Here is a 57,671-nt window from a genome sequence, read left to right as displayed (position 1 = left end):
ATCAAACCCAGGGCCAGGTTCAGCTTCTGCCGCGTCCCGCCGCTGAGCGTGTGCATGCGGCTGCGAGGGCTCTCGTCGAAACCCAGCTCCTCCAGCAGCTCCCACACGCGCGCACTGCTTTCGAGCCGGTAGGCGGCCTGGAAGGACCGCACATGCTCAGCGACCGTGAATGCCGGGTGCAGCACAGTGTTCTGCGGGCAGTACCCGATCCGCCCTCGGCACTGGACCGTCCCGCTGTCGCCCGCGGCCTGACCCGCCAAAATTCGCAGCAGCGTGCTCTTGCCGGCGCCGTTCGCGCCAACGATGCCCAGCAGACAGCCCTGCGGCACGTCCAGGCTTACCCCGCACAGTACCGGGCGCCGGCCATAAGCTTTACGGACGTCATGGAGACGCAGAAGGGCACCTGCGGACGCCCAGGTTGAATTGTTCACTTCATAAGCAACGACTGGGCTGCGCAATGGTGGCGCGGTAACAAGCGCTCCATGGCGTGCGATCGGTACCGGCGCCCATGGCGCTGCCCAGCGGCTCTGCGAACCCGCTGGCAAAGCCCGCCCCAGGCACCTCCGCCACGCGGGTTCAAGCGTGCGCACGTCCCAGATTCCGCGAACCCGCGTGCTTCGCGGAGGCCGGCGCGGAAGTGCCCGCGGGTGCGCAGGTCCTCGACCAAGGCGGCCGCGGTCTGGTGGAAGTGGCGGCGCTGTTCGGGGGTGAGGCGGCGATGGTCGGCGGTGAAGGCCCGAGGGCCTCCAGGGCGAACATCTCCGTGGTCGGCTCGCCGGCCTCTGGGCCGGGCACGGCGGTGACGGGGACGACGACCGGACCTCGCTTGCCGCGGCTTCAGGGGTCGCTGCGGGAGGCCAGGCCCCCGGGGTGATGGGGATCTGTGAAGTCGGCCAGTTCCGCTCTTCGTGCCCCACTCGGTTGCTGTCGGCAACGATGTCGGGTGCACGTCGCTCTTCCCCGGGCTCAGCACGAGGTGCAGACTTTTCACGGTCTGGCGCTGGGGGGACGGAAGGGGCGGGCGTGCAGCCACTCACTGAGCAGGATCCGCGGAGGTTGGGGGGTTACAGGCTGCTGGCGAGGCTCGGGCAGCGCGGGATGGGTCGGGTCTATCTGGCCGAGGATCAGAGGGGTGGGCTATTCGCCCTGAAGGTGGTGCATCCCGAGCGCGCGCACGATCCTGAGTTCCGGCGGCGTTTCGCCCGGGAGGTCCGGCTCGCCGCCCGGGTCCATGGGCCGGGCATCGCGTCGGTGACCGATGCCGACCCGCATGCCGAAACACCCTGGCTGGCCACGGAGTTCGTTCCCGGCCCTACTCTGGGCGAGGCGATCGCCCAGCACGGCGCCTTGCCCGCCGAGGCCTGCCGTGCAATTAGGGCTTGTCCGGTCGATCATGTGACTAGCCGGTGTCCGTGTCGTTGATGTGGACATGGGGCGGGGAGATCTGACTGACGCTGAGTGGGAACGGCTGCGGCCGTTCCTGCCGGTCAGCAATAGGCGTTGTGGCCGATGGCGGGATCACCGGCAGGTGATCGACGGGCTTCTGCATCGGGTGCGGACCGGCGTGCAGTGGCGTGACCTGCCCGAACGGTTCGGGCCGTGGAAAACCATCTACGAACGCTACCGGCTGTGGTCGGCCGACGGGACGTGGGAGCGTCTGCTCCAGCAGGTCCAGGCCGCAGCCGACGTGGCGGGTGAGATCGACTGGGAGGTCTCGGTCGACTCCACGATCGTGCGGGCTCATCAGCACGCCGCTGGTGCCCGCACCGACCCGCCACCGGCACCCGCCTCAAAGGGGGCCGCGCCGACAGAACATCAGGGCGAACCGCGTGGCAGAGCCTGCACAGCCGCCTGGTGGAGGTGGTGCGGGAGGTGAGGGCCTGGGCCGCTCGCGGGGCGGGTTCACCAGCAAGCTCCACCTGAGCGCGGACGGATGCTGCCGCCCTCTGTCGCTGGTCGTCACACCAGGTCAGCGGGCGGACTGCACGCAGTTCAAGCCGGTACTGGAGAAAGGCTGCCCTTGCGAAGCCGTAAGGGGTGCTGCGAATGCACGAGGACTCCTCGCCGGACTGGTCCAGCGAGGAGTCTCCGAGTGAATTTCGAGATTCCTACCGCGGTCGCAATGCATTCGCGGCAAGGAAATCCAAGAAACTCATCCCTTCATTAGTTGTATCCCCGGTCTCGTGATCCAGAAAATAGACCATATCGATCGCGTTATTGCCCTCGCAGAGGAATCCCCATAGATCCCCAGTTCCCACTGGGGAAAATGCATAGAATTCCACCGGCCACCAAGGATTGGAGTTCACGCTGACGGCATCGTCGCGCTGAAGGGAGTCGGGGCGTGCTGGAAAAATGTCCATGAATCCGAACGAGCCTGCCCCCACTTCCGACATGAACCTCAAGTAGTCGGCAGGGAGTGAAACTGAAAGCTCCCTCTGGATACGGTCCAAATCTTCTTCTGTAGCGCGCATAGGCTCAAATCCTGCGAGCCACCAAGGGTGCAGACTGCGAGTCTCGTCGATCAATGCCTCGAAATCGGCGAAGTCCATCTATGTTTGCCCCCTCATTTATCTACCAGATGGCCAATTGTCGAACCATGCTTCCGGGCCGTAGGTGCTACCCCAGCCTTGCTCCATTGATCTGTACCACCAGTGAAGCTGGGTATCTTCCTTCCTCATCTTCGAGGTGACGCCTTGGTTGAACTTATTGCGATGGATGTCGGCGTTGAGGTGGAAATCTTGATCCAGCTCGTGAATCGGAGATCCCGCCTCTTGGTCGGCGTGATGGATTTGTAGGCGATCTCCCAGACTTTGCGGGCGCAGCCCGCGTGTTCCTCGACCAATATCGTTCTTTACCCATGGCCCTGCAACTCGCACCGGCGTGTCAGCCGGCCCGTAGCCCGTACCTGCCGCGCCGTCGTAACCTCCCGGCCTGGCGCAGACGTTATGGACCAGAATAGGCGTGGAGCCAGCCAGTACATAGTACGTGTGGAGGCTGGCGACCGTGAGGTTGTAGGTGGTGACAGACTGTGTAAACCGGTTGTTTGCCGAGACTACGGCAACCTTGCCCTCGTCAGTCAGTAGGGTGCTGCCGACTTCGAGGGATCCCGCGTCTATCCAGTCACGCTCGGAGGGTGACCAGAAGGGGTGGCCACTAGTGGCAGTAAGCTCTTCGGTTCCGTTTTCTGTGGACAGAGATAGGGAGCTGAGTTCCTTGACTCCTTCTTGTTGGAACAGGGCCGTTACTGTGGAAGATTTGGTTTCACCGGTTTCTGGGTCAGAGGAGAGAACTTCGTCGCCTGTTTTGATTTCTTCGATCTTTTTTGTCGAGCCATCCGCCATTTTGACTAGGGTGCCTGCCAGGAAGCATTGCCTCGTGGCGAGCCGTGTAGCCCAGGCTCCCTCTGATATGGGGCCAAAGGGAAGCGAACTGACTGCCTCTCCGCCTGCATATCCCATATCAAATGCCGCGGATCCGGCGTCCACGCCGTACTCGTTTACGGCCTCCTTGCGGATGGCGTCGCCTGCGCATTCGACCTCGCCAAACAGCTTGAACCCTTGACAGGCGAATGTCAGTCCATCGGCGACCCCTGCCAGGAATCCGGCGGCAAGGTCTCGGTCGTTACCCATGGGCTGGTTGACCCACGTGCTTTTACAAGAGGCTCGGTTGCATACCGTCTTTGTGTGGCCCTGGGGCCTGCTGCCCTTCGAGCCCTTCGAGCCCTTCGAGGGACCAGTGCCCGCCCGGGAGCCGTTGTACGGCTTCGGGATCCTGTCCTGTGCCGTGTACGCGCTGTTGAAGTCGCCACGGATCGGCGTGGGCCGACTGGGGTGGCCTACCGGGAGGTTGTCGTCGCGCGGGTTGTAGTGGCCGCCGCAGTGGCCGTTCTTGCAGTCGGTCTCGATGAGACCGGACGGGTCGCTTTTGTTGATCGGGTTGCCGCTGGCGTACGTGTACCCGTTCATCTGCGTCGGGTTGGTGATGTCGATGATTGGGTCGACGGATATGAAGCGGCCGGTGGTTGCTTCGTATTCGCGGGCGCCGACATGCGTCAGGGCCGTGTTGGTGTCGTCGATGCCGCTGCCGAGGAAGCCGCGGCTGCCGGCCCAGTTGCCGGGCTGGGGGCCGCGGGGGTTGCCGTACGGGTCGGACTTCCGGCGGGTGATCGCCTGTCCGGCGCTCTGCTCCACCGAGGTGGTGGCGGTGCCGTGGTGGTCGGCGAGCTGGACGCTGAGCTGATGATTGTCGGCTTTGCCGCTGGTGCGGCGGACCGTGGTGGCGCCGGCGCCGCTGTAGTAGCGGACGGCGTCGATGGCCTGGCCGGCCTTGTTGACGGTGATCTCGGCTTCGCCGAGGTAGAGGGTGCGGGAGCTGCCGGTCTCCTCGATGAGACGGTTGCCGCCGGCGTCGTAGATGTAGGTGGTGGTGTTGTCGAAGGTGAACTGCTGCGGGCCGGTTGCGTTGCAGGACCACAGCTGGACGTCGCTGCCGTCGGCGGCGTTGTTGGGGACGTCGACGCACTGGTTGGTCGCCGGGTTGTTCAGCGACTTGTCACCGGCGCGGTAGATGAACTTCTGCTTGTCGCTGCCCTCACAGGTGGCCAGGACCAGCTTGCTGCTGCTCGTGGTCAGGCACTTGTCCAGGGCCCGAACGGTGTTGCCGGTGAGGCGCCACTGCTGGGCCTTGGTTTCGTTGCAGGGGTAGATCTGGACGGGGGTTCCGTCTGCGGTGCTGCCCTGTTCGACGTCGAGGCACTTGCCGGAGCCTCCGACGATGGGGGCTGCTCCGATACCGGGGCTGCTGGCCGAGGTCAGCTTGTTGCGGCGGTCCCAGGTCAGGGTTTGCGTGTCGCCGTCGATCCGACGGGTTTTGGTGTTGCCGGATGCGTCGTAGGTGTAGTCGGTGAGCGAGGTGACCGTGGAGCCCGGGGTGCGGGTGTTCTTCTCGGCCTTGGAAAGCGCGTGCGGCTGGGTCCTGACCGGAGGCTGGGCGCCGCCGACGAGCGCGACGCCGTAGGTGTAGGTGGTCTCGTCGTCCAGTGCGCTGTTGGTCAGGTCGCGATTGATCAGCTTGGTGCGGTTGCCGATCGCGTCGAACTGGTACTCCTGCCAGAAGCCGTCACCGTCCGGCCCGGGCGTGACGTCGGCCAGGCTGGGGCCCGTGCAGGACGCGGTCTTGCCCGTCCAGGCCTTGGTGAGCTGGCCCATCGGGTCGTACGCGTAGCACTGGCGGTCCTCCCGGCCGCCGGGCTGGGAATCGGTGATCGAGGTGATGTTCCCGGCCGGGTCGTACGCGTAGGAGACGTCGCTGATGCGGTTGGGGCCGCCGGTCTCTCGGTCGGTGATCTGGTTGGTGACCTGCCCGGATTTCTGGTTGTAGAGGGTCGTCGTCCACACCCGGTTCGGCGCGTTGCCGGTCGCGGTGCGCAGGACGTTCCCGAGCGGGCCGTACTTGACGTCGGCGGTGTACCAGTTCAGCCCCGACAGGGACTGGGGCAGGCCGTCCGCGTTGTAGCGGGTGACCAGCTTCTCGGCGGCCAGGCCGCCCGGAGTGGCAGGGAGGGTGGTCGACTGGACCTTGCCCGTCGGGGTGTAGGTGGTGCTGTAGGCGTAGGTGCCGGCCAGGCCCTTGGTCGCGGGGACGTTCGGGATCGTGCTCTTCGAGCCGGTGGAGCGATATTCGGCGTCGTAGCCGGTGACCTCGCTGGTGTACGCCGCCCCGCCCTCGTAGCGCGTGGACGCGACGGGCTGGCCCTTGGCACCGGGCAGGGTGTCGAAGGTGAAGGATGCGACGAGCGGTCCGTTGGGGGCGTCGTCACGCAGCTCGGTTGTGCGGCCGAGGACGTCGTACGTCGTGTACTGGGTACGGCCGCTGGAGTCCTTCGCCCAGAGCTGCTGGTCGAGGTTGTCGTAGCCGAACTCCGACCGTCCCGTGTCCGGGTCCTCGGACCACGTTTTGCGGCCGCGGACGTCGTAGCCGTAGGTCCACTTGTTGCCGGCCGCGTCGGTGACCTGGGACAGCTTGTTGCGGACGTCGTAGGCGTACGAGGTCTTCGTCCAGGTGGTGAGGTCGGTCGACGTGGCGTACTCGATGGCCGACGTACGTCCCAGCGGGTCGGTCCACGTCTTGGTGGCACCGCTGCCCTTGAGGGGGGTGTTGCCGTCCGTGGACATGGCCGAGCGGGTGAGGGTGAAGTCCCCCTCGTACTGGGCGATGTCGGAGTACTGCGGCACGTCCGCGTGCAGCGTGGTGGTGCGGACCGCCCGGCCGAGGCCGTCGTACGCCGTCTCCGTGGAGTTGGGGACCTGGAAGACGCTCTCGGGAACGAAGATCTTGTTCGTCGGGGCGCCTTCGGCGTAGTAGCCGTTGTTGGTGCGGCGGACCGTGCCGTTCGCGCTGTAGAGGGTGTCGGTGATGAGCCGGCCGCCGCCCACGGCCTCACCCTGGTTCTGGCGCGGGCGCAGGAGGCCGTCGTAGATCGTGAGGGTTTGGGTGTAGGTGCCGTCGTCCTGCAGGGCTCTGCTGATGACCGCTGGGGCCTCGTGTTCGGAGATCTGGTAACCGAAGGTGACGGCCGCCTTGTCGGTGCCGGGCTTCTGCGACGGAATCCACACGGCGGTTGAGCGGCCCAGGCTGTCGTAGGTCGTGGTGACCTTGCGCCCGTTAGTGTCAGTGGCTTCCAGGAGGCTGCCGCGGGCCGGGTCGACCGTGGTGGTCGAGGTGTGCCCAAGGGCATTGGTCTTCGTCACGGTGAACGCAGGACCGGCTGCCGGTGCAAAGGCAGTGGTGGAGGCATTGCCGGCGGGGTCATAGGTCTTGACGGCGCGGCCGAGGGCGTCGTACTCGCTGCGGGTGCTGGTGATCCAGCCGGTCCCTGCCGCGTCGAGTGTGTCGGCCTGGAAGACGAGCCCCTTGGTCGGTGCAGTGCCGAAGGAGTTCAGAGCGTCGTATGAGGTGCGGGAGTCTGCAAGGACGGTGCCGGTTGCGCTCTGTGCGCAGTCCCCTTGGGTCGTGCGGACCCTGTTTGGCAGACCGATCAGGTACTGGCCGGGGTTGTGGACGTAGCTGGTGGTTGTGCACTTCTGCTCAACGCTGGACCATCCGGTTCCGCTGTTTGCCAGGGCTTCGGTCTGCGTGGTGAGAAGCAGGCCGTAGGTGGTGTCGTAGGCGTTGCGGGTCCGGACCATGCGGGACTTGCCGGCGCTGACGTTTGTGATCTCGTCCGTGCGCGTGACATCGCCTCGGAAGGCCTCAAGCGGTGTGGTCCCCTCCCGTGGGCGACTTGCTGTTCTCTGGCTCGAGGGCCAGGTCAGGACCCGGGTGACGACGCTGCCGCCTGCCTTGGTATAGGTGATGCTCTCGGCAGCATTGCCCTGGTACTGACGCAGGTCCTCGCCGAGGTCTTCGGTGTTGGTGGAGTCCTTGATCGTGATCTTGGGTCGGCCGGCATCGCCGGACATTCCGCGGAAGTAGCGGGTACGGGTCTGGGACTGCTCGGTCGCGTCGCTCTTGCCCGTGTTGGCGGTGACGCCCTTGCTCACGACGACGCTGGCGTAGCCGCGCCATTCGTTGTAGGTGCGCAGTTCGGGCTTGGTGAACTCGTCGGTGTCCTTGGCCCAGGCAGTGTCCCCCTCATAGGTGTAGCTCGTGGTGACGTCGGGCTGGCGGGCGACACGGTCTTTCTCGGTGACCTTGTCGACGACGTACTTGTTGAACCACTCCAGCTGGGGCTTCTCCAGTTCACTGTCCGGGGACCAGTGGACGGGGAAGCAGCGGGTGGTGTTCTCCTCAGGCTTCGGATGTGCTCCGCCGACGGGGCAGGGCGAGGAGTAGTCGACGGAGATCTCGCCGCCGGTCTCGGTGCGGATGGTCTCCACGCGCAGGCGGTCGAAGTCTGGGGTCGCGTCGGTGGCGCTGGTCGCGACGCGGTTGGGCATGTCCTGGACATTGGGCAGGAAGGAGACGGGCGGAAGCGCGATGCTCTCCTGGTTGCCAGCAGCGTCCTTGGTGGTGCCGAAACCGGTGCGGGTGATCGACTCCAGCCACAGCGGCGGGTGGGTGTCCGTGCGCTGTCTCGGGAACGACTGCGCGAGCGTCCACCGGTCCACCAGGGACAGCGCGGTGGAGCCCGCAGTGCGCTGGGCGTAGGTGGTGACAGCGGTCAGCCGCTTGCGCGTCCAGAAGGACGGCGCGCCGCTGTAGCAGTCCTTGGCGTCTGCCTTGCAGTGCAGGGTGGCTGGGGTGTCCCACCAGGGCTGCTTGGCACCGTAGTTGTTGCCTTCGAACTCAGCGTCCGAGCACTGGGTGACGCCTTCCTTGATGCAGCGTTCGGCGGCGGTGAACTCGACCTTGCCGGCCGGGGCGCCAGACAGGTTGTCACTGCGTAGCCCGTAGGTGATCTGAGTCGGGTACCCGGCGCGGGTGTAGGAAACCGGTTCCTTGTACTTGCCGTTCTTGGCGTAGCGGTTGGTCTCCTTGGCCCAGTCGATGATCATGGCGTTGCCGTGGACGTCCTCAACGTAGTCGAGGTTCCACCGCCACCCTTGATTGCACGAAGAGGCCGCGAAGGAGGTCTGGTAGCAGGGTTCTCCGGGGTGGTTGCCGAAGACCGGTGCCGTGAGGACCGAGTTGGTGACAGGTCGGCTGCCGGCGCCGTCGAGGTCGTGGCGGCCGAAGAAGTAGCGGGTGCCGTCCCGGGTGGTGATGACCCAGTACTCACCGTCCTTCGCCCCGTTGGCGATACCGGCGTCCGTCTTGCGTTCGACGCGGGAGCCGTCGTCCGATGCCGGGACCCAGGCACCGGTGGTGGCGTCGTGGACCAGTTCGGTGGTGGAGCCGCCCAGGGACATGACGACGTTGTCGCCGACCCAACACAGGTCACTCTTCTTCTTGTCCGTGCTGTTGTCGTTGTTTGGCTTGGCCGGGCTGGCCTTGAGGTCGTCAGAGCATGAGCGGTAGCGGCGCTCGATGAAGCCGGGCTCGTAGCCCCAGCCGTCGCCGATCCAGGATGCCTGCCCGTTGGCTACGGAGGTCTTGCCGTCGACTGCTTGCGATGAGTACCCGAAGGTGACCGTTGGTGTGGGTCCTGCGGGCGCGGGGGGGACAGTCAGGGGGTACGACCAGGAGAACCCGCCGCCGCTGCCACCCGCCGACCAGGATCCCGAAGGAGAAAGGGACGTCGCCTTGTAGGTGCCGCCCGCGCCGGAGGCGCCGTCGGAGGCGGCCAGGACGGTTGGGCCGCCACTGCCGCCGGCCATCGTGCGCAGACCCTGGCTCGGTGCAGTGGCAGGGTCGATGGTCGCGCGCACTGTGCCCGTGGCGGGGTCGTTGACGCTGGGAACATCTTGGGCGACGGAGCACTCGGGCAGGTCCGGAGTGGTCAGGAAGCACTCGGGAAGCTGCTTGAGCTCCAGGCGCGTGGCCCACTCGGTGCCGTAGAGGTCTTTGAACTTCTTGTAGTCCAGCTGGACGTCAACAGGCGTTGACCCTTCCGCCGGCGGAGTTACCTTGATCAGCGCGCCGTCGACGTTTGCGGCCTCTGTCACGGCGCGAGTCTCCACTGCCACCGACCAGGTGCCCGACGGTGCGGGCGGCGTCGGGTTCTCGGCGGTCGGCGAGGCCTTGCCGATGCTCACCGGCAGGGTGCCCGCCTGGACCAGCTGGTCGCCCGACAGAGCGACACTCACCGTCCCACCAGCTGGAGGCGTGATCTTGGTTGGTTCGTACTCGGAGGGCGGCTGGACGGGAGCCCCAGCCCAGCCTTCGAGCTTGGCGGCCTCGACCTGGTCGAGCCTGGCCTTAATGTCCTGCTGGAGCCCGGGCAGCTGGACCCCGCTGCGGTCGCCCGGTGACGCCGCCCAGGCCTGGACGGGCAGGAGTGATGCGACTAGCGCCACCGAGACGGTGATGCCGGCATGCCCGGCGAGACGCGCGCGTCTTTGGCGCGCACTCTTGCTTCCGGGCAGGCGGAAATGATGCGCCGAGAACGGCGACATGTAGACCCCCCACGATCTGCCCACGGTGAAGACACACGTGTGGCAGGAAACTGTCAAATAGTCCGCTGATTCTCGGGCTCGCGCGAGGAGAAAAGCCATAGCGATCAGGCAGTGTGGCCTTTATCACTTACAGGCGGAATACATCATGAAAAAGCTCGCATAAAGGGCACAGTTGCGACATTCTCGCAGGTGACGCCATCTGTTGAATCAGTCATGCTCTGCTCGCACATTCCGTGCGCGAACGTCCGGATGGGGAGCCGGGTATTTCGTGCTGCCCGGCCATCGGGCTCCTTTGTCTGAAAACACCCAGGGGTGGCGGAATCGCATACCCGAGGGGGGAGAAGAAGTAGCGTGTCAAAAACCGAACCCACGACCGTCGGTTCGTCAAAGAAGTCTAAAATAACCGGAGTTGGCCAACATAGCTGGCTCCGTCGACGCAGGACGTTGGGCGGCCTCTCGGCGCTGCTGGCTGTTGCCGTCGCCGTCCCGGTCGTCCTTAACCGCAGCGACACCAGCACACCGGCTCAGGCCACGCCGTCGCAGAACCCCGACACCCCTGTCGCCGCGCCCGAGGCGCGTCGGTTGGCGAAGGAGAGTGGCAAGGAGGTTGAGGTCACGGCGGAGCGCACGGCGCACACCAGCACGTTCGCGCAGCCGGGTGGGACGTTCAAGCTGCGGGTGTCGAGTGCGGCGACGCGGGCGAAGGTGGGCCAGGCGTGGAAGCCGATCGACACGACGCTGGAGCGGGTGGAGGGCGGCTTCGCGCCCAAGGCCGTCAATGGGCGTGTGGTGTTCAGCGCGGGGTCGAAGGCGCAGACCGGCGGGGGCGGGGGCGGGGGCGGTGAGCGAGCCTCACGTGGCGTCTCCCGTGTGGTCCTGGCCCGCCCCGCCGCGGTGACGGTGGACGGGCCCACCCCTGTGTGGAGCGAGCTGGTACGGCTCACCACGGAGGGGCACGACCTGGTCGTGGCCTGGCCTGGTTCCCTTCCGGAGCCGGTCATCTCCGGTCCGCGTGCCCTGTACGAGAACGTCCGCCCGGGCATCGACCTGGTGATGACGGCGCAGGATGCCGGTTACACGCACGTCCTGGTCGTGAAGGACAAGCAGGCCGCTGCCGACCCGCTGCTGGGGCAGCTGAACTACCGCCTCTCCTCCCCGGATCTGACCTTCCACCTGGACGAGGCTTCGCGTTCGGTGAGCGCGAAGGACTCCAAGGGCGTGGAGATCGCCGGTTCGCCGACCCCGTACATGTGGGATTCGGCGGGCAAGGTGGCCGTGACCGAGGGCGAGGCGCAGCCGGCGCCGGCGCCGGAGGCGAAGGACCACCCCACCCTGGCGCTGCCCGGACTCAACGGTGCGGAAGGCAACCACGCGAAGGTCGCCGGTGCGGCCCTGTCGGCTGAGAACATCCTGACGGTGACGCCCAGCAGGCAGCTGCTGGAGGACGCGGACACCGTCTATCCGGTCTTCATCGACCCCTCGTTCAAGGGTCACAAGCAGAACTGGACCGCGTTCTACAAGACCGAGGGCGGCTCGAGCTTCTGGAACGGGCAGAACTACAACAGCGGATCCGGTACTCCCGAGGCCCGTGTCGGCTATGAGACGACGACCTACGGCACCTCCCGGGCGGCGTTCATCTTCGACTTCGGGAGCCAGATCCACGGCAGCCAGATCCGTTCGGCGAACCTGCGGATGCTGCAGACCTACTCCTGGGGCTGTGATGCCAGGGCCTTCGACGTCTACCACACCCCGCTGATCACCAGCTCCAGCACCTGGAACAACACCAACACCAGCGCGTTCTGGAGCAACCGCATCGCCGGCGCGTCCACCGGCCACGGATACAACAGCTCCTGCCCTGACGCCTGGGTCGGCATCGACATCAAGGCGAAGGTCGAGGAAGGCGCCCGCGGCGCCTGGCAGAACCTGACGCTCGGCCTGCGCTCGCCGAACGAGAACGACGCCAGTTACTGGAAGAAGTTCCTCGCCAACGGCGAGAGCGCCCCGTACATCGAGGTCGAGTACACCAAGGTCCCCGACACCCCGGTCCAGGCGAACATGAGCACCTCCCCGGGCGGTGCGTGCGTCACCGGGCAGCCGTTCACCAAGATCGGCAAGTCCGATGTCGACTTCCGTGCCAAGGCCTCGGACGGCGACGGCAACCTGCGCCGGCTGAGCTTCCGGATCTGGGCCGCCGACGGTTCGCCCGTCGCTGACGAACTCCGCGACACCAACGGCGACGGCGCCGCGAACGTGACGATCCCGTGGGAGAAGTTCACCCCCGGCAAGACGTACTACTGGCTCGCCCAGGCCATCGACTGGGACGGACAGTGGTCCGGCAGCGGCCCCATGGACTCCGGCGGTGGCGGCTGGTGCAGCTTCACCGTCGACCACACCCAGCCCACACCGCCCACCATCCGCTCCGAGGACTTCCCCGCTCCCGGCCCCGACGGCGCCGAGTGGAGCAAGAACACCCTCGGCCCCGGCAAGATCACCGTCATCGCGGGCGGAACCAGCCCCGCGGACATCACCGAGTTCCAGTGGTCCCTCAACCACCCCGTCTACGACAAGAAGGCCGTCCCCGCCACCGGGTCGGACACGGTGACCGTCGACGTCAACCCCGACAACGCCGGACCCAACCTCTTCTACGTCCGCGTCGTCAACAAAGCCGGCAACCCCTCCAACCCCGTCACCTACACCTTCTACGTCCGCCCCCGCCCCGGCCTCGACGGCCCCGGCGACACCACCGGCGACGGCAAAGCCGACCTCCTCGCCATCGACGCGGCAGGCGACCTGCGCGTCTACCCCGCCGACCAGATCGGTGACGTCGACGCCTGGATGCCGGCGGCCACCGACAACGGCAAGCCCGTCCCGGCCGGCTACTGGAAGGACGCCGCCGGCAAGAGCGCACTGATCGCGCACTCCCACGACTGGTACCCCGGCGACGGCATCACCGACCTCATCGCCCGCATGCCCGACGGCAAGCTCTACGTCTACCAGGGCGACGGCAACGGCCGCTTCGACATCAGCCGCCGCACCCAGGTCCTCCTGCCCGCAGGAGCGCCCGACCCGGCCACGTTCTCCCAGATCGTCGTCGTCCCCGACATGAACGGCGACAAGATGGAGGACATCTTCGCCACCGCCGGCGACGCCTTGTGGATCCTCACCGGCTACAGCGGCGCCACCATCACCGAAGCCCGCCAGCTCTCCGCCACCAGCTGGACCAAGCGCGACATCATCGACATCCGCGACATCACCGGCGACAACGTCCCCGACCTCCTCTTCCGCGACGACACCACCCCCGACCGCGGCCTGGCCCTGCGCCGCGGCAAACCCGGCACCGGCGGCGGCGCCGACATCAACTCCCTCGCCCTCGCCGTCAACTCCGCCGACGGAAAAGACCTCACCTACGCCACCACCGGCTGGGACAGCACCACCTGGCCCCTCCTGCGCGGCACCCCCGACGTCAACAACGACCAGATCCCCGACTTCTACGCCACCCGCAACGACGGCACCCTCCACCTCATCAACGGAGGCCGCACCACCGCCACCACCAGCTGGCGCGTAGAAGAAGACGACTGGGCTACAGCCCGCGCCATCGGATAACCCAGCCCCCGCTCCACCAACGAGTGCCCGGCCGGAACATCCGGCCGGGCACTCATCACACACCCAAAACTCCGCACCATTACCCACATCGCCCAAGAGGTGCAGCATGACACTGGCCTACTTCCTCCTGACCCTCGGCACCATCAGCCTCATCGCAGGCACCGCACTGGCTCTCAACATCCGCGATGCCGCCGCCGCGACGGCACACTACGCCCAGGCCAACGCCGAGCGGGCCATGCACGCCCGGGGAGACCTCGGCCCGCCCAAGCGAGCCATGTCCAAGCAGGTCTACCGGTACCTGGGAGCCGTGATGGCCCTCGCCGGGCTGGTCCTCACCCTCGGCGGCCTACTGGAACTCGCCTTCTGATCCCCTACCCGGCACCTCCGCCGGGACCCGGCCTGCTCTGGGGCCCAGCCTGGCCCTCGGGCAGGCGGATCGGCAGAGGAGGACTTCAGGATGGTGCTGCGGTCCCGGCGGAGCCGATGCTGGCGCAGGCCGCCGAGCTGCTGCCGGGCCCGGCCGTACCGCGCGCGGGGGTCGCCTATGGCTAGAAGTTCGACGGGCACCGGGCGCTGCTGTTCACCCCGGCCGGCCCGGGCGGGCGGGTGTGGCTCCAGACCCGGCGCGGGCCCCTTGTGCAGGACCGGTTTCCGGATCTGGTGGCCGCCGCCGAGCAGCTTCCCGGCGCCTGGGCTGCGAGCTGCTCGTCTGGAACGTGGCGGCGAGCCGGCTCTCGTTCGAGGCGTTGCAGCGCAGAGCCGCCCCGCGAGGCCGCCGCGCCCCGTCCCTGGCCGGGAAGTGGGCCGGCCTACTTCGTCACCTTCGACGTCTTGCAGCTGGACGGGGAAGAGCTGCTGCACCGCCCCTGGGGGCCCGATAGCCCTGGACGCTGCTGACGACGCCACTACTGCGGCCGATGCGCCGCTCAGGTGCCGGGCCGGGGCAGGCAAGCCCTAAACAGGTGAATCGTGAGGATGTCGCTGTCATGGCGTCGGCATCCTTGCTGTTCTGGGGGCGGCCCAATGTCATGGTGCCGCAGGTAGCCATCCGTTCCCGTCGATGAGGGGGCCGGATGCGACGTATCGCTGCTGTCATCGACGTCCATCGCCATCCCCGGACCAGCCGTCCGGACCACCACGGAGAGCCTCACATGACCCTGCGCAAGCCGATCACAGCACTGTTCGCGGCCACGGCACTCGCTGCCACGACGCTGCTCGGATTGGCCACTCCGGCAGCTGCGGCCGACTGCCCGGCCGGCAACCTCTGCCTCTACAGCGGCACCGATTTCACCGGCTCACAGTTCAACCTCTACCGGTGTGACACGTACGAGCTGTCGGGCTGGGAGGGTTACGGATCCTGGATCAATAACCAGACCCCGGGGACCCGCGCCCAGTTTCTGGATCAGAATCACAACGTCATCTTGACCACACCCGGCGCCTACTCCGCCCACTCCAGCTTCGACTGGACGCCTGTCTGGTACGTCCGCCCCTGCTGAGCCGAGCCTTGGCCCGCCTGCGTCGGCGCCGACAGCTCGTGTTGTCCGGTCGTGGGCGCCCCGACATCCGAGGCGGCCCTGGCCGCGCCTGGGGGTGTGGGAGGCCTGAGGCTTGACGGTACTGCTCCCAGCCTGCCGGGCGCCGGGCCGGGCCGGGCCCAAGTACGCCATCCGACCCTGCCCCATCCCCGCCAGACGCCGCGCCTGCATAGTGTCCCCGACCAGGCCCCACCGCTGCGCCCATGACCGCGCGCCGAGCTCAGCCCCCCACAAGGCGCTGGGGTGTGGTGAGGGTCAGTGGCTGGTGGCCTTGGGTCCCTCCGCAGCCGTGGTGACCTGCTTTAGATTGGCCATCTCATCGACTCGGCTGACGCTAGGGGGATTGGGTGCAGCAGGGTATGGCCGTCGGGAGTCGCTACCGCGTGGAACGCCTCCTTGGCAGGGGTGGCTTGGGCGAGGTCTGGGAGGCGACGGATCATACCCTCGGCCGGCGGGTCGCCATCAAGTTCGTCACCGGCGTCATGCAGTACCCGGAGGCGGCTCAGCGGTTTGCACGTGAGGCCCGCACGCTCGCCTCGCTTCGCCACGGCAGCGTCGTGACCGTTCACGACGCCGGAACGGCCGACTACGACAACCAGCCCCTGCCTTACCTCGTGATGGAGTTGCTGGACGGCGCCACCTGGGAGTTCTCGCACGTGGACTCGGTCGTGGAGACCGGGGCACACTTGGCGGACGTTCTCGTGCACGTCCACGCAGCGAAGGTTGTGCACCGGGACATCAAGCCCTCCAACATCATGATCTGTGCCGACGGGCGCACCGTGCTGATGGACTTCGGCATAGCCCGGGACGACGCCTCGCTCACCCGCACAGCCACCACCACCGGAAAATACTTCGGAACCCCCGGCTACATGGCCCCCGAACAGCTGCAAGGCCGTGCCGCCACACCCGCCTCGGACGTCTACGCGCTGGGAATCGTCCTGGTCGAGAAGCTCACCGGCCACCGACTGCCTGTCACGCAGCTCATGCCCCAGGTCCAATCCTCCATCCGCGAACCCGTACTGTCCCTGCTTACCCGGATGACCGCTGCACGTCCCGAGCAGCGGCCCACCGCCGCCGAGTGCGCCTCGCTGCTGCGCGCGTCCGGCACGACCACGACATCGCGGCGCGTGCCGTCCACGAGGCAGGCGCGGCTGGAACGGCTCGGCCCGCCGGCGGTGCTGCTGGCGCTGCACACGATCGTCCTGTTCCAGCCCGCTTACAGGACAGCTGGAGGCTGGAGCGAAAGCGTTGTCAGGTCGTTCGGCAAACAGATCGTCTATGCGGAGGAAGAGGACTTCTTCGAGTGGAACTTACGAGCCGGGCGAGCCCTCACCACCGTGGGAGCCGGCGTCGGGATAGCGACGCTGCTGGTGGCGGTCATGCTGCTCGTCCTGAGCTCTCGGGTGCCGGCGAGGCTGGCGGGCTATGGCGCGGCAGTGCTCACCGTGGTGAGCCTCGGCTGGCAGACGATGGTCGACGCGCCCTATTACGCCGGCAGCGGCTATTACACCCAAGCCGTCTATGGCCTGTGGCTCTTCTATCTGGTGACGGCGGTGACCATCGCCATGTACGTCTACCACGATGTCCGTGCCCGCCGCGCCACCGCACGGCTATAGACCACGCCCGCACAGAGTCGGCCGACGATGCCCTCCGGGCAGCGGCCGGAATCGCCGCCCGCGCCCTGACCTCCCCGTGGACCCTCGGTCCGATGACCACGGACATCGCGACGGCAGCGGACTGGCTTGAGTCCTGGACCGATGTGCCCGGGCTCGAAGGGGCAGTAGCCAAGCCCATGGCGGCGCCGTATCAGGCCGGCCGCCGCGCCTGGACCAGAATCCGCCGCAGGGACACCACCGAAGCTGTCATCGGCGCCATCGCCGGCACCCTGACCCGCCCACAGCTCCTGGTCCTGGGCCGCCACGACACCACGGGCCGGCTGCGCGCCGTCGGCCGCACGGTCGCCCTGCGCCCGGAGCAGTCCCGGCAGGTCGCCGAGCACCTGCGGCCGGCCGGCCCCGGGGCACCCCTGGGAAGGGGTGCACTTCGCGGCCGCCTGGGGGTCCCGCGACGTCCTGGACTCGGTCCTGGTGCGCCCTGAGGCGGTGGCGGAGGTCAGCGCCGATCGGGCCGTGGACCGCGGCGGCGTCTACCGGCACCCGCTGCGCTTTAAACGGCTGCGCTTGGACGTGGGGGTGGAGGATGTGCCGCGCTTCGGGACGGGCGCAGCTGCCGCGGCTGGGTGAGCGCACAGCGGCAGGTAGCTCGTGTTCTGGGTCCTGTTCAAAGATCTTGCTCGAATGAGGCAGCGCTTTGAGTGTCCCGTTCGACTACATGGTGTGAAGGCTCTCGGAGTTGACGTGATGGGGTGGCTGGGGCCGCTCCTTGGGCAGAGTGAAGTGTGGTTGGGGGTAATTCCGGTGCGGACTCCTCGTCCGCACCGTGACCGGGTCCGAGCTGCTGTTCCGCGTCGGGGTCCGGCGCGAACTCCTCTTCCGCCCCTCCGCCTACCACGGGCCCCGCTCCCCGCCGGCCGCTGGACCGGAGCCGGTGACGGAACCGGTGCCCGCGGGGGCGCCGGCGGCGCCCGCGAACTCGATCCGCACCACGCTCTGCGCATCCACGGCCAACTCCACCCGCACCACCACAACCTCCTCCGCTGCACCACCGCACTGCTTCGGCACCACGGGCTCGGCGATCGCTTCACCAGGGGTGTCCGGACGGCCGGCCGTACCGCGCCGGCACAGGCTCACCACAGCGACCAGAGCGTGCACCGCGCTCACGGCGGTCGGGACGTACCCGATCCACTCCAAGGACGGCATGTTCAGTGGTTCTCCATCTACTTGGCGGGACGCGGTCGGCGTGATCGCGTCCTCGCCCCGCAGACGAACCCCACCGCGCACTTCTCCCTCCGCAGCCCCCCGATTCACCCAAGTGAGTGAACGAAGAGCCTGCGCCGCGCTCCGGCGCACGCCAGCGTCGCCGCCGAACCACATCACCGGGCAGATGCCGCTGCTGGGGCTCACCGGCGGGGAAAGGCCCGGGGCCAGGCCGTGCCCTGACCCTGGTGCAGTGCCGATTCGCCGGTGAAAATACGGCCCCGGGGAGTGAACTGCTGCTCCGCGCCCTGTTGCTGTTGTCGGGGTGGCCGGTAGAACCGCCGCATGATGATCTTGATGCGGGCCGCGGCAGCGGCCGCTGCACTCGCCCTGTCCTTCCCCGCGACGACCGCGCTCGCCGCCGAACGCCCGGTCGTCGTGCCGCAGGTGCTGCCCATGGGGGTCGCGGTCTCCGCGCTCCCCCTCGCGGTCGAGGACCGGACCGACTACCAGCGCACTTCCTTCCGGCACTGGAACGCCGGTGACCAGCCGGCCGACGGCTGCAACACCCGCCAGGAGGTGCTGCTGGCCGAGGCGGTCGTCTATCCGGAGATCGGACCGGGCTGCGCGCTGACGGGCGGGGTGTGGTGGTCGTACTACGACGACCGGGAGGTGACCCCGGCCGGGGCCTTGGACATCGACCACATGGTGCCGCTCACCGAGGCCTGGGACTCCGGGGCTTCGGCGTGGACGGCGGCGAGGCGGGAGGCGTACGCGAACGACCAGGGCCAGCCGGCCTCCCTGGTCGCGGTGACGGCGCGGTCGAACCGGTCGAAGGCGGATCAGGATCCGGCGGAGTGGCTGCCGCCGTCGGCGCAGGCGCTCTGCCGGTACGGCGCGTAGTGGACGGCGACCAAGCTGCGCTGGGGCCTTGCGGTCGACGAGGCGGAGCGGGACCGGCTGCTGGACATCGCGGCCGGCTGCGGGGACACGCCGGTGGCGTTCACGCCGGCTCCCTAGTGCTGTGACCGCATATGTTCACCGGGTTGATGGCCGCGCTGCTGCCCTTTGTCCTCCGACGGAGATTTTGATCTTCGGCATGGGACCATCGGTGGGTGAATCGACAGAACAGCCGTGACTGCTCTCTTGAGGAGCTCGAACACGATCGTTGGCCAGCTCCGTTGGGCGAGGTGACCCGCCTTGTTGCCATGGTGCACGCGCTTCGGCGTAAGCCGCTTGTTACGTTGACGGTCGAGGACCTGCGTGTGCTCATCCGGCAGGACCTCGGTCTTGCCCACGTGCTGCCGCTGGCGCTTGAAGTACTGCAGGAGCACCCGATGGCGGAAGGTGACCTGTATGAGGGGGACCTACTCAGTGCAGTGCTGACCCGCCAACCGGAGGTATGGAAGGCGTCACCGGAACTCGCGCGAGGTCTCTCTCTGATCGTCTCGGAGCTGGTCGACCCGCCATCGCCCGTGGGAGAGGAAGCCGCGCGGTTCCTCGCCCTTCATGCGGCTGATGGCGGTGACTCCGGGGCCTGAGCACGAATCACGCGGCGTCAGAGAATGGGCGTCCGCCCCAGCAAAGGCTCTTCTCGGATAGCGGTGGTCGCGGCGGCTACGGGGCCGGACCGGGCGGGGCTCATACGCGCGGGGGAGGGGATTCACCGGGGGAACGGTCATGCCTGCTCCAGGCGGCCGGAGCGCGCTGAGGTGGGGGGCGTACGCCGGGCGGGAGCCGCCCGGCGTACGCCCGGCCGGTCTACGGCCCGGGCAGCCCTTTAGGTCGAGTTGAAGGTGTGCCCCGAAACCTACGTATCTGAGAACCTGTGGACATGTCGTATCCCGATGAGTCAGGAGAGGCTCGTGCTGAGCTGCTCAGCCGTGCTGTGGTGTCCCTTCGGCAGGGGAACCAGCGAGTGGACATTGAGCTGCGTGGTCCGCTCGCCGGGGGCTGGAGGATGCCGCATCGGGGGACGATGAAGGCGTCATCAACCCCTGGGCTGTCGATGTGGCCCGCGTTGTACTGGGACAACGGCCCATCATCTGAGTCCGCGGCAGTCGGCCGGGCCGGCCGGGGAGCTGGCCCCGCTGCGCCGCCGGCTGCTGGGGGCGGGCGGTCGGGATGCTCGCGGTCGAGGCGGGCTGGGCCGTGGTGTCCGTCTGGCACCGGAGTGATCGGCGGCGGTCAGGTCGCGGCCGTCGTCACGCAGGCTGCCATTCAGCTGTGCCGGGTCCACAAATGGCCCGGGTCTCCTTGGCGAGGAGTCCCGTCGCTGGGCTGTGCGCTCCCTGGCAGCGCACCGCGTCCACGACGCGCGGGACCTGCTGTACGACGCCGTCTATGACCTCACTGCGAACGCGCCCGCATCCGGAGTGAGAAGGGTGTTCGCTGGGGAGGGGCGTCGCACCACGATGGCGGCCTGAGCGACTACACCTGCTCCTGATACACCCTGCTCCCGGTCGGCTCGTGTGACATGGCCCAGGCCGGCCCACGCGGTCAGCTGGTCGTACGTCGCCATCGAACGATCCTCTTCCGTCGGCTGTGCTCCTGACCCTATCGAGCCGGCCTCAGGTCAGAGCCCGGCCGCACTTGCGGGACAGCCCTACACAGCCAAGGCGTGCTCTCTCCGGGGAGACGCTGGAAAACGCGGTGGGCACCCGGCCCGAACTCACGCTGCGCCCGGCCCACGTCCACGGCCTCACCCAACAGCGCTCGAACGGGTCCTCCACGGAAACCAGGTTCCGGATGGCGGCGTCCGGGCGGCGCTGCTCAGAGGGTTCCAGGCCGTCGACACCGACCCCGAGGACACCCCAGTTTTTGAGCATGTTCAAATGGGGGTGTCCGGCGGCAGACCGCCGTCCGGTCTGGGGGAATCAGTGTGTGGACATGGGGGTCAAGGCCGTGAGCACGAGGGCGACAGGCAGAGGCGAACTGCGGCCCGGCCGTCACTGGTATGCCACGGCGGTTGCGATCGCCGTCATGCTGACCGTGCTGGGCGCGGCCATCGGCGCATACCGGTTCAACGACGCGATCGACGCGGTGGACACCGACCATCAGTTCGGCAATGGTGACACCGTCACCCTGCGGCTCGAGCCGGGGAGCGAGAAGACCATCTGGGTCAAGTACCCGGGCCCGTCGCCCGGCCCGAAGTGCGACATCACCGGGCCTGAAGCCCCAGGCCCGACCGATCCGGGAATCGACGTGTTCCTCACCCAAGACGAGACCTGGATGCCGCTCTACACCATCAACGTGCCGCGGGCAGGCGACTACAAGGTCACCTGCTCGTCCCAGGCAATCTCCCGGTACGCCATCGGGGACCCCGGAGGGCTTGTCGCGCTTGCAGGCTGGCTGATGCTGGCCGTCTTTCTCCCGATGCTCGGAATCGGCATCGGCGCCGTCACCATCCTCGTCACCGCCATCCGCCGCAGACGCCATCGCAAGCGGCTGCTCGCCGAACGCTAGGGCTCCGGTGGTGGCCACCCAGCACACCCCGCGCACTCCGGGTGGCTGGGACAGGCCTCCTGTTGAGACCATGGCCTGGTGCCTGCTGTCCCAGCTAGGCCCGGCGGGAAGATCCTGCTCACCCTGTCGGGCTGGCTGTACGGGTAGGCGCGCGTCCTGCTGACCGTGAACGGCGACGGCAGGGCCGAGGGCCGGCTCCTTCCCGGGATGGTGTCGTTCATGTCCGCCCGTACGCACGCGGCGCCGGTCTTCGGCAACCCCGTCCACTGGTCCGCCGGTCTCCCGGAGAAGGGCCGGGCGGCCCGGCACCGCCCGGAGCGGATCACGGCCGCGACCGAGGAAGCGTTCCACCTGCGATTCCTCGCCCAGAGCGCCGTCCCGGACGCCCAGATGACGACCGTCGGCGAAGTGGTGCACCTGGTCGACGTCGTCACCGGCTCCGCCGCCACCCTCACCCCCGTCGAGGACCGGTGGGAGGCGCGCGAGAGCGGCCCCGTGCGGCTGTGGGAACGGGTCGAGGCCGTGCTGTCCGCGTACGACGAGGCGGGCCGCCTCGGGCCCGAGACGTTCACCCTGCACATCTACGACGGCGGGCAGCACCTGCGACACCCGCAGATGCCCGCCCTCCCGCTGCCCAGCACCGAGCCGACCCGCAACACTCCAGGCGTCCGGGCGGGGAGCGTCACGCTCCCCGCCCGGACGCCTGGCCGCGACTGGGTGCAGCTCGGCGACGTGGCGCGGATGGCCCGGGTGGGCCGGGCCACGGTGGTGAACTGGAGGCGCAGCGCACTCCGACTTCCCTGCCCCGGCCGGCGGTCCGGAGGTGCGCCCGCTGTTTTATCGGGCGGTGGTGGTGGCGTGGTTGCCCGCGCACGACAGGATCGGGGTGCCCATGGGGATGCCGTCGGCTTCGCTGGCCGTGGCCGGTGCCGGGCGCCGTCCGTTGCGGCTCGACGGCCCGCACCTGGTCCTCGCCGACGACATGGAGGGGGAGGACGAGTTGTCGGGCTGGTTCACCGACGAGGATGCCGATGAACTGTGCGCGCTGGCGGCAGGGGAGTTGGGGGTGTCGGTGGGTCGGTTGACGGTGTCGGGGCAGGTGCGGGTGGTGGAGCGGTTCCGTTCGTGATCGGGCGGTCTGCGGGTGACGCTGGCCTGGCCCGCCAGCTGGCACGGCCGCAGTGGCTGACCACGCAGTTCTGCATGCGGGCCCGGGGCGTCGGCTGGGTCGGGTAGCCGCCCTTCACTCCTCCCGGGGCCGGACTGGGCTTCTCCGCCCGGTCACCGGCCTGGTGGTGGGAGGCTGCGTGCATGGATGCTGTGTGGTGGGACCGGCGTGTGGATGGGTCGGAGCCGGATGATCCGGAGCCGGGCCCCAGGCTGGGTCATGACTACGTGGTGCTGGTGGGCGGCGCCTTGGACGGCATGCTGCTCGGCGTGACCGGCTGGCCCCCTCAGGAGGTGGTGCATGGCTTTGTCCACGAGAACGGGAGTCGTTTGTCGATGAGCGCGGGAGGCACCCCGAAGGCGGCCAAGTCGATGTTCACGAGTTCGGGAGGCAACTGCCGCTGACCTGATGGCGTGCCCAGACCCCAGGCGCCGAGCGCTGTGAACCGTGCTGCCGACATCGTCACCAGCTGCAACCAGGCTGGCGACTGCACCCTCAGGCAGGAGCGCTCCAGACCCTCGGATGTGTCTCTGCCGGACCGGTCGGTAGGGTCTCGGAGACGAGAGAAGAGATCCTCCGGTGGACTCCCGCATACCCCGCATACGCTCCAAGCTGGCGAAGATCCCGTACCAGGCGCAACGCAGCCACTCCGCCTGCGGGGAAGGCCATCGGTTCCGCCTCGGCCCACGCATCAACGCTTCAGAAGCCGACGCCTTCGAGGCGGAGCACCACATTGTCTTGCCTGCGGCCTACCGAGCGTTCCTCATCGAACTCGGGGGCAGCGGTGCAGGCCCCTTCTACGGTCTTCTTCCGCTGGATGAGTGCAGGCTGTTCACGATGAACCGGAAGCCGGCGGACGGCAGCCCCCGGGGATTCACTCATGTTGACCACCCGGACGCGCTGCAGGGGGACCTGTTCCTCCACATCATCGAGATGGGCTGCAGCGATCTGTGCCTCATCGGAGTGACTGGTCCCCTTGCCGGCCGTGTCGTCACCGGCAACGCGGACGGCTTCTGGCCTCCGAACGTCTCGTCGGCGCGGGACTTCCTCAGCTGGTACGAGCGCTGGCTCAACCACATGCGGGACGGCAAAGACAACGCCGCGCTGGGCCTGTCCTCCCCGGCAACCGTCGCGACCGCCCCGTGGGGTCCCCGCGCCACAGCCGGTCGTCGCCGACGTCACCCCGTGTGAATGGGTGTGGTGGTGTGCACGCGACCGTGCCGGGATGGTTGAGGGCGTCGAGCGCGGCCGTCGTCTTCCCCGGCACCGCCCGGTCCGTCGCCAGGGTGCAATCCTCGGCGTGCACGGTCGCGGCCCGCTGGCGGGTACGACCATCCAGGACCCACACCCACGGCGTGGCCGGGGCCGCCGCTGCGCCGGCCGGGTTGCGATGGGTGGGCAGTCCAGGGCGACGCCCGGGATGGGGCGCAGCTGGGCGGAGGTCACCCACGTGCTGTACTCGGCGGGCTCCGCGCCGCCGCCCTCGGTGGTCTGCCACAGGGGTACGCCGATGCGGCACATCCACAGTCCGGTGTCCATTTGAAGGCGTATCGACCGGAACGCGCGAGCCTGGACGGTCAGGCTCCGGAGCGGGGCTTCTGCTGGGCCTGCTGGAGTGCGGTACGGCAAGGGACGCAGAAGGGGTTCTCTGGGGGAGGCTCTGTGGTGAGGGCCCCGGCGGACGGTGGTTTGTGCAGCTCAGCGGTTGGTGTGGTGAACGCTAGCGAGGGCAACAGGTGTGGCGCTATCGCTGATGCGGGTGGCCTTGCGCTTATGGGGCTCTTTGAGATGGACCACCGTTACTCGCGTTGCTTCCCCGCCCCCGCTCGCGGCACATGGACCCAGCATCCAGCAGATGGTGTGTCGCTCCCGTCGCCCTCACCTGCATGCGGGGCCAGTGGGTGAACGGTGACTCAGGCAGAGTTCCATTCGTTGCTGGGCAGCGAATGCCACAGGTCAAGCCAGCTGTGGAGCAGGAAAAGCGGTCGAGTCAGGGTGGTGTCGCCAGCCCGCTGGGACCGGATCGCCAGGCCGAGGTCGCCGAAGACGGGGTCGCCGGCGGGGCTGTACCTCAGGCTGCCGGGCCGGGTCGTGCGGTGGACGAGCCAGTCTTCCACACGGGCAGGCGCGCAACCGGTCAGCGGGGCTGCGTCCAGTCTCACCTGGGGGCCGGTGAGGGCGTTCACGGCGACACACCCCAGGCGGCCGTCACGGAACAGGGCCCTGATCCCGCTCGTGGTGAAGTCAGCGTAGTCGAGCCGCTGGTCTTCGCCATGATCGGAGTAGGACGAGACGGCCGGTCGTTCGCCGAGAGCACTGGTGATCTCCTTCAGGGTCATCCCGAAGTGCACGGGTCCGACTCCTACGTAGGGCGTGAACGTCCACTCGGCACGCTCCTCCTCCCGGGCGATCCGCCACGGGCCGCAGTACCCCGCCTCGCTCCCCGGGGCGGCCACTGGCGGCTCGGGTGCCGGCTCGTCTGGGGCCGCTGGTGTGGGCCCGGTCCAGTTCTCACTCCGACGGCCCATTCGCTCCGCAGCCGCGGTGTCCTCAGGCTGCTCCTCCAGCCAGCGGATCGCCTGCTCCTGGCCCTCCCCGAAGGGGTCTTCCGCCAAGGCCCAAGCACGATCGAGAGCCGCGCGGCGTTCATTCTCCGCCGCGACGAGACCGGCGACATCCTCGCCCCAGGCCGCCAGACGCTCCCGGGCAATCCACCGGTGGTACGAATCCACGCTCACGGCAAGGACTTCGCGAACAGCGGGCGCATACCTGGGGACGGACGAGGCGAGGGCGGGGTCGTCCAGGAGCAGGGCAGTGGTCGCGAGCGCGGCCTCGCGCACCCGCAGATCGTCGTCGTCGCAGAAATCCGCGATGCGGACGTGTAGCACTGGCCGGGCTGCACGGGCGGCTGCCAGAGCCTGTGCCGTGCCTACGCCGGCCTCGACTTCCAGACGGGCTATGTCTGCGAATGAAGCCAGCCAGTTCAGCAGTTCGGCACGCAGCGACCGGCGGCCCGCCCGGCGCTCCCACCCGGTCTCGGCAAGGGTGCGCGGGTCGTCGAGAAGATGAGCGAGGACCAAGGCCGCCGGGGCGCTCGCCGGAAACACCCGCTCCTGATTGAGGAGCAGCCGGTACAGATCCCCCACCGCCCGCACCCGGCGGGCCAGGTCGGTGGCGAGCACAGCCCCGAGGATGTCTGGGGTGTCAGGCACACCGTGCCGACCCGTACAGCAATGTGGAAGCTCCTCCCAGGCGGTGCCGACGAGTGCTGCCTGTGCTGCGGGCGGCAGGGAACCGGGTGCAGGGTCCCGGCGGTCTGTGGATGTCTCGATCACGGTCGCAGTGTTCCACCAGGTACGAGCAGCGCCGGTACCTGCTCCACATCGCAGAAGGCCGACGAGCATTTGCCGTCCAGTCCGCTGAACCTCCCCGTTTCGTTGAGAAGCGGATGGACTGGGGTAAGACGCAGGTCCGGTCGTTACTGACGTCGGCGCTTCAGGGTGATGGTGGTGGAAGGTCGAGGGAGAGGCCGGTTCCCGCGAGGAATCCGTCGAGGACGTCGTGGCCCACGCGGGCTTCGGCGCGGCCGTCTCCCTGCGCCAGCACCTCTCGGCGGCGATCGGCGTCTCCCCGACGGCCTACCGGCGGGCCTTGACGGGCGCCCTGCCGCGGGTCTCAGGCGTCGATGCGCACCCAGGTACGGCCGGCGCGGAGCCACAGGGTGCCGTCGCGGCCCTGGCCGCAGTGCATGACCACCCGCCCGGGCACCCGCACCCGCTCCTGGCCGATGGCGACGCATACGTCGCCGACCAGCTCCGCGCGGGTCACGGTGGTCCTGCGCTTGTAGTGGTCGCGGCTGGTCAGGACCACCCGCGTGCCGCGCACGGCGAAGCCGTCCGGGACCTTTACCGGGCTGCGGTAGCTCGCGACTTCGCCGGTGGAGGGTGTGATCCGGGTGAGGAAGGTCCCTTTGGGGCTGTACCAGACAAGCCACACCGACTCGCCTTCCGTGGCAGCCGTGCAACCCTCCAGCGGCCAGTCGGGAAGTCTCCCCTTCGGCGCCCACGTCGCGACACCCCGGGTGTTCCAGCCCGCCAGGCCGGCCGCGGACTCCGGGTGGCCTCCGTAGATGCCCTCGTCGCCGTAGGCGGTCCAGATCCCCCCGCTGCGGTCGGTGACCAGGGCCGGGACGTCGTCACCGAGGCAGAAGGCACCCTCCGGCCGGCCCTCGGGGGAGTACACGACGGCGTTTTTCCGCCAGGCTCCCTCCGCGTCCTGGTGGGTACGGCCTGACGCCAGCAGGAACCGGGACCCGGGGAGCAGGGCCAGATGGCTGGGCCACATGTCGATCCCTTCGACCGGGATGCGCCGCTGCTCCTGCCCGGAGGTGATGACCAGCTCTCCGTCGAACGGCGTCTCGGCACGCCATCCGATCCACCCGCGGGGATACTTGTCGCGGCTCAGGTACCGGCGCTGGACCAGAATTACGGCGAGTTCGCCGTCCGGTCCCACGGTCCACCAAAGCGCACGCCACCCCGCCTGGACGTCTTTGGGGGACAGCCTCCACGCGACGGGCAGTTCGTCGATCGGCATGGGGATTCACCTTTGGGACTCCGGGGGCCTACGCCGCCCGAAGATCGCCACGTTACAGGTCGGGGCGGTCTCCCCTCCCGCCGGGGAGCGACGACCGGCCCTTCACGCCGTCCTATGCGATGACTGACTTCAGCTCGTCAGGGTCGTGAAGGGTCAGGCCGGTGCCGGCTATGAAGCCGTCGAGGATGTGGGGCCGGTACTGGAGGCGTTTGAGCCGGTTGCGGACGAGGGCTTCGAGCCGGTCGAGGGCCATGACGGCGAGGTTGGCGAGGCTATGCTTGACGTGGGCCCATACCCATTCGACGGGGTTGAGGTCGGGTGAGTAGGCGGGCAGCAGGAACACCGTCAGCCACTCACGCTCGGCCACAAGGTCACGCATCCTGCGGGAGACGTGAGTGTTCAGCCGGTCCCAGACCAGCACGATCGGGGCCCTGACCAACTGATAGACGCCGTCGACCAGCGCGATGAAGTCCCGCACGTCCATGCTGCGGCGCTTGCCCTTGCCCGCGGGGTGGGTCCGCAGACGGTGGCACAGCCGGGTGCGGGAACCAGGCCGCATGGCGATCAGCCCGGCTACCGACAGCCGTCCCGAGCGGCGTCCGCTTACTGTCACGACCGGGGTGATACCGCGCCGGCCCCAGGTCCGTCCCCGGGGCGGCCGTCGGGTGAAGCCTGCTTCGTCTTCGAAGCAGACGTAGCCCCCGCAGGCCGCCCTCGCCCTTTTACCTCCGCCCAGGTCGCCTCCTTCCACACGGCGACGGCCTGCTCGTCACGCTCGGCGACCCGCCGCGCGGGCACCTGCGGACTGAAGCCGAGCCGGTGCATCAACCGCGTGGCACCCGAGACGCTGTAGGAGACGTGGAATTTCCGACCGATCAGAGTGGCGACCCGCGATGCGGTCCACACCTGGTCCTCCACCCAGCCGTGCGCCGCCGGACTCTCCTCCAGGAACCTCGCCAGCTTCTCCAGACAGTACGGCGACAGCCGACACCGCGAACCACTCGGACCACGCGAGACCAGAGCCGCAGCCCCGCCGTCGCGCCACAGTTGGTGCCATTGGTAGGCCGACTTCAGGCTCACCCTCAGATGTCGGGCGACCTTTGACGGCTCCACCTTCTGCTCGAACAACTCAGCTGCCTGCAGCCGTACCGATTCACGGAGCTGACGACCCGCAGGGGTCAGCCCTCCCCCATCCGCATACCTCACACACCACGAGATACAGCCCGAGCCCCGGACCCATCAGACACTTCATGAAGATTCACGCCAACGAGCCGAAGTCAGTAACAACCCGGAGCCCCGTACGCATACGGTGGTTGCACAACTGAATGGCCCCGGTCCCAGCGCTCTGGACCGGGGCTTCTTCGTTTCAGGGGGTCAGACGTTCTGCTCGATCTGCTCGAAGATGTCCGCGTCGGTCTCCTGCTGCCACTGAGGCAGCTTGTCCCAGTCGGCCACGTACCCGGGCTTCGGGTCGGGGATGTGCTTGTGGATCTGCGCGATCCAGCACAGCGCGACGAACCGGCCCTTCTGCTCGCGGGTCAGCTTGGCGGTCTGTCCTCCGCTCACCTGGACGAAGTCGCGAACCTGCCCGAAGACGGCCGCGGCCGATGCCCGCTCCCACTCCGGGGTGTCCTCCCACGGCGTGATGTACCCGGGCTTCGGATCCCCGGGGAAGTGCTTCTTCACTCCGGCGATCCACGCCTCGCGGAAGATCCGGCCGTCCTCGTTCATGGTGTCCCCCTGTGGCATCAGACAGTCGCTCCGATCTTCTGCGAGAACCTGCGTAGCCCCGGCATCTCCGGGTGCATCAACAGCAGCTCCGAGGTGATCGCCCGCACCTTGGGCCGCGTGGCTTCCTCCGGGGCGTACGAGGCCAGGGCACGGAGAGCGTGGAAGGTCTTCGTCGGCTCGTCCATTGCCTGCCATACCCGGGCGACGTCCATGCACATCCGTCCCCGCCGCTCGGCTGTCGGCAGCTGGCGCGGGTCGAGCTTCTCCGCGTAGGTCAGCGCCTGGTCGTCCTCGCCGAGCGCGTGGTGCACGGAGATCCGGAAACCGCAGGTCTGGGCCTCGCCGAACTCGCCGGGGATGTAGAGCCGCTGTGCGGCCGTTTCCCGGCGTTTGGCGGTCTCCTCGGCCTCGCCGATCAGCTCCATCGCCTGCCCCCGCCAACCGGCCTGCGCAGCGCTGTACGAGGCCGTCAGCATCAGCGTGCCCCGCATCGCGAGTTCGTCCGGATGCTGGCCCAACCGCTCCGCTGCTTCCTGGAGATGGTCGATCGCGGCCTGGTACTCACCGCTCCGGCGCAGTGAGACGCCCATGGAGTGCGCGGCCTCGCCCATCACCACCGGGTTGCCCGTCAGCTCCGCCTGCGCGCGCGCCCGCTCGGCCGCCACCCACGCCATGCCCTGATAGTTCTTGATCGCGAGCTGTGCGAGGAGCACGTACGCGCGGGCCGCGATGTCATGGGCCTGCGAGGCCAGGGAGCCGGAGATCAGCGACGGCAGGGTGCGGCCCAACTTGCTGTACTCCGCCGCCTGGAACACCCTCCGGGCCTCCACCAGCGCGGAGAAAAGCGCCTCACGCGACGCCGGCCGGGTGTCGGGCAGACAGAACAAGGAACGTTCCACCAGCTCCTTGGGATCGACCGCCGCTGCGGCGGAAGCGGTGCCGGGCAGCGCGGCAGCGATACCGACCCCCAGCCCAAGCGTGAGCACTTTTCGGCGGTGCACGGCGTCCCCTTCGAGTCCGACATCAGCAGCAGTCAGACCCAGAACACCACACAAAGCGGCCAGCGTGTCCTCGTCCGGCTGGATCTTCCCGGTTTCGACCCTCGACAGCCACGAACCGGAGTAGCCGACCGCCCTGCCCACCTCACCTTGAGACAGCCTCTTAGCGTTCCGAGCCTGCCGCAGCACATCCCCCAGCGAATCGCCCATGCACAGAGTGTGCCGATCCATGCACAGACTTTGCAGACCCTTCGTCAGACATAGTCCGAACGAGCCCGGCCACGTTGACTGTTCATCAGTCGCAGCGGCCGGGGCCTCATTGCCCCTACCAGCACGGGCTTCCCCCGGGCTCCGGCCGCTGCGGCGCTCAGTCCCCGGTCCTGTCGTTGACGAACGCGCACGCGGCAGGGCCGGGTACCACCTCACTCGAAGGAGCACCCGATGAGCACGAGGACGATGCCCACCCCCGCCGAGGCCGCTGCCCGCGCGACCGAGATCCTGGCCGCGATCCGCGCCGACGAGGAGTTCGGCGCCTTCGAGGCCGCCACCCTGGAATACAGCTCCGACTGGCAGTGCTTCACCGGCTTCCCGGTCATCGAGCGGTGGAACCTCGACTCCGACAAGGCCCCGCTCTTCACGGAGGGCCTGCGCGCCATCGCCCTCAAGGCCGCCGTCTTCGAGCTGACCGGCGACGAGAACCTGGCCGAGGTCCCCGTGGCGGTTCCCGTGGACGAGATGACGCACGCGATGATCGCCCAGCCGCAGCTCCTCGCCCGGATCGCAGCCCGGACCGGCTTCACGCTGATCCACCAGACCGACCAGGAGCACACCGACTACGAGGCGGGCTGCTTCACCACCCTCGCCTACCGGCTCGCGTGGGGTGAGCCCCCGGCCCGGTACTGGCTCCAGGCCGAGGAGGTCGAGCGGCGGGTGAAGATCCTCAGCGCCCGCTACGCCAGCATCGGCATGGACCGCGCCGGACGCGAGCACGACATCGAGTTCAGCGCCGCCTGAACCAACCCCGCCGCCCGCGCGGCTCCGGCTGCGGCTCGGGCTCCGGAACATACGGGGGCGCGATCCGGTCCGGCTCCAGCCCCACCTTGTGCGGATGCACGCACGCAGGGATTCGGTCGGCGGTGTACCGGTAGCCGTCGGCCGGATCGAAGGGGCATTCCGGGCTGGGCCGGTCGTAGACCACGAATCCCTCCCGGGGCAGCCGATGGGCCGGACAGATCCCGCACGCCGGATGATCCTCGCCCTGGGCGAACGCCTCGCTCATGCACCCGGACCGTACACCCACGCCACCCCGCGACCCTCGCCGAAGAGGAGCAGCGCCATGACCGAGCCGCTGCCTCGCCGAGTACCCAGTGCCCGGCAGTTCGAAGACCAGCCCGAGCCGCGCATCCCGTGGGATGCCTTCTCCGTCCAGGCCGACGTCAGCGAGGAGTACGGCCAGCCCTCCCCGGCCCTCATGGCGCGTGCGAGACGCGGCTGGCGGAATCTCGGTGCGTTGCACGCCCGTATCGACCCGGCCGGCGGTGACGACCAGAGCAAGGACCGGGACGACGGGGGCGACGAGCAGTGAGCGCCGCAGGCTTCGGGCACGAGCTGGATCCCCGCATCGGCAAGCAGGTCCGCGACATCGCGAGCGGGACCGAGGGGGAGTTGATGGCCGTGGTCCAGGAGGAGGTCCCCAACTTCGAGGGCCGTCCGATGACCGTGCGGCTCGCCTACATCCGCCCCGCGTCCGGCGGACAGGAGATCTCCACCGCGCCCACGAATCTCGAAGTGGTCCGGTGAACCCGTTACGCGGGTGGCGCCAGCGACTGGCCGTCCTCGCCTACGCCCTGGCCGTTACCGCCGTGGTCGTGACCCTGGCCCTGGCCGGAAGCACCGGCCGGTAGACACACAGACCTCCCGCCCCGCACTCCTACAGCACCACCGCCCGGGGCGGGTGCACCCCTTCCTCTCCGAACCTGACCAGGCAGTCGGCACGGAGAGGAACGGCGCTGGGGACATGTCTGGGGACGTGTTCCCGGCGCCACCCACGCACCACTCGAAAGGCAATCGAGAGGAGCACAGCCATGACCGTCATGCTGACCACTCCGGTCCAGTCCGGCGCCGGCCAGTACCGCAACCCCCGGGATTACGTGAGCCCGGAGGTGTGGGACCGCGAGGTCACCCTGCTCATGCGCGACTACCCCTTCGACGAGGTGATGGCTACCCGCCTGTTCCACGCGGCCGTTACCTACCTGATCACCGCGATGGAGAAGTGGGACGAGCCGACGCCGCTGGAGATGTGCTGCGGCCGGATCGTGGACATCGCCGTGCACGTGTTCATCCTCGACACCAAGAACTACCGGGAGTTCTGCGCCGAGCACTTCGGCGGCCGGTTCCTGGAGCACATCCCCGAGATCGCGTTCAAGTACGACGGTTCCGTGGAGCGCACCGCGCAGATCATCCACGACAACGGGTTCGAGGTGGACTGGAAGCTGTGGGAGGCCGACTACGCCAAGTGCGGTCCGTGCCACCCCGGTTCCAAGTGCCACTGACCCCGTAGGGCCGTAGGCCCGCTCACGCCCGGAGGTGCCACGCGCGCCTCCGGGCTCCTTTTATGCCAATATATGCGAGTTTGCATCTTCTGCCCCTACCCGCATCCCGACGCGAGTAGGTTGGCGCCCTCTCCACACGCCACACCACTCCCGGAGGACCCTTCATGTCCAGCGCCGCCCCCAGCACCCCCGCCGAATACTGGGACAAGTACCGCCCCAACCGCGAGCGCCCCGCCGCGGACCGCTTCGACTGGACCGGCCTGCCCGACGCCGGCCCCGGCGCCGAGATCCTTGGCACGCCGAAGACCGCGCTGGACCTCGGGCCAGCCGAGGGCGAGAACGCCGCCTTCCTCGCCCGCTCCGGCATCGAGGTGACCGCGGTGGACTTCTCCGCCGTCCAGATCGACCGCGCCCGCGAGTTCTGGAGCGACCTGCCGAACCTGGAGTTCGTCTGTGCGGACGCACTCGACTTCCTCGACCAGGACATGCGGCTGTGGGACGTCGTCTACTCGACGTGGGGCGCGGTGTGGTTCACGGACCCCGACGAACTGTTCCCCCGCATCGCCCGCCGCCTCGCCCCCGGCGGCACCTTCGCCTTCTCCCACCGCGAGCCGATTGTGGGCCAGTACGGTGCCCAGGAGATGGGCGGGAAGTGGCTGGAGGGCCGCGAGACCGAGCTGACCGTCCTGCGCTGGCAGCACACCCCCGAGCAGTGGGCCGACCTCCTCAAGCGCCACGGCTTCACCGACGTCTCCGCCGACGTCATCCCCAACCCCGACGGCGCCGCCCTCGGCACCCTGCTGGTCACCGCAAAGGCCACCGCATGACGACCCGCGAGGCCAAGCGCCGCCGCATCAGCTACTTCACCGAGCCGTACGAGCACATCGTCCAGGACAGCGGCGTGGTCATCGTCGCCCAGGACCATGACGACCGCATCGCTCTGATCCGGCACACCATCCCCCTGCACGGCGACACCTTGACCGTGCCCGGGGGCGGGATCGAGGACGGTGAAGACCCGCTGGACGCCGCGAAACGGGAGCTGGAGGAAGAAGCCGGGCTCACCGCCGCCGTGTGGACGCCGCTCGGCAGCACCGTGCCGATGCCCCGCAGCACCCTCACCCTCCACATGTACGCGGCCACCAGCCTCACGTCCGGCGTCCAGGCCCTCACCGTCACCGAGGCCGAGCAGGGCCTCACCGTCGTGTGGACGCCCCGCAAGGAGGCCGTCCAGGCGGCCCTCGACGGACGTATCAAGCTCGCTGGCGCGGCGCTCGCACTGCTGATCTGGTCGGCGCGGACGGGTGAGTGAGTGCTCCACCACCTCATCACACAAGACGCGGACCTGCGCATGGTCCCCACCGACCACGACCAGTTGACCGTCGCCGTAGAGAAGATCCGCGAGGAACTCAGGACACTCGCCGAAGACACGGACGCCGACCGGACCCGGGTCCTGGCCCGGTGGACCGGCATCGGCTTGGTGGTCCTGGGCCGCCCCGACGACGCACTCGTGTACCTGCGGCAGGCGCTCGGCCTGGCCACCGCCAGCGGCAACTCCCGGGCCGTCATCGCCACCGAACTGAACCTCGGCGACGCGTACCGCTACGCCGGTGAAACGGAGACCGCAGACGCGCTCTACCGCGGCGCGCTGGAGGGCGCCCGCGAGCAGCATCCCGAACTCGTGGATTTCGCCCTCCAGCACCTCGGCAAGCACCTCCTGGAGCAGGGCGACCTCGGGCCAGCCAGCGCCCACCTCCAGGAAGCCCTGCGGCTGTGAACCGCCAAGGGTGACGCCGGACTGATCGAATCCACCCAGGCCGCACTCGACCGCGTCGAGCTGCTGAACAGCCACGCATGCGATCAGGCCCGGCGTACCGTCAACGACCTTCCCCCGGTCCCCCCTGAGCCGCACACTGCCCTCCCTCGTGTGACCACGCATGACGAAGCCCCCTCTCCGAACCACAGGAGCAGGGGGCGGCGTGCTGTCCGGCTCAGACGAGGGGCTTGACGCTGAACCGGGCGTTCGAGCCGAGCGGAGCGGTGACGTGCTGCCCACAGGCGATGTACTGCGAGCCGCCTTCCACCGACACGACCCACTTCGCAGCCGTCTCGCAGAGCGCTTCCATGGCACCGACCGGCAGACCGCACTCCGCTTTGACGTACCGGAACGTCTGCTGGAGCCGAGCCGGCGCCTTCTTGCCCACGAACCGCTCGTGCACCGGGTGGCTCGCAGAAAGAACTTGGCCGACCACCGCGTGCAGCTTCCGGCCGTCGGCCTCACCCACCGGTTCAATCCGCTCGATCTCCACGGCCAACCGCACCATCTGGTCACCCGTGGAGGCGTAGAGCGCCACGCTATGCCGCGCCGCCTCCTCGCTGCCCAGCTCCCAGCACCCCCGGTTCAGCGCGTAGACGATCTCCGGAGCCATGCCCTCGCGCCATCCCTTGCAGGGGCGCCCCATCAGATCGTCCACAGAACAGTCGGATACCGGGGCGAGAGTGAACAGGATCAAGGAGACCTCCATAGGGGACCCCTGACCGCCCCGCACGGCGGCCAGCAAGCCCAGAAAGCCTAAAGCTGAGGACCGGCACGGTCGGCGACGTTCCATCATCTGGTCACTGGTAATACCAGGGGGCCCAGCACATCTCGGCCTCCGGCAGCACCTCCGCGGACGGCTTCTTGGCCTCCGTGTTCCACGGTGCCTTCAGCTTCCGCTCCAGCCGCTGCTTCACCGTCAGCAGCTTCGCCGGGTGGTTGATGAATGCCAGCATCTTCTCGGCCAGGTCCTTCCGGCGCCTCGCCTCCTCCTTGCTGATCCATTGGGCCTCCGGCTTGACCCGAACCTCGTCGCGCATGTCCTCCAGCATCAGCTCGGCCGCAGCACGGCCCAGGCGTTGCTCCCACTCATTGCGAGGCCACTCGTCCACCCAGGAGACGGGATTGCCCTGGACATCGAACGTGACCACCGGCTCCTTCATCCACGAGGGCGGCCCTCCAGGGCTGTACGGGGCCCGAGGAGTCTCCGGTTCCTCCTCCTCCAGCAACGCGTCGCAGTAGGTCCGCAGAGGGCTCACACCGGGCTCCGGAGCCCGCGTCGACTTGTAGGTGCCGGGCCACACGCGGATGAATGCCTGCGGGCTGCGCCAGCCGAACCCGTCGAGCAGGTCGGCGAACACGGTCTGTTCCTCGGCCGGTTCGGCCATCATCAGCCTCCTTGCCCAGCGACGATGCGGCCCGTGGCAGCACGGTAGAGCCGGGCGCCCCCGGACTTTCAGCCCGGGCAGAGGCGGGAAAGTCCGCCGGAAAGTCCGCTCCGGGGCCAGCCTGTCCTACCCCGCAAGCGGTTGACTACCCACAGCACATCCCGGGTAGTGCGCTCCCTCGTGGGGTGGGGGGCACTGCCACCCTCAGACGCTGGTACTGGCAGGAGGTACGGACGTGACCGCCTTCAACAACGATGCCCGTGTGCGGGAGGACCGCGAGCACCGGCTCCTGGGACGGGAGGTTGTCCACTCGGCTCGACGCCCGCGGTATCGACGTCGCCCGGCTCCTCCTCAACGCCCACCGTGCCGATGCCGGCGTCGACCAGGTCGTCGCCGCCGTCACCACCGCAGCCGCCGGCATCGTCATGGCCTAGTAGCCGGTTGCATCGCGCGACTGGCAGCTCAGCCATGGCGCTCCCTCCGTGCCGCCCAGTCACTGGCGGCTCACGGGTATCCGAGGCCGTTTGCTGTGGGACCGCTGACAACGCTGTCACTCCCGCGTGGTCAGCCCGCGTCCTCGATGGTGGCCACGTCGACCGCCCTCGGATGGCAGGTGCCTCTGGCAGGGCGTATAGAGGAAGAAAGGCATGCTCTGACTGGTCACCCTGTTTGCGTGTGCTGGGGAGGTTCCTCATGCCCGATGCAGGTCTATGGCAGTGGGTCTTGACCTCCCTGTTGCTCGTCCTCGGCTGTTTCCTGGCTGCCCGTGCCTGGCAGATGGCCCGCAGAGAGCCGGAGTCGGAGCCCAGGATCGAGGTACTCGCCGGGATCGGGGGCGGTCTGGTGTGCGGAATCGCCGTAGGCCTGTCCGCCTTGTTCTTGAGTGAGTCGATGCGTGAGTCTCAGGAGAACGCGGCATGGCGGGCGAGTGTCGAGAGCGCGGACAGTGTCCCCGGCCTGACCGTCGCCGGCCACGACATCAAGGGCATCAATTTCAGCGGGAAGTCGCTCCGCAACGCCGACTTCACCAACGCTGATCTGGTTGGCGCAAAATTTCAGGATGCCGACCTGACTGCCGCAAACTTCGAGGGCGCCGATCTGCGGGGGGCGATCCTGATCGGAGCGAATCTTCAAGACGCGAGCCTCAAGAACGCCAACCTGCGGGAAGCCTCCCTCCACAGCGCGAACCTCAGCCACGCGCATCTCCCGCCGAAGAGCTCCTTCGTGGGGACGAAGGTGAACGCGCGCACCTGCTGGTCGATGGGGGAGAAACCCACCTCTGAACAGCTCATCGGGCTGGTAGTGGAGATGTATCGCGACGAAAAGGATCAAGATAAGGAACTGTGGTCCAGCGGCCAAGAAGTACCGGTTTGCGACCTTTGGAGGCATGGCAAGCGCATCCACCCGGAGTGGGAGTAGCACCAATCTGGGCCGGGGAGCCCGCCGCTCTCCGCATAGGCGCGGAGCATGTGAAGCACGTTGATGGCGTACGTGCGCCGGTGCGGGAGGACGCCGACCTGTGGGTGCCGCCCGCGGGCCGGGACGCGAAGCGTTCCTGGGGGCCGCTGGCCGAGGGGCTGGCCGTGCCCCGGGACCGCGGCCTCGGTGACCGCGCGGAGGCGCTGGAGCAGCTCGGTGTCAACTGGCTCGCGCACGCCATGATCGTCGGACTTGTCAAGGACGTGCTGTCCGAGACGCGGGTCGGTTTCCTGGTCGGCTTCCGCCCCTGGCCCTTGCTCGGGGCCCGCATGGACCAGATCCGCGACCAGGGCGGCCCCGCACTCCTCGGCGCGCACCTGGCCCGCTTGAAGGACGACAGCTCCTTCAAGGAGGCTTTGGATGCCGCTGTGGTCGGCCGTCTCGTGGACGCGACCCCTGAACTCTTTGACGACACCGCCCTCGGCGCCGGCCGCGCCTGCCTCCCGCCCCCGGGTCTCCGCGGCGGCGGCCCGCTCCCGCTCCACCACCACACCCGCCGCCGCGGCCCCCGGACAGCAGGCCCCGACGGAAGCCGCGGTACCTGCCCACCGGCAGTGGGCCGGAGCGGTGAGGGGCGGGGGGCTTAGGCGGTGACGGCGGCGGCTCCCATACCCGGACGTCGCGGGTGCGGTGCGCGTTTCCGGGTGTGGACGGATCGTGTACGGGCGCGGGCGGGCCGGTGGGCGCCCGCCGGCCGGGACCGGATCGGTGCGATTTCTCGGTTTGGGGGTGGTGGGGTGAGAGACAGTGAGGGTTTGGGGTGTTGATGCTGGTCGGGGCATGTCGAGGGGGCTGGTGTCGCTGTCTTTGATGTGAGAGATCGGTGGGGGATCGCTGTCTGGGGCCTTTATCGCTCCAGGGGTGACGCTGTCTCAGTTTCGTGAGTTCTGATCTATCGGCTGGTCCGGGTCGGTGTGATGGGTGGGTGGACGAGGAAGTACAGCAGGTGGTTGGTTCGGGCGGGGCGTTGCCTGGGGTGTCGGTTCGGGCGTTGCGGGGGCCGGCGGTGCGCCGGTTGTTGGCTTTGCGTCGGGAGGGGAAGCTGACCACCGGGCATGTGCGGACGGTGGGGGAGACGTTCGGCGTGCAGGAGCGGGCGGTGTGGCGGTGGCTGGCTGCCGCGGAGGAGGATGAGTCTGCGGTGCCGGGGGAGAGGGCCCGGTACTACGGGCGGTTCACGGTCACCCCGGAGGTCCGGGCTCTGCTCGGCCTGTGGAAGGGCAACGTCGCGGCTGTGCATCGCGAGCTGACCGCTCGCGCGGCCCGGGGCGAGGGTGAGCTGCCGCCGTCGATTCCGACGCTGCACCGTGCCATCCGGCGGGATCTGACCGTGGGGGAGCGGGCGGGACTGGCCGGTGGTGAGCGTGAGGCCCGCAAGCACGATGTGTTCCTGGCTCGGCCTCGGGGCTGGCGGAATCAGGTGTGGGAGGCCGATCACGTCCAGGCCCCCGTTCTGGTCGAGGTTGAAGGCAGCGTCCGTCGTCCTTGGGCCACCTGGTTCGTGGACTGCGCGACGAACACGGTCATGGGCGTCGCGGTCACGCCCGGGTATCCGTCGCGGGAGTCGGTGCTGGCTGCGCTGCGGTCGGCGGTGTTGCGCGAGGAGCCGTTCGGGCCGCAGGGAGGGCTCCCGGAGAAGGTCCGTGTGGACCGGGGCAGGGACTTCTTGTCGAAGACGGTCGCGGCGGCGTTCGGTGCGCTGGTGGTCGAGGTGGAGGACCTGCCCGCCTACACGCCACATCTGAAGGGCACGGTCGAGGGCCTGAACCGGGCGGTGGAGTCGATGTTCCTCGCCGCGCTCCCCGGCTACGTGCGCCAGCCACGCCCGGGCCGGCGTCCAGGTCGACCGAAGGACGAGGGCCTGCTCGACTTCGAGGACTTCACCTCCCGGCTGCTGGGCTGGGTGGAGTGGTGGAACACCGTCCACCAGCCGGGTCCGCTGGGCGGGAAGACCCCGCTGGGAGCCTGGGAGGCGGATCCGACTCCGGTGCGGGAGGTCAGCCCGGAGGAGTTGTGGACGTTCACGCTCGAAGACGACGGCCGTGTGCGGGTGGTCTCCACCCGCGGTGTCCGGTTTCGCCGGCGGGACTATGTGGGGCCGTGGATGACGGGCCTGGCGGGTACGGGGGTGCGAGTGCGGTTGAGGTCTTCGACGCCGCGACCGGCCGCTACCTGGGACCTGCGACTGTTGCGGACGAGGCGAGCCCCGAGCAGATCACCGCGGTCCGCACCGCTCGGGCCGCGCGTAGCCGGCGTCTGCGCAAGGACCTCGCCGCAGCTCAGCGCGAGCGCTATGCCGCGGTGACGCGGCCGGGTAAGCCGGAGCGGCTGGACGCGGTGTCCACGACGGAGGCTGCTGCCGAGCTGGCGGTGGCTGACCGTGCGGATCTGTCGAGGCTGGCGCTGCCGGACCTGATCCCGCTGGCCGCGCCTCCGTCCGACTGGCGTACCCCGGCCTCCCTCGCGGCCCGTACCCGGCCGAAGCCGCCATCCGCGCCAGATGACAACGAGGCCGGCGGCAGACCGCAGGCCGATGTCTCCGGTGACGGGGACGGCGCTGGCGGTGGTGTGCGGTGACCGCGCCCACCTACCAGTACGTCGACCTGCCCGACGCCTCCATCGTGACCACGAAGGCGCTGCTGACCGCGCGGGAGAACATCGCCGACACGGTCGCCGCTCGGGCGATGATGTGCATCCACGGGAACGCCGGCTTCAGGAAGACCCTGGCGGTCAACACCTGCCTGCACGAGCTGGAGGACACCCGGGGCGAGGAGGTCTGCCGGGTCACGTTCCGGGCCCGTCCGACCGCACGCGCGGTCCGCTACGAGCTCTTTGAGACGCTTCGCCTGCCCGGGGAGCCGCCCCGCCACCCCTCCGAGTTCGACCGCCTGCTGAAGACCGCCCTGTCCGAGCGGCCCCGCACCTTTCTCGTGGACGAGGCGCAGTGGCTCAACGGCGAGGCGTTCGACTTCCGCTACCTGTGGGACGAGCCCGCCACCCAGATCGCGATCGTCTTCGTCGGCGGCGCCGGCGCACACACCGTGCTGCGCCGCGAGCCGATGCTCTCCTCCCGGATCTTCATCTGGCAGCAGTTCACCCGCCTCACCTCCGAAGAGGTCCTCGACGTCGTCCCGCTCTTCCACCCCGTCTGGGCAGACGCCGACCCGGCCGACATCACCTTCGCCGACGAACAGGCCGCCCACGGCAACTTCCGCGCCTGGGTCCAGCTGACCGCCCACATGCGCACCGCTTTGGAACGCACCGGCCGCCCGCGACCGGACCGCGACCTGCTGCGCTGGGCCTTCAGCCGCCTCGCATGACGCCACCCGCCACACCCCGCCTGGCCGTCGTCCTCGACGCCGGGGACGACGCCGCGTTCACCCACACCGCCTTGGCCGCCCACGCTCCGCACGCCGGCCGCATCACCCTGCACCCCGCGCCGGGCACGACCAGCGACTCCGCCCTGGCCGGGGACCTGCTCTTCGCCCTGGGCAAGCCCGCCCACCTCCCGGGCCGTTTCCCGCACGGCCGCCCGCCGCTGTGGGAGGCAGCCGCGGCGTGGACGGCGGCTCTGGCCATGACCCGCCTGACCGTCTTGCGTGCCCACCTGCTCGACGACCGCCGCCTCCAGCGCCTCCTGGCCCTTCAGCGGCAGACCGGCATCCACCTCACCCTCGTCGTCCACCGCCCCCGCCTGACCGCCGCCCTCGACCGCGCTCTCGCCCCCGTCACCTACACCCACAGCGCCACCCTGGCCGCGGCCCGCGCCCTCTACTTCGACGGGCGCCCGCCCGCAGCCGGCGGCACGGCACCGGCCGCGGTACCGCCTGCCGGGCCGGCCCGGTGGCTCACCCTGCCGTCCCTCGACCGGCTCGTCTCCTACGACAGCCCGGGCCCGTGTACGGGCCCCTGCCTGCCGGGTCTGATCGAGTGGAAACACCGGCCCGCCCCCGGGCCTCTCACCGCCGCCCAAGCCGCCCAGGCCGCCCGCCGGATCCACACCGCGACCGCCCACCCCCGACTGGCCGCAGCCCTGGCCTCCACCCTGTTCACCGGCGCCTCCTTCCAACAACTAGCCACCGCCCGCAGCGATGACTTCCACGACGCCCCCGCCCTCCTTGCCCTCCACGACCAAACCCGGTTCACCGACGGCTGCGCCACCCACCCCGTCCCTGCTTGGGCCGCCGTCTTCCTGCGCGCGGCCATCCACTACGCCCACTCCACCGCCGCCGCGCATCTGCTGGTCGAGCCGGGCGAGCGTCCCGCCCTGCTGCGCCTGGCCGAGACCGCCCGGCTCCGCCCGCCCCAGCCGCCCGACGCCCCGAACGCTCGCAGGTCCGTCAAGGCGGTGTGGGACTGGCGAGAGGTCCGGGAAGCACACGGGTAACGGCCGGCGCCGCCCGCCCCGTGGCGCCGCAGCCGCAGACCGGGCACCCTTCGTCTTACTGGAGGCCGAACTCGATGAAGTCGATGTCCAGGAGGGTGACGTGCAGACCGTGGGCGCGCCGGCCGGCGTCGCGGAAGTAGAGGTGTCCCAGAGCTCGGCCGATGATCAGCTCGTGCTGCTTCTCGCTGGCGCCCGCGTCCAGGGCGGCGAAGATCTGCTGCGTCACCGTGGGGTTCAGGCGCCCGGTGATGCGCCGCATGCGCGGGTCGTCGGAGCTTGCGGGACCGGCCTTGAACCCGAACCGGGCGCGGGTATGGACGACCACGCCGCCTTTCTCGGCCGCTGCACGCCGACGGGCACGGATCAGCGGCTGCCAGCGGGCCTGTACGAGTTCGGCGATCTTCTGGTCGTGGCGGGGGCTGGGGCGCCCCCGGCCGCCCGGTTTGCGGGTTATCCATCGCTGGACCGTCCGCTGGGACACGCCCAGGACGGCGGCGACCCGCAGGGTGGAGCCCCGCTCCCACCGCAGCAGGGCCTTCAGCCGATCCGCCGTGGTCGCAGGCACCGGCCGCGTGTACAGGAGCCGCTCCAGCCCATCACCTATGGCTCGCACCATCCCACCAGCCCCCTTCGACGACACCGCATCCCACGCCCCAGCAGGTCCATCCTCGCCACCACCCCGCGACGGCGGGCGGTATCCGGCATACGGCTGACGCTGGCATCCCCGCTGCGATAGAGGTCTCCGACTTCCGCTGGCGGCGCGTCCAGGTGTGTTGCGCTCGCTGACACGAAGGCGGTGCCTGGCCTTGCCGTACTGACACGGGGTGGCGTTGGGCCTTGTCGGGCGCTGTCACGAAACCGCTGCTTCGCAAACTGCGTGGTTGCGTTCCGGGAGATCAGTGAAGTGTGGTCGCCTTCGCCGAAGGCGAGCCATCCGACCTGGCTGCGGTCGGGCCAGGTGCCGAGGATTTCGCGGAGGCCTGTGAACGCGGCGGTGTTCTCCACGAGGAGCAGCCAGGGTCGGGCCCGAGTCCGGACATCGCCAGCGGGGCGGGTGTGGGGCGGGCTCGTGATCGAGACAATGTGGTGACTGTCTGCAATCCCTCTGGCTTGTGGTTTTTGCACCTGGCCCGTGTTGCACGGGGTGTAAGGGGCAGGTGTGCAATTGAGCCACACTCGAACACCCGCCACGGAATGGGGTGTTCTGCGGATATGGTTCAAGGCGCCTTGGGGGGAGGCGCTTGTGCGAATGTTTCCTCCCTCCGTCATTCCCTCACACAGGGTCAACGAGAAGGGAAGGGGATCCGATGAGTACCCGGCGAAAGAAGGCAGCCGGTCTGATGGCCGGTGTTGTGCTCCTGGGGATCGGCGGCATCACGCCGGCGAACGCGGGCGTCACCGAGGGCCAGTTCGAGTCCTACATCTCATGGTGGACGGCCCCGACCGAGTCGCGCCGCTGGTATGACAGCAACAGCAGCTCGGACTACACCGGCGTCTACTTCCAGGGATGCCAGTCGGACGACTTCAGGGGCTACGACTACGCGTCACTGCGTCTGTGGAAGGACGTCCCCAGCGCCCCGGACCGGAGCAAGGGCACCAGGAACAACTACTGCGGGTGGGTCGACTACGGCGATCCCGACGATGCGGGCAACTACTACTTCCAGCTGGCGGACGTCGGCCAGGGCGACTTCATCAAGATCGATTACGTCAAGGTCGGCTGGTAGCCGCAGATCGAATCCGGAGTCGGGCCTGCCGGCTCCCAGGCGGCGCTCAGATACGGTGGCGCCCCAGACATGAGAGGGATCGAGTGAAGATCGGTTTAAGGTCGTGGGCCGGTGCGATGGCGGGGGCCGCGTTAGTGGGTGCGGTGTCCGTGGTTCCGGCACACGCCGGGGCGACGGAAGGTCAATTCGAGTCGTCCATCGGCTCGTGGCGGGCAGGTAACGAGTCGCGGCGCTGGTATGACAGCAACAGCAGCTCGGACTACACGGGCATCTACTTCGAGGGCTGCACGGCGGACGGCGGCGGTGGGTTCAACTACGCCGATCTGCGTCTGTGGAAGGACGTCCCCAGCGCCCCGGACCGGAGCAAGGGAACCCGGAGAAACTACTGCGGGTGGGTCGACTACGGCGACCCCGACGATGCGGGCAACTACTACTTCGCGCTGACGGACGTGTCCAGCGGCACGTACATCTCCGTCCGCTACGTGAAGGTCGGCTGGTAGTGCCGACGTTGAACACGTAGTACGAGGGTCCCGGTGGATTCAGCACCGGGACCCTCTGGTGTCCACTCTCCCATGAGCAAGGCCTTACCGCTGACAGCGGGAGGCGGATTGTGCGTTCCTCATGTCTCTGATCTTTGATCGCGTTTCCTTCCGCTACGGCCGGAATGCGCCCGTTTTCAGCGAGTTCAGTCTCCGGATTGACGCACGGGCGACGGTCCTCCTCGGCCCGAACGGAGCCGGCAAGTCCACGCTGATGGCAATAGCCGCATCCCACCTGTCTCCTTCCTCCGGGTTGGTTACCTTCGAGGGAAGCGCCGCAACGGGCCGCCATCTGGCCGCCTACCGTGAACGCGTGGCGTGGATCCCCCAGCAGATCACCCCCATGCCCGGGCTGACCGTACGCGAACAGGTCGCCTATGCAGGATGGCTCAAAGGCATGCCGAAGGACTTGGCCTGGAAAGCGTCAGAGGACGCGCTGCGCCGTGTCGACCTCACCCGCCTCGCGGGGCGCAAGAGCCACCAGGTGTCCGGTGGCCAGCTTCGGCGCATGGGAATCGCGGGGGCGCTGACCCACCGCAGCAGGCTGATCCTGATGGACGAGCCGACCGCCGGCCTCGACCCCACGCAGCGCCTGGTCTTCCGCGAACTCGTCGAGGACCTGGCCGACAGCGTGCAGGTGGTCGTCTCCACGCACCAGACGGAAGACCTCGCCGACCTGTACACACAGGTGGCGGTCCTCGCCCACGGGAAGATCTGCTTCCAGGGCGGCCCCGCCGACTTCCACGCCCTGGCGCCGACCGCCACACGCGGACGCGACCAGGCCGAAGCTGCCTACATGATGCTCGTCGGACGGGAGATCTGACCGATGCGCATCACCACTCTCCTGCGGTCCTCCTCCGCCGGAATCATGCTCGTGCTCCTGGCGGGCTACATCCTGCTGCTCCTGTCGGCCCCGATCACCGCGGGCACTGTCCCCGGGTACGGGCCGTCGGTGCTCGGCAACGCCTCATACGCCATTCCGTTCGCCGCCGCCGCGTGCGCGGCGAGCGGAGCGTGGGAAGGCGCACGCCTGCGCCGGGGCGACGTCTTCGGGCAAGCTCCTTCCCGAAGCCGGCTCGCCATCGTGCTGCCGTTGCTGGCCCCGGTCTGGGTGATGGGCGTTGCCGGAATGCTCATCGCGGCCGGTGTCGCGGTCTCGGCCGCGGCAACGCTTCCGTCTCTCTCCCATCTGGGCATGCTCGCGGTGTACGCGCTGCTGATGGCCGCTGCCACGCTGGCCGGCTACCTCCTGGGCGGCCGCCTCCCGCACCTTGCGGCCGCACCGCTGGCCATGGTCGCCGGGTTCTGCCTGACCGCGTTCCCCGGATCCTGGGACACCCCATGGCCCCGCCACCTGGTCGCGGGGGCCTACGACAGCTGCTGCTCGGTCGGTTCGGTGATCGACCCCGTGGCGGTATGGGCGCCGCTGCTCTTCAGCGGCGGGATCATCACCGCATGCCTCCTCGCGATCGCCCAGACCGACCGCTGGAAGCCTCTGACCGCCCTCGTCGCCGCGTCCGCAGCCTCGGTGCTCATGGTCGTGAACATGGGCTACAACCCGGTCGCAGACCGGAACCCCGACGCGCTGGTCTGTGACACCGCTGGCGTTCCGGAAGTGTGCCTGTGGCCCGAGACCCCGGGGCGCACGCGGATAGTGGCGACCACTCGCGCCTACACCAGCCGACTGAAGGGCGTCGGGCTTCCCGTGGTCCCCTCCCTCACCCAAAGCCGTGACCTCAAACCCGGACAGGCCGGTTTCGGAGGCAAGGGCCAGGTCCGCGAGCAGGACATCACCGCCAACCTCGCTAACACCCTCCTGCCCCCCGTACCCGAATGCGCCCGAACCAGCCACAAGTACCCTGCGTTCCCCGCGCGAGGGCCGCTCACCGCATGGCTGACGGCCATCGCCACCCAAGCACCCCCGGCGCCTGTCCAGGGCCGTGTCTCCCCCGACGACGCGAAGCTCGCCCAGCAGGTCCTCACGCTGCCTTCTGACCGTCAGCACGCCTGGTACGAGGCGAACCGGGCCGCGCTCACCGGATGCGACCAGAAGCCAGCCTTGAACCCTGAAGGAGCGGGCCGGTGAACTGGTGGGCCGCATCCCGCAACGTTCCTACGATCGTCACCGTCACCGTGGTGACGGCCGGCGCCGGCTTGGCGTTCGGGCAGAGCCGCATCCCCATCCCCGCGATGGTCGGCGGTGCCGGAAACTTCCTGTTCGCCGCGCTGATCACCGTCGTCCCCGCCGTGATCTGGCTCGCCTTCACGGGCCGCGCCCGCACGGCCACGGAAACCGTGGCAGTGCGGGCAGTCCACCGCTGGGATGTCTTCCTCGCCGGTGCATGCGCGGTCCTTACCCTGGCCATGGCCGTCCTCGGGCATTTCGCGGGAGCCGCCCCCGTGGCCCTGGCCATCGGCCGGAACACCGCCTTCTACCTCGGACTTGCACTGCTCCTCGCCCCCCTCGCCGGCGCCCGGATCACACCGCCGGTCCTGACCGCCGTACCCCTGGTTCTTGCCGTGGGGGGATGGAAGAGCGGCGGTCGTGGCGCGCAGCCGTGGGCCATCGTCCTGCACCCTGCGGCCAGCATGCCCGCCTTCCTGGCGGGCGTTGCGGTCCTCATCGCCGGGGCGACATTCAGCAGCCTCAAGCGCCCGCGCGTCACCCTATGACCGATCGATTCAGAACGAGTCGTCGCAAGCAGAGGATGCTGCAGGCGAGGTGGAGCAGTCCGAGGTGGAGGTCGGCTCGGATCTCGTAGCGGATCCGGATCCCAGTTCAGCAGGCACCGCAGGTCACTCTTTCGTCCTTGGCGAGCGAATTGGCCTGGCTCAAGGGGCGTAACCCTGGACACGTGGCAGTGCCTCACTGGCTTCCTGCCTCGGCTTCGCGGCCTGTGATGGGCCATGGCTCGAGACCCCGGAACGATTTCTATCCGGGGTCCCACACATGCCACCTCAGCGCCGGTCAGGCTCAGGCCCAGTCGATGCCCAGTTTCGCGAGCGAGGCGAGCTGGTCGGCGGTGAGCTTGTCCCGTCGGCTTTTGGTGTTGGTGACCCATACGCCCAGTTTCACGACGATCGGCTCGGCCTCGCCTTCGACCGCGATCTCTTCCCCGTGGGTGCGGGGGACGGGCCGGTGGGCGCCTTCCCGTTCGACCCATTGTGTGAGGGCTGTCAGGCCGCGTTGGAATGCCTGCTGCGCCTTGCTCGGTCGCTTCGCTCCGCGGCTGGTTGCGGGGGCGGGAGACGGCTTCTGGTCGGGTTGCACGCCCACCCTGGTCAGCCGTTCCTGCTGTTCGGGTAGCAGTCGCGCCCAGTGGGCCGGCTGTTTCTGCTGTTGGAGCCATCGTCCGATGTCGTCGCCGTCGTAGACGACGCCTGGGGCGATGTGGGGCAGGACGCGGTCGGCGTCGACCAGGTCTGCGAGCACGCGGTAGTGCCGCTGCCAGTCGAGCGGCCAGGGGCAGTCCCAGTCTTCGTCGATGGCGGTCAGCTGCGCCGCGCGCACAGCGGCTCGGTCCGGGTCCTTGCCCAGGCCGTTCTTCGCTCCCTTCCTGCGGAGGTTGGCCATGTGCTGCCCGACGGGCACCATCTCGTCGACCTCGCCCCACACGGCGTCCTGCCGGGGCGCGAGATGCCCGGTGGCCCGCCGGTAGGACCGCAGGGCGGCGAGCTTGTTCTCCCACGCTTCCTCGCCGGGCTCCCAGACCATCCCGGCCTCGGGTGTGTCCAGCAGCGTCTTGCGACGCTCCTCGAGTTCTCCGGTGCGTAGGGCCTTGCGCTGCTGGTGCACCCACCGCCCGAGCGGGAAGTTCTTGGTGACGCCGACCTCGGTCTCGGTGTCGTAGGGGACGGCGTGTAGGCCGGTGATGCCGTTCTCGGCCCGCCAGCGGATGAGGGCTTGGTAGCCCTCCAGCCACACCAGGGACTCCGGCCGGTAGACCCGGGTGCGCAGGAACGCGGCGATCGTGGCGGCGTCGCGCGGGCTGGAGAAGTGCAGGAGCGCCGACTCCACGGCGGCATCGGTGCCGTCCTCCTGGTCCTCGCGCTCGCCGCTGGCCCCGACCATCCGCCCGTCCTCATCGCGCCGGACATGCAGCTTGCGCTTCCCGCTTGTGAGGGCGCGGGAAGCGAGCTGCTCGACCAGGCGCTCATCGTGGGAGCGCAGGCCCTGGAGGACGGCGACGAGCGGCTTGTAGCTCGCTGAGGCAACCATGTCCTTCGGGTCCTCGCCAGCCTCCAGGAAGACGGGCTCGATGATGCGGGCGATCTTCGTGGTGCCGTCGCGGTTGAGGCGGAGGGCGCGGCCGATGTTCTGGACGATCTCGACCTGGGAGCCGCAGGTGTCGGCGAAGCAGATCGCCTCCACTCCGCGCTCGCCGGTGATGTCGACGCCTTCCCCGAGGACGCGTACGGAGGCGAGGAACGCCCGGTGCACGCGCCGGTTGTCGGCGTCGATGCCGTTTGCGAACTGCCGCAGGACCTCGCGGCGCTCGGTGACGAGGTGGTCCCCGCACAGCCACGCTGACCAGACCCGGTCGGGCGGGACGTGGCGGCCGGCTTCCAGCTCGTAGAACTCCGCCTCGATCGACGACTTCGGCAGTTGCTCCGCGGCTGCCAGGTCGGCGTCGGAGGCGTCCGTGACGTACAGCTCGGCGGCCGTCTCGGGCAGCTTTTCCGCGAACGCGGCCGCCTCTTCCACCTTCTGGTGGAAGGTCATGACCGTACGCAGGTTGTACGCTGCGGCGTGCTCCAGGAGCGCGGCCTGCAGCAGCGCCAGGCGCCGGCCCCGCCGCGCCTCCTCGGACTCCCCGAGAACGGGCGACGGATCGCGGATCTCCAGGACGTCGATCTCGAACCCGGCAAGGATCCCCCGCTCGATCGCCTCGGACAGTCCCAGCTCGGCCAGCCACGCGCCGTAGGTGCCGTCCGGGTCGTCGGCCATGCTCGCGATCTCCGCCTCCTGGCCCTCGGTGCCCTTCTGCGGGCGGGCCGTGGCCAGGATCCGCGGGGTCGCGGTCAGGTAGAGCCGGAAGTCCGCGGGGATGCGGGCGTTGTCGTGGATAGCCGCCCAGGGCCGTCCGAGGTCGCCACTGTACCGTGCGCCTCGTCCACGATCACGAGGTTGAAGCCCGCCATCTGCTGCCCGTAGAGCCGCTCCCCGCCCGCCAGAGCGGCCTCCAGCGGCCCGCGGACCTTCCGCTGTTCCTCGAGTGCGTCGACGTCCTCGCGGTCGACGAGGGAGGCGTACGTTGCGAACACGACCACGGGCCCGTGCCCGGCCCACAGGGCGAGCTGGATCGGGTTCGTGGTAGTGCGCACCCCGAGCTCGTTGAGCACCGGGTCGTTTTCCAGCGAGCACACCGCGATCACCGGGGCCCGGTGGCCTACGAGCCGCCATGCTTGGGCGGTCTGTGCGAGCAGGTCCAGGGTGGGGACGGTGACCAGGATTCGGCCGCCCGGGAAGCAGTCCAGCGCGCACGCGGCGGCCGTGATCGTCTTGCCCGAGCCGGTCGCGGACACGATGGTGCCGCGGGACCCCTGCGGGGGCACGGGTGACCTTGCAGGGAATCCGACCCATTTACGAAACGCGGATCGCTGGTCGACCTGGTGTTCCTTGAGCTGAATCGCAGTCATTTAGCTGCCTCCCCGACGCCCCATTGTGCCGCGCCGAGACGCACGGCCTCGCCCATAGCCACGGCCCGACTGCGTGACCGCGGGGTGCGGTAGGAAGCGGAGCACGGGCCGGGTGACCCGCCACCATCACGGTACTGACGGCCCGCGCCTGGCTGACGTAACCCTGCCGGAGCGGCCAGCGTTGGGCCGACGTCACGGCGGCGGTCGCGTCCGCAGTTGCTCGTCCTCGGCCGCCACGACCAGGCCGGCCGACTGCGGGCGGTCGGCCGCACGGTGCCCTGTGCCCGGCCTCGCAGGTTGCTGAGCGCCTGACCGCGGCTGGTCCCGGGCACCCCTGGACGGGTATGCCAAAAGCGCCGCCCTGTGCGCAGAGCGGCGCCTTTGTTTTGACTGGCTGCAGTCCTTACTTGCAGTGCCCGGAATTCGGCTCTACAAGTCCATTTCAAACACCTCGTCAATGCTGATATGGCGGCATTTCCCGGATGTGGGATTTACTTCGACGGGCATGTTGCCCCCAAGGCCCCTGGAATCCCCTTGAGCAGGGCGATAGCTGACGTAGAAATTCTCTCCGCGCACCTGAACGGCGGTGGCGATGAAGCCGTTGCCGATGAACGCCTGAGCCGTTTCTTTGGCCTCATTCGTGTCCATTATATAGTCCTCATGAACATGTAGGCCTCGTAAAGCGCAACATTTCGCGCCTGGCCTGATTGGGCATCGATGAACATGACCTGCCCATTCCTATTGATCACGTTGAAGTAATGGCCAACACCTTCAGGATTGGCGTCGGTTTTCTTTCTCTGACCGAATACTATACCCTGCGCACCGTGGCCGGCCCGATCGATCGACCGCACGATCCCGGCGAAGCTCTCTCCTTGCCTGAAGCGTTTGCCGAGAACCTTTTCGATAGACGAGTAATACTGGGGTGTTATGTCTGGTGCGGCTTTCCAGCCCCTGCCTGCAAGTACGCTGTCTGACTCGATTGCGCAGACCATGCAATTGGTTTTTCCGCCGATCGAGTTGATCAGTTTCTGTAGCTCTGGTGTCTGTGGCGTCCAGTAATTGATTCCACCGTATGCGGGTACATGCCCTGACGGCGTATCCGACTTTATGCGGAGACCGCCAACCTCAGGCAGGTTGATCTGAGTGTGCGATCGCAGGAGTTTCCTGTTCTCGACAACGGCCTCGATGCCGTTGACGGCGAGCTTGCCGACGGCCTTGAGCTTGCCGACCGGCAGGACACCGGCGCCGGCCATGACGCAGCCGAGGATTGTCGGCTTGTTGATGCACTTTTCGATGTCGGCCGCGCCGGAGAGTTCCCACACGATCGCCCGGAGAGTGGGGTCGAACTCGCTGAAGTCGATCTTGGCCTCCCGCGCGCAGGCCATGATCGGTGCCATGGTCTCGCGGGAGGGATGCGGGATGCAGATCCGCTGGGGCTTGTTCTTCTCCTGCCGCTTGCGGTCCTCTTCGGCCTGGCGGCGGGCGTCGGCCTCTTCCCGCTCGCGGATGATCAAGAATGCGGCCCGGGCCTGCTGGGCCTCGGCCTCGGCGGCGTCACTGCTCTTGCCGGCCGCGATCGCGGAGGCGCGGGCGGTATCTGCTGACTTGTTCGCGTCGTGGGCGGACTGGCGGGCGTAGCTGGCGGAGAACTCGGCCTGGGAGGCGGAGCTTTCTGCGGCGGAGGCGTCGGCTTCGGCGCGGTTGGCGGCGCCGCGTGCAGTGGCGGCGGACTTCGCGGCCGCGGTGGCGCTCGCGGCGGCCTTGTCTGCCGAGGCCTTCGCCGACGCGGCGTGTCCGGCCGCCTGGTTGGCGGACTGTTGGGCCTGGATGGCTGCGTCGTTGGCCTCCGCGGCGGCCTGCTTGGCCCTGAAGGCTGCTTCGGCGGCCTTCCAGCGGTTCTCCTGCGCCTTGGCTGCGACCGCGTCGCCTTCGGCGAGGAGAGTTTCGATCTGGTTCTTGTGGTGGTCGGCGAGGTCGTCCTTGCGCTGGGCCATGTACTGGCCGGTGGCGACGAACTCATGCAGCTGGTTGGCCGGTCCGGCCAGGGCGATCTTGGCGGCGGCCCTGACCTCGTCCCCGCCCGCAGTGGCGAGCTGAGCGGCGACGACCCTCTCGTCGTCGACGCGCTGGGCGTACTGGGTGATCTGGAGGAAGGTTGCGAGGGCCTTGCCGCTGCCGTCGGCGAGGGCGGCCTTGGCACCCTCCTTGACACCGGGGCCGCCGGTGTTGGTCAGCCGGGCGACGTCGACCCTCATGTCGTCGGCGCCAGCAAAGTACTGGCCGGTGGTGTAGAAGCCCTGGATCTGCTCCGGCGCGCCCTTGAGCGCCTCGACGGCCGCGGCACGTACCCCGGCGTAGGGGCTCTGGGCGCTGAGGTTCAGGACGCGCTGGCGCACGTCTTGCTGCTCGGCTTCCTTCCATCGGGTACGCAGGTAGTCCCGGACCTCCTGGTCGGTGCCGGCGAGCGCGCGGGCGGCGGCCTCCTGGTGCCAGGGGCCCAGGAGCTTCATCGCCTCCATGGCCAGCTCGCGGCCCTTCTTGGCGGTGGAGGCGGCGTCGACGTCGGGCCGGGCCGCTTCCTGGGCGAGGAGGGTGGCGGTTTCCTGCAGCCCCAGGGCCTTGAGCTGGGAGGCGGCTGAGGCGGAGATGGCCTGGTCACTGGCGGACTTTGCCGAGCGGGCGCGCTCGATGGCGGCCTCGGTGCGGGTGGCCAGGTCGGCGGCTTCGGTCTCGTTGGCGAGGTCGAAGACCTCCCGGGCCTTCTTCACCGCGGCCGTTGCTGTTTCTGCTGCGGTCTTGGCGGCATCGGCGTTCTTCTTGGCCTGGTCCGCGTATGTGGCGGCGTTGCCGGCCTGACGGGCGGCTTCCTCGGCGAAGTCAGCGGCGTTCTCGGCGTGCGCGGCCGCGGAGTTCGCGGAGTCCTTCGCACTGTAGGCCGCACTGGCCGAGCGGCTCGCCAGCGTGGACGAGCGGTCGGCGGCGGCACGCGCGGCGGTGGCGTGGCGACGTGCCTCACCCGCAGCCTGACGGGCCTCGCCGGAGTGGACGCCCGCCTGGTCGGCGTATCCGTTCGCTTCCTCGGCGGCGGCTGCGGCGGCATCAGCGTTTGCGGCCGCGCCCTTGGCCGCGCTGGACGCCTCACCAGCAGCTTTGGAGGCCCTGCCCGCAGAATCCGCCGCGGCCGCGGACTCCCGTGCGTACTGTGCTGCGGCACGCGCGGTGGCGGCAGCGGCCCGGGCGCCTTCGGCCTGGCCGGCGTTTCCGGCCGCGGCGATCGCGGCGTTGTAGGCCCTGTTGGCCGCGTCGGCGGCCGCGGCGGCCGCCGAGGCGGTCTGGGCCGCGGCCAGTGCGGCACGGCGCGCGGCGCGGTTGGCGGCATTGGCCGAGCCGATCGCCTCCTGCGCGGCGGAGGCAGCGGCCCGGGCGGCGTCGGCGGCCTGCCTGGCCTTGACCGCAGCGCGCTTCGAGTCGGCCTTGGCAGCCTGAGTCTCCCTGGCTGCGTTCTGGGCTGCGCTCTTGGCGAGCTCTGCCGCAGTGACGGCCTTGGCGGAGGCTTCCTCAGCCAGCTTGGTTGCGCCCTCGGCCTGCTTGCCGGCCTGCTTGGCCTGCTCGGTCAGCTCTTCGATCGAGGCGTGAACCTGGTCACGGCTGCGAGCGGTGAACTGCCCGACCTCAAGGAACTCGACGATGTCCTCGGGCGTGCCCTTCAGCGCGGCCTTCGCCGCCGCCTTGACATTCGGTCCACCGGTGTTCGTCATCCGGGCCACATCCACCCGGTTGTCGTCCTGCTGGGCCGCGTACTGGCCGGAGTTCAAGAACTCCTCGCGATCGGCGAAGCTGCCCTGCAGTGCCGCCTTGCCGGCTTCACGGACGCCGGGACCGCCGTAGGTGACGATCCGTGCGATGTCGACCCTGCGGTCGTCATCCAGCGGATCCTCGTATCCGTCGAGGAGGAACTCCTCCAAGTCGGCAGGTGACCCGGACATGGCGTTCTTGGCGGCCTGGCGGACCGCGGGTCCGCCGGCCATGGCCATCCGGGCCGCGTCGACCCTGTTGTCGTCGTGCTCAATGGAGCCGGCTTCGTCCAGGAACTTCCTTATCGCCTCCGGCCCGCCCAGCAGCGCCTGCTCGGCGGCCTCCTTGATGCCCGGGCCGCCGGTCTCCCAGAGGGTGACGACCTGCGCGCGCACCTCCTGCGGCGACAGGGGTGGGGCATCCGCTGCCGCTGCCGCGGGCGTACCCAGCAGCCCAGACAACAGGCCGACCGCAAGAAGCCCCCGTAGGCCGAAGTTGCGCGCGGAAAAACTTTTCAATGCTCCCGAATCGAATGGTCGGGAGGATATTCGCCGTCTCATTACAGCGCCCCCTTTGGAATATCGAACTTAAGCCCTCTAGAACGGCATGGAATTGACCCAAGGGGATGAGTTGGTCGGAACTCTGGGTTGTGATGTATGCGCCTGAGGGCTGCCCGTCATGCCGTTCGAGAGGGGCTCGGTCCGGAAGATCGTACAGCCGCGACAGGCCTCCTCCGCACCCTGCCCCGTCGTCACGCTAGGCCGGTGACCTGCATTTTCAGCCATACAATCTCAGCCATGGGTGGGTGTGCCGGGGGTCGCTCCTGGTGTGGACGGGGGTCGTTGATCTGACTACTAGTCAGTAGTGTCGATGGTTGTACTTCGGCGCAAAGTTTTTTTGAGACGTTGATCATCGCTTATTCGGCAGAGGTTTGATCTTGGTTGTGATTAGCTTGCTGGGGAAATTTTATAGGGGCCTGTGTGTCCCGTATCCTGCTTTATTTGGAAGGTCCGTGATGGCTATATCCCGCGCGCGCAGATATCTGATAGTGAATGTTCCGTCAGCGCTCGCACTGACCGGCTTGTCTCTCGCGGCCGCACCCCCGGCGAGCGCTGACACTGCCCTGCCGGGCGTGGACGCGATGTCCTACGCGGTTGAGGACTTCTCCTACCCCGGCGCGGCGGCCATCCAGGCGGAAAAGGGCGTCACGCTCAAGCGCGGTGACGGCAACCTGATGCTGCAGGCGTGTGACGGTACGCAGGACGTGATCGTCAACACCCGTGGCCTGAAGGACTATTGCTTCGACGTCAAGGCGAAGCCCGCCTACCTCTCCCTCGAGCTGCCGTCCGCGTTCGGGATCTGGACCGGTGCCTACCCGGTCAAGACCACCATCGAGACCAACGGCACCAAGACCGTCATCGACGCACCCGCCAACGACTTCACCGGCTACGGCGAGGCAACCTCGGACCGCGTCAATTCCACCCTGATCGAGCTCCGCGTCACCAGCGAGAACACCAATCCGCCCGCACCCACCGGGGACACCACCCTCGCCTTCACCGGCAAGATCACCATCGGCGAAGGGAAGCGGTCCTGCACCGCCACCCTGGTCGACCCCCGCTGGGTCCTCACCGCGAAACACTGCCTCGCGGACAACCCCGCGGACACCAGCACCGTGACGGCAGGCACACCCAAGGAGAAGACGACCGTCACTGTCGGCCGCACCGACCTGACCACGTCCGGCGGCCACACCACGGACATCGTCGAACTCGTCCCCCGCGCTGACCGCGACCTCGTCATGGCCCGCCTGGACAAGCCCGCCTCCACCGTCACCCCGGTCGCCCTGTCCACCGCCCCTCCGGCAGCCGGCCAGGACCTCACCATCGCAGGGTTCGGCCGTACGAAGACGGACTGGGTACCCTCCAAGCTCCACGCCGCGACCTTCACCACGGGTGCCTCCGACGCCACCGGAATGCTCCTCGCGCCCAAGGCCCCCGCCGACGCCACCATCTGCCAGGGCGACGCAGGCGGCCCAGCCGTCCGAACAGAAGACGGCAAGCTGGCCCTCGTCGGCATCACCGCCCGCTCCGGCCAGACCGGTTGCCTGGACGCCGCCAACCCCACCGCCGGCGCCTACGACGTCCGTGTCGATGACATCGGACAGTGGATCAAGGGCTACTTCACCGTGCCCGGCCCCGACACCACCAACCTGACCGACCACCGTGCGCTGGCGGACTTCACCGGGGACGGCAAGGCCGACCTGGTCGCCGTCGACAAGAACGGCACCCTCCAGGTCTACCGCGGCCGCGCCGAAGGCACCTTCGAGACGGCCCCGACGGCCGTCGGCACCCCGGGTGTGTGGAAGACGGTCCAGCGGATCTTCACTGGCGACTTCAACGGCGACGGCAAGCGCGACATCGCCGCCGTCTGGGAGAGCGACCGCATCCTCCTGCACGCCGGCAAGGGCGACGGCACCTTCGCCACCACCGTCACCCTCAGCCCCCAAAACGCCACCTGGGCGCAGCTCAAGCACCTCACCCGCTACAAGCTCGACCCTGCCAGCCCGAAGGACGGCGTCCTCGCGACCCGCCCCAACGGCGACCTGTACGCCTACAAGGTCGGTGCGAACAACCAGCTCGACTTCAGCGGCGGCAAGAAGATCTGGCCCGACGCCTCCTTCCAGAGCGTCATCATCCTGGGCACCGGTGACTTCAACGGCGACGGCCGTGATGACGTCGTAGGCGTCTGGGAGAACGGCGCCCTGGTCCGCTGGACCGGCAACGCCGCCGGAACCCTGGACTCCGGCGGTCTGGCCGCGGCCGGCACCTGGACGGATCTGAAGATCGTCACTGGTGACGTCGACGGCGACGGCAAGCTCGACATCGTCAGCTGGAAGGGCAACAAAATGTCCTTCCACCGCGGCAGGGGCAATGGCACCTTCGAGGGCGTCCAGCCCTGACTCACACCCGCCGTCGCACGCAGCAGGACACCTCCTGCGATGCGGCGGCGCCCGCCCACCGGATCACGACGACTCCGGCTGACACCAACGCCGGCATCCGGCATGCGTTCCCCCGGACGGGAGCGCCTTCGCGGCGCCTACCCTCCGGAGTTCTTCCACACGATCAAGGACAGAAGTGATCTCCACCCTGATGCGGCGCGCCAAGGGCGCGCTCGCAGTGACCATCGCCACCGGCGCCCTCCTCACAGCCACGACACCCGCCCACGCCGCGCCCGCGCCGTCCCTCACCGCAGCCGGCGCGATCGTGATCAACGGCACCAACGGCACCACGCTCATGGCCAAGGACGCCGACACCAAACGCCCGATGGCCAGCACCACGAAGATCATGACCGCCATGGTGGTCACCACCCTGCCGGGCCTGAACCTCGACCAGAAGGTCACCGTCAAGCAGGAGTACCTGGACTACGTATCCAGGCAGGGCGCCAGCTCAGCCCAGCTGAAGACCGGGGCGACACCGACGGTCCGTCAGCTGCTGTACGGAATGATGCTGCCCTCGGGCTGCGACGCCGCCTACGCCCTCGCCGACACCTTCGGCACCGGCACAACCACGGCGGCCCGCACGGCGGACTTCATCACGAAGATGAACGCCAAGGCCAAGGAACTCGGCATGACCAACACCGTCTTCGACTCCTTCGACGGCATCTCCCCGACCGGCAACAACCTCTCCAGCCCACGCGACCTCGCGAAGCTCACCCAGCACGCGATGACCAACCCTCTGTTCCAGACCCTGGTCAAGACCACCACCTACAGCACCGGCGGCACCTCCACCCTCGCCAGCTGGAGCAACACCAACCTCCTGATCCAGCCGCGCCCCACCGGCTACGCAGTCCCCGGAGCCCTCGGCGTCAAGACCGGCACCACCACCGCCTCCGGCAAGTGCCTCGTCTTCACTGTCACCCGCAACGGCAAGACAATCATCGGCGTCCTGCTCAACGACGAAGAGCGCTACATGGACTCCATGGCACTCTCCGACTGGGCCCTCGGCCCGGCCGCCGGCTCCAAGAACGCCCTCCAGCGCAGCCACACCGAACCGATCCCCGACATCCTTGACTGAACCGGCGGCACGGTGACCATCACCTCCACCGCCAGGGCCTAGCTGTCGACGCCATCCCACGCTGACAGCAAGACAGGCCAATCCCACGCACACAGAGCCCGGCCGGACGTAGTCACCCGGCCGGGCTCTGGCCGCCGTCGGGGGGAGAGCGCACTCGGACCATCGAGAGTTTCGCGATCACCGGCAGCCTCACCCGACCCCAGCTCCTATTTCTGGGCCGCTACGACCAGGCGGGCCGGCTGCGCCCGGTGGGCCGCACGGTCCCGCTGCGCCCGGATCAAGACCGCTAGGGGGTGTCTGACAAATGATCACGGACTGGTTCGCGGAGCCAGAGGATCAGTGAGGCCAGGATGGCTCCGGCGCGGTAGCGGTCGGCGAGC

At 68.6% G+C, this 57,671-nt stretch carries 44 protein-coding genes and 6 pseudogenes (1 of these 50 running past the window's edge); 33 read left to right on the top strand and 17 right to left on the bottom strand.

Annotation, left to right across the window (positions count from 1 at the left end; translation table 11 throughout):
- Positions 1 to 431, bottom strand: partial view of an ABC transporter ATP-binding protein gene (locus ACZ51S_RS32480; RefSeq protein ID WP_468888967.1) — the 5' portion only. It extends 223 nt beyond the left edge of the window; 431 of the gene's 654 nt are visible here — the first part of the coding sequence; the start codon lies at positions 429 to 431; the stop codon falls past the left edge of the window.
- Between the two features lie 998 nt (positions 432 to 1,429).
- On the opposite strand from ACZ51S_RS32480, the pseudogene ACZ51S_RS32475 reads away from it, so the two are divergent.
- A pseudogene (locus tag ACZ51S_RS32475) lies at positions 1,430 to 2,012 on the top strand (IS5 family transposase); the annotation flags it as partial.
- 96 nt (positions 2,013 to 2,108) lie between these two features.
- Here ACZ51S_RS32475 and ACZ51S_RS32470 read toward each other — a convergent pair.
- Entirely contained in the window at positions 2,109 to 2,549 is a 441-nt protein-coding gene (locus ACZ51S_RS32470; protein WP_468962849.1) for an SMI1/KNR4 family protein, read from the bottom strand.
- A gap of 18 nt (positions 2,550 to 2,567) precedes the next feature.
- Positions 2,568 to 9,995 (bottom strand): ricin-type beta-trefoil lectin domain protein, encoded by a 7,428-nt coding sequence (locus tag ACZ51S_RS32465; RefSeq protein WP_468962847.1) that lies wholly within the window; start codon positions 9,993 to 9,995, stop codon positions 2,568 to 2,570.
- Between the two features lie 582 nt (positions 9,996 to 10,577).
- On the opposite strand from ACZ51S_RS32465, the gene ACZ51S_RS32460 reads away from it, so the two are divergent.
- From ACZ51S_RS32460 to ACZ51S_RS32440, 5 genes are all read left to right on the top strand, one after another.
- Entirely contained in the window at positions 10,578 to 13,598 is a 3,021-nt protein-coding gene (locus ACZ51S_RS32460; RefSeq protein ID WP_468962844.1) for a DNRLRE domain-containing protein, read from the top strand.
- 106 nt (positions 13,599 to 13,704) lie between these two features.
- A complete protein-coding gene (locus ACZ51S_RS32455) occupies positions 13,705 to 13,965 on the top strand; it encodes a hypothetical protein (protein WP_468962843.1) in 261 nt (86 codons plus the stop codon).
- A gap of 784 nt (positions 13,966 to 14,749) precedes the next feature.
- Positions 14,750 to 15,094 (top strand): peptidase inhibitor family I36 protein, encoded by a 345-nt coding sequence (locus tag ACZ51S_RS32450; protein ID WP_468962842.1) that lies wholly within the window; start codon positions 14,750 to 14,752, stop codon positions 15,092 to 15,094.
- Positions 15,095 to 15,516: 422 nt separating this feature from the next.
- Entirely contained in the window at positions 15,517 to 16,749 is a 1,233-nt protein-coding gene (locus tag ACZ51S_RS32445) for a serine/threonine-protein kinase (RefSeq protein WP_468962841.1), read from the top strand.
- A gap of 92 nt (positions 16,750 to 16,841) precedes the next feature.
- Positions 16,842 to 17,231 carry a hypothetical protein gene (locus ACZ51S_RS32440; protein ID WP_468962839.1) on the top strand — a complete coding sequence of 130 codons (390 nt, stop codon included), beginning with the start codon at positions 16,842 to 16,844 and terminating at the stop codon, positions 17,229 to 17,231.
- Between the two features lie 406 nt (positions 17,232 to 17,637).
- On the opposite strand, the gene ACZ51S_RS32435 is transcribed toward ACZ51S_RS32440, so the two are convergent.
- A complete protein-coding gene (locus ACZ51S_RS32435) occupies positions 17,638 to 17,952 on the bottom strand; it encodes a hypothetical protein (RefSeq protein ID WP_468962838.1) in 315 nt (104 codons plus the stop codon).
- A 345-nt stretch (positions 17,953 to 18,297) separates the two neighbouring features.
- On the opposite strand from ACZ51S_RS32435, the pseudogene ACZ51S_RS32430 reads away from it, so the two are divergent.
- From ACZ51S_RS32430 to ACZ51S_RS32400, 7 genes and pseudogenes are all read left to right on the top strand, one after another.
- Positions 18,298 to 18,969, top strand: a pseudogene (locus tag ACZ51S_RS32430) (HNH endonuclease family protein).
- Positions 18,970 to 19,064: 95 nt separating this feature from the next.
- The gene (locus ACZ51S_RS32425) at positions 19,065 to 19,490 is read left to right on the top strand and encodes a contact-dependent growth inhibition system immunity protein (protein ID WP_468962837.1); all 426 of its coding nucleotides are present in this window, start codon (positions 19,065 to 19,067) and stop codon (positions 19,488 to 19,490) included.
- Between the two features lie 1,441 nt (positions 19,491 to 20,931).
- Positions 20,932 to 21,414 carry a hypothetical protein gene (locus ACZ51S_RS32420; protein ID WP_468962836.1) on the top strand — a complete coding sequence of 161 codons (483 nt, stop codon included), beginning with the start codon at positions 20,932 to 20,934 and terminating at the stop codon, positions 21,412 to 21,414.
- A gap of 93 nt (positions 21,415 to 21,507) precedes the next feature.
- Positions 21,508 to 22,050: pseudogene (locus tag ACZ51S_RS32415) on the top strand (methyltransferase domain-containing protein); the annotation flags it as partial.
- Between the two features lie 211 nt (positions 22,051 to 22,261).
- Positions 22,262 to 22,543, top strand: coding sequence for a hypothetical protein (locus tag ACZ51S_RS32410; protein ID WP_468962856.1), 282 nt, complete (start codon positions 22,262 to 22,264; stop codon positions 22,541 to 22,543).
- A gap of 182 nt (positions 22,544 to 22,725) precedes the next feature.
- The gene (locus ACZ51S_RS32405) at positions 22,726 to 22,986 is read left to right on the top strand and encodes a hypothetical protein (protein WP_468962834.1); all 261 of its coding nucleotides are present in this window, start codon (positions 22,726 to 22,728) and stop codon (positions 22,984 to 22,986) included.
- Positions 22,987 to 23,161: 175 nt separating this feature from the next.
- Entirely contained in the window at positions 23,162 to 23,773 is a 612-nt protein-coding gene (locus tag ACZ51S_RS32400) for an SMI1/KNR4 family protein (RefSeq protein ID WP_468478973.1), read from the top strand.
- A gap of 25 nt (positions 23,774 to 23,798) precedes the next feature.
- Here the strand turns inward: ACZ51S_RS32400 and ACZ51S_RS32395 are convergent.
- From ACZ51S_RS32395 to ACZ51S_RS32370, 6 genes and pseudogenes are all read right to left on the bottom strand, one after another.
- Positions 23,799 to 23,930 (bottom strand): annotated as a pseudogene (locus ACZ51S_RS32395) (DUF6233 domain-containing protein); the annotation flags it as partial.
- Between the two features lie 565 nt (positions 23,931 to 24,495).
- Positions 24,496 to 25,764: a hypothetical protein gene (locus tag ACZ51S_RS32390; RefSeq protein WP_468962832.1), complete on the bottom strand. Its 1,269-nt coding sequence runs from the start codon at positions 25,762 to 25,764 to the stop codon at positions 24,496 to 24,498.
- Between the two features lie 493 nt (positions 25,765 to 26,257).
- On the bottom strand, positions 26,258 to 27,175 hold the full coding sequence (locus ACZ51S_RS32385; RefSeq protein ID WP_468962830.1) for a hypothetical protein: 918 nt from the start codon (positions 27,173 to 27,175) through the stop codon (positions 26,258 to 26,260).
- 112 nt (positions 27,176 to 27,287) lie between these two features.
- Positions 27,288 to 28,381 (bottom strand): IS630 family transposase gene (locus ACZ51S_RS32380; RefSeq protein ID WP_468962828.1). Its coding sequence is split into 2 segments (ribosomal slippage): positions 27,288 to 27,895 and positions 27,895 to 28,381, totalling 1,095 coding nucleotides; the frame shifts between segments, so codons are not numbered across the junction.
- A 168-nt stretch (positions 28,382 to 28,549) separates the two neighbouring features.
- Positions 28,550 to 28,906, bottom strand: coding sequence for a hypothetical protein (locus ACZ51S_RS32375; RefSeq protein WP_468962827.1), 357 nt, complete (start codon positions 28,904 to 28,906; stop codon positions 28,550 to 28,552).
- 17 nt (positions 28,907 to 28,923) lie between these two features.
- Entirely contained in the window at positions 28,924 to 30,114 is a 1,191-nt protein-coding gene (locus ACZ51S_RS32370; RefSeq protein WP_468962824.1) for a helix-turn-helix domain-containing protein, read from the bottom strand.
- Between the two features lie 231 nt (positions 30,115 to 30,345).
- Here ACZ51S_RS32370 and ACZ51S_RS32365 point away from each other — a divergent pair, with 231 nt between their 5' ends.
- Positions 30,346 to 30,918, top strand: a complete 573-nt coding sequence (locus ACZ51S_RS32365; protein ID WP_468962823.1) for a hypothetical protein — start codon at positions 30,346 to 30,348, stop codon at positions 30,916 to 30,918.
- Here ACZ51S_RS32365 and ACZ51S_RS32360 read toward each other — a convergent pair.
- The gene (locus ACZ51S_RS32360) at positions 30,905 to 31,183 is read right to left on the bottom strand and encodes a hypothetical protein (RefSeq protein ID WP_468962821.1); all 279 of its coding nucleotides are present in this window, start codon (positions 31,181 to 31,183) and stop codon (positions 30,905 to 30,907) included. The genes ACZ51S_RS32365 and ACZ51S_RS32360 overlap by 14 nt on opposite strands.
- A 57-nt stretch (positions 31,184 to 31,240) precedes the next feature.
- Here ACZ51S_RS32360 and ACZ51S_RS32355 point away from each other — a divergent pair, with 57 nt between their 5' ends.
- The 6 genes from ACZ51S_RS32355 to ACZ51S_RS32330 all read left to right on the top strand — a co-directional run bounded on the left by ACZ51S_RS32355 (position 31,241) and on the right by ACZ51S_RS32330 (position 34,230).
- A complete protein-coding gene (locus ACZ51S_RS32355; RefSeq protein ID WP_468962820.1) occupies positions 31,241 to 31,489 on the top strand; it encodes a hypothetical protein in 249 nt (82 codons plus the stop codon).
- A complete protein-coding gene (locus ACZ51S_RS32350) occupies positions 31,486 to 31,704 on the top strand; it encodes a hypothetical protein (RefSeq protein ID WP_468962818.1) in 219 nt (72 codons plus the stop codon). Before ACZ51S_RS32355 ends, ACZ51S_RS32350 begins: the two co-directional genes overlap by 4 nt.
- A 284-nt stretch (positions 31,705 to 31,988) precedes the next feature.
- Positions 31,989 to 32,456 (top strand): glycine-rich domain-containing protein, encoded by a 468-nt coding sequence (locus ACZ51S_RS32345; protein ID WP_468962817.1) that lies wholly within the window; start codon positions 31,989 to 31,991, stop codon positions 32,454 to 32,456.
- A gap of 164 nt (positions 32,457 to 32,620) precedes the next feature.
- Positions 32,621 to 33,283, top strand: a complete 663-nt coding sequence (locus tag ACZ51S_RS32340) for a class I SAM-dependent methyltransferase (protein WP_468962815.1) — start codon at positions 32,621 to 32,623, stop codon at positions 33,281 to 33,283.
- Positions 33,280 to 33,765 (top strand): NUDIX domain-containing protein, encoded by a 486-nt coding sequence (locus tag ACZ51S_RS32335; RefSeq protein WP_468962813.1) that lies wholly within the window; start codon positions 33,280 to 33,282, stop codon positions 33,763 to 33,765. Before ACZ51S_RS32340 ends, ACZ51S_RS32335 begins: the two co-directional genes overlap by 4 nt.
- Positions 33,766 to 34,230, top strand: a complete 465-nt coding sequence (locus tag ACZ51S_RS32330) for a tetratricopeptide repeat protein (RefSeq protein WP_468962812.1) — start codon at positions 33,766 to 33,768, stop codon at positions 34,228 to 34,230.
- Between the two features lie 214 nt (positions 34,231 to 34,444).
- Here the strand turns inward: ACZ51S_RS32330 and ACZ51S_RS32325 are convergent, their stop codons facing one another.
- Positions 34,445 to 34,966 (bottom strand): hypothetical protein, encoded by a 522-nt coding sequence (locus ACZ51S_RS32325; RefSeq protein WP_468962810.1) that lies wholly within the window; start codon positions 34,964 to 34,966, stop codon positions 34,445 to 34,447.
- Positions 34,967 to 35,069: 103 nt separating this feature from the next.
- A complete protein-coding gene (locus ACZ51S_RS32320) occupies positions 35,070 to 35,660 on the bottom strand; it encodes a hypothetical protein (RefSeq protein WP_468962808.1) in 591 nt (196 codons plus the stop codon).
- A 299-nt stretch (positions 35,661 to 35,959) separates the two neighbouring features.
- Here ACZ51S_RS32320 and ACZ51S_RS32315 point away from each other — a divergent pair, with 299 nt between their 5' ends.
- The 6 genes and pseudogenes from ACZ51S_RS32315 (at position 35,960) to ACZ51S_RS32290 (ending at position 41,523) form a co-directional block, all read left to right on the top strand.
- A complete protein-coding gene (locus ACZ51S_RS32315) occupies positions 35,960 to 36,091 on the top strand; it encodes a hypothetical protein (RefSeq protein ID WP_468962806.1) in 132 nt (43 codons plus the stop codon).
- A gap of 259 nt (positions 36,092 to 36,350) precedes the next feature.
- Positions 36,351 to 37,076: a pentapeptide repeat-containing protein gene (locus ACZ51S_RS32310; RefSeq protein WP_468962805.1), complete on the top strand. Its 726-nt coding sequence runs from the start codon at positions 36,351 to 36,353 to the stop codon at positions 37,074 to 37,076.
- A gap of 50 nt (positions 37,077 to 37,126) precedes the next feature.
- Positions 37,127 to 37,723, top strand: a complete 597-nt coding sequence (locus ACZ51S_RS32305) for a hypothetical protein (protein ID WP_468962803.1) — start codon at positions 37,127 to 37,129, stop codon at positions 37,721 to 37,723.
- Positions 37,724 to 38,142: 419 nt separating this feature from the next.
- Positions 38,143 to 39,713 (top strand): annotated as a pseudogene (locus ACZ51S_RS32300) (Mu transposase C-terminal domain-containing protein).
- On the top strand, positions 39,710 to 40,456 hold the full coding sequence (locus ACZ51S_RS32295) for an AAA family ATPase (protein WP_468962801.1): 747 nt from the start codon (positions 39,710 to 39,712) through the stop codon (positions 40,454 to 40,456). The pseudogene ACZ51S_RS32300 and the gene ACZ51S_RS32295 overlap by 4 nt, the downstream one beginning before the upstream one ends.
- The gene (locus ACZ51S_RS32290) at positions 40,453 to 41,523 is read left to right on the top strand and encodes a hypothetical protein (protein WP_468962799.1); all 1,071 of its coding nucleotides are present in this window, start codon (positions 40,453 to 40,455) and stop codon (positions 41,521 to 41,523) included. The genes ACZ51S_RS32295 and ACZ51S_RS32290 overlap by 4 nt, the downstream gene beginning before the upstream one ends.
- A gap of 55 nt (positions 41,524 to 41,578) precedes the next feature.
- Here ACZ51S_RS32290 and tpg read toward each other — a convergent pair whose 3' ends face one another.
- Entirely contained in the window at positions 41,579 to 42,139 is a 561-nt protein-coding gene (gene tpg, locus ACZ51S_RS32285) for a telomere-protecting terminal protein Tpg (protein ID WP_468962797.1), read from the bottom strand.
- Between the two features lie 691 nt (positions 42,140 to 42,830).
- Here tpg and ACZ51S_RS32280 point away from each other — a divergent pair.
- The 5 genes from ACZ51S_RS32280 to ACZ51S_RS32260 all read left to right on the top strand — a co-directional run bounded on the left by ACZ51S_RS32280 (position 42,831) and on the right by ACZ51S_RS32260 (position 46,459).
- Complete coding sequence (locus tag ACZ51S_RS32280; RefSeq protein ID WP_468962796.1) at positions 42,831 to 43,247, top strand: hypothetical protein; 417 nt, start codon at positions 42,831 to 42,833, stop codon at positions 43,245 to 43,247.
- A 149-nt stretch (positions 43,248 to 43,396) separates the two neighbouring features.
- Positions 43,397 to 43,747, top strand: a complete 351-nt coding sequence (locus ACZ51S_RS32275) for a hypothetical protein (protein ID WP_206731265.1) — start codon at positions 43,397 to 43,399, stop codon at positions 43,745 to 43,747.
- A gap of 121 nt (positions 43,748 to 43,868) precedes the next feature.
- Positions 43,869 to 44,609 (top strand): ATP-binding cassette domain-containing protein, encoded by a 741-nt coding sequence (locus ACZ51S_RS32270; protein ID WP_468962794.1) that lies wholly within the window; start codon positions 43,869 to 43,871, stop codon positions 44,607 to 44,609.
- Between the two features lie 45 nt (positions 44,610 to 44,654).
- A complete protein-coding gene (locus ACZ51S_RS32265; RefSeq protein ID WP_468962792.1) occupies positions 44,655 to 45,872 on the top strand; it encodes a DUF7224 domain-containing protein in 1,218 nt (405 codons plus the stop codon).
- Positions 45,873 to 45,919: 47 nt separating this feature from the next.
- Positions 45,920 to 46,459: a hypothetical protein gene (locus ACZ51S_RS32260; protein ID WP_468962790.1), complete on the top strand. Its 540-nt coding sequence runs from the start codon at positions 45,920 to 45,922 to the stop codon at positions 46,457 to 46,459.
- A gap of 301 nt (positions 46,460 to 46,760) precedes the next feature.
- Here the strand turns inward: ACZ51S_RS32260 and ACZ51S_RS32255 are convergent.
- The 3 genes and pseudogenes from ACZ51S_RS32255 to ACZ51S_RS32245 form a co-directional block, all read right to left on the bottom strand.
- A pseudogene (locus ACZ51S_RS32255) lies at positions 46,761 to 49,426 on the bottom strand (helicase associated domain-containing protein).
- Positions 49,427 to 49,855: 429 nt separating this feature from the next.
- Positions 49,856 to 50,074, bottom strand: coding sequence for a hypothetical protein (locus ACZ51S_RS32250; RefSeq protein ID WP_468888946.1), 219 nt, complete (start codon positions 50,072 to 50,074; stop codon positions 49,856 to 49,858).
- Positions 50,074 to 53,616, bottom strand: a complete 3,543-nt coding sequence (locus ACZ51S_RS32245; RefSeq protein ID WP_468962788.1) for a toxin glutamine deamidase domain-containing protein — start codon at positions 53,614 to 53,616, stop codon at positions 50,074 to 50,076. The genes ACZ51S_RS32250 and ACZ51S_RS32245 overlap by 1 nt, the downstream gene beginning before the upstream one ends.
- 746 nt (positions 53,617 to 54,362) lie before the next feature.
- On the opposite strand from ACZ51S_RS32245, the gene ACZ51S_RS32240 reads away from it, so the two are divergent.
- On the top strand, positions 54,363 to 56,177 hold the full coding sequence (locus tag ACZ51S_RS32240; protein ID WP_468962854.1) for an FG-GAP-like repeat-containing protein: 1,815 nt from the start codon (positions 54,363 to 54,365) through the stop codon (positions 56,175 to 56,177).
- 190 nt (positions 56,178 to 56,367) lie between these two features.
- Complete coding sequence (locus ACZ51S_RS32235) at positions 56,368 to 57,291, top strand: D-alanyl-D-alanine carboxypeptidase family protein (protein ID WP_468962852.1); 924 nt, start codon at positions 56,368 to 56,370, stop codon at positions 57,289 to 57,291.
- Positions 57,292 to 57,671: the final 380 nt, after the last annotated feature.

Source organism: Streptomyces sp. NPDC034043 (assembly GCF_055575675.1).
The sequence above is the reverse complement of the archived record's forward strand: the minus strand, read 5'-3'. Positions and strand labels throughout refer to the sequence as shown.

What these genes read in the sequence shown, in the direction of transcription:
- ACZ51S_RS32355 (WP_468962820.1), top strand. Translation starts at nt 31,241, where the DNA reads ATGACCGAGCCGCTGCCTCGCCGAGTACCCAGTGCCCGGCAGTTCGAA.
- ACZ51S_RS32450 (WP_468962842.1), top strand. Translation starts at nt 14,750, where the DNA reads ATGACCCTGCGCAAGCCGATCACAGCACTGTTCGCGGCCACGGCACTC.
- ACZ51S_RS32270 (WP_468962794.1), top strand. Translation starts at nt 43,869, where the DNA reads ATGTCTCTGATCTTTGATCGCGTTTCCTTCCGCTACGGCCGGAATGCG.
- ACZ51S_RS32345 (WP_468962817.1), top strand. Translation starts at nt 31,989, where the DNA reads ATGACCGTCATGCTGACCACTCCGGTCCAGTCCGGCGCCGGCCAGTAC.
- ACZ51S_RS32340 (WP_468962815.1), top strand. Translation starts at nt 32,621, where the DNA reads ATGTCCAGCGCCGCCCCCAGCACCCCCGCCGAATACTGGGACAAGTAC.
- ACZ51S_RS32335 (WP_468962813.1), top strand. Translation starts at nt 33,280, where the DNA reads ATGACGACCCGCGAGGCCAAGCGCCGCCGCATCAGCTACTTCACCGAG.
- ACZ51S_RS32290 (WP_468962799.1), top strand. Translation starts at nt 40,453, where the DNA reads ATGACGCCACCCGCCACACCCCGCCTGGCCGTCGTCCTCGACGCCGGG.
- ACZ51S_RS32465 (WP_468962847.1), bottom strand. Translation starts at nt 9,995, where the DNA reads ATGTCGCCGTTCTCGGCGCATCATTTCCGCCTGCCCGGAAGCAAGAGT.
- ACZ51S_RS32405 (WP_468962834.1), top strand. Translation starts at nt 22,726, where the DNA reads ATGGATGCTGTGTGGTGGGACCGGCGTGTGGATGGGTCGGAGCCGGAT.
- ACZ51S_RS32320 (WP_468962808.1), bottom strand. Translation starts at nt 35,660, where the DNA reads ATGATGGCCGAACCGGCCGAGGAACAGACCGTGTTCGCCGACCTGCTC.
- ACZ51S_RS32280 (WP_468962796.1), top strand. Translation starts at nt 42,831, where the DNA reads ATGAGTACCCGGCGAAAGAAGGCAGCCGGTCTGATGGCCGGTGTTGTG.
- ACZ51S_RS32360 (WP_468962821.1), bottom strand. Translation starts at nt 31,183, where the DNA reads ATGAGCGAGGCGTTCGCCCAGGGCGAGGATCATCCGGCGTGCGGGATC.
- ACZ51S_RS32370 (WP_468962824.1), bottom strand. Translation starts at nt 30,114, where the DNA reads ATGGGCGATTCGCTGGGGGATGTGCTGCGGCAGGCTCGGAACGCTAAG.
- ACZ51S_RS32240 (WP_468962854.1), top strand. Translation starts at nt 54,363, where the DNA reads ATGTCCTACGCGGTTGAGGACTTCTCCTACCCCGGCGCGGCGGCCATC.
- ACZ51S_RS32455 (WP_468962843.1), top strand. Translation starts at nt 13,705, where the DNA reads ATGACACTGGCCTACTTCCTCCTGACCCTCGGCACCATCAGCCTCATC.
- ACZ51S_RS32470 (WP_468962849.1), bottom strand. Translation starts at nt 2,549, where the DNA reads ATGGACTTCGCCGATTTCGAGGCATTGATCGACGAGACTCGCAGTCTG.
- ACZ51S_RS32385 (WP_468962830.1), bottom strand. Translation starts at nt 27,175, where the DNA reads ATGCCGATCGACGAACTGCCCGTCGCGTGGAGGCTGTCCCCCAAAGAC.
- ACZ51S_RS32235 (WP_468962852.1), top strand. Translation starts at nt 56,368, where the DNA reads ATGCGGCGCGCCAAGGGCGCGCTCGCAGTGACCATCGCCACCGGCGCC.
- ACZ51S_RS32440 (WP_468962839.1), top strand. Translation starts at nt 16,842, where the DNA reads ATGACCACGGACATCGCGACGGCAGCGGACTGGCTTGAGTCCTGGACC.
- ACZ51S_RS32310 (WP_468962805.1), top strand. Translation starts at nt 36,351, where the DNA reads ATGCCCGATGCAGGTCTATGGCAGTGGGTCTTGACCTCCCTGTTGCTC.
- ACZ51S_RS32375 (WP_468962827.1), bottom strand. Translation starts at nt 28,906, where the DNA reads ATGAACGAGGACGGCCGGATCTTCCGCGAGGCGTGGATCGCCGGAGTG.
- ACZ51S_RS32250 (WP_468888946.1), bottom strand. Translation starts at nt 50,074, where the DNA reads ATGGACACGAATGAGGCCAAAGAAACGGCTCAGGCGTTCATCGGCAAC.
- ACZ51S_RS32420 (WP_468962836.1), top strand. Translation starts at nt 20,932, where the DNA reads ATGCTGACCGTGCTGGGCGCGGCCATCGGCGCATACCGGTTCAACGAC.
- ACZ51S_RS32365 (WP_468962823.1), top strand. Translation starts at nt 30,346, where the DNA reads ATGAGCACGAGGACGATGCCCACCCCCGCCGAGGCCGCTGCCCGCGCG.
- tpg (WP_468962797.1), bottom strand. Translation starts at nt 42,139, where the DNA reads ATGGTGCGAGCCATAGGTGATGGGCTGGAGCGGCTCCTGTACACGCGG.
- ACZ51S_RS32435 (WP_468962838.1), bottom strand. Translation starts at nt 17,952, where the DNA reads ATGCCGTCCTTGGAGTGGATCGGGTACGTCCCGACCGCCGTGAGCGCG.
- ACZ51S_RS32265 (WP_468962792.1), top strand. Translation starts at nt 44,655, where the DNA reads ATGCTCGTGCTCCTGGCGGGCTACATCCTGCTGCTCCTGTCGGCCCCG.